This is a genomic window from Luteolibacter sp., assembly GCF_058122085.1.
In genome coordinates this window covers 57,004-97,524 of the sequence record NZ_JBIKBQ010000001.1, presented here as the reverse complement: position 1 = coordinate 97,524, position 40,521 = coordinate 57,004, and the positions used below count along the sequence as shown (strand labels likewise).

Below are 40,521 nucleotides of genomic sequence, written 5' to 3'. Positions count from 1 at the left end.
CTCCACCGGCCCGTCCCAGCGCGAAAGAGCAATCCGAGCTTGCTGGGGAGATCAAGTTCTCGTATCAAATGTCCATCAGCCAGCCCGCTGAGATTTTAACAATTTAACGGAAAGAAAAATTTCCCCGGCACATTCCATCCTCTCGAACAAAGGCACAAACTCTCGGCGTGCGGTTATTGGCACAAATGTCGGGGTTCGTGTGGCGACACCCTTCAGTTTCAGTCTGGGTGTCCTTTGGTCGGAGCGGTTCGTGAAACGCCCTTTGTTGTCGTTGTTTCGGTGTCATCGATTGCTATTGTTGTCCTCCATTTTCGCTAGATTGCTCAGCACGGTTTTCTCCAGCACCGCCCGCTTGGCGAACCGCTCGCGCAGGGCCGTGACAAGGCGCGGCATCTTCTCCTCGAACGCTTCGTCGTCCTCCTCCACATCCTCCGCGCCGACATAGCGACCGGGAGTGAGCACATGACCGTGGGCGCGGATTTCCTCGATGCTGGCGGATTTGCAGAAGCCGGAAACATCCTCGTAGCCCCTGCCCTCGCGCCACGCGTGGTAGGTGTCGGTCAGCTTGGCGATGTCCTCGGGTGAGAGATTCTTGTTGGTGCGGTTGACCATGTAGCCGAGCTTCCGGGCATCGAGAAACAACACCTCGCCGCGACGGTCGCGCAATTTCCGGTCGCCGTGTTTCCCGCCCTTTTTGTCCTTTGCCATGATCCAGATGCAAACCGGGATCTGGGTGCCGAAGAAGAGTTGGTTCGGCAGGGCCACCATGCAGTCCACGGCGTCGCCCTCGACCATCGCCTTGCGGATCTCGCCCTCGCCGCCGCTGTTGGAACTCATCGAGCCATTGGCGAGGATCACCGCCCCGTAACCGGTGGGCGCGAGGTGGTGGTAAATGTGCTGGAGCCATGCGTAGTTGGCGTTTCCGAGGGGCGGCACGCCGAATTTCCACCGGGCATCATCCCGCAGGAACTCGCCACCCCACTCCTTGATGTTGAAGGGTGGATTTGCGAGGTTGAAATCGAAGCGCATGTCCGGGAAGGCGTCCTTGAGCAGGGTGCCCTCGTTGTTCCAGCGGAGATCTCCGGTGATGCCCCGGATGGCGAGGTTCATGCGGGCGAGGCGGTAGGTCTCCGGGTTCCGCTCCTGACCATACACCGAGACATCATCCAAGCGCCCGGCATGGGCGAGAACGAAGCGGTTCGACTGGATGTAGAACCCGCCCGTGCCGTGGCAGCAATCGTAGATGCGCCCCCGGAACGGCTCGATCATCTCCACCATCAGCGTGACCATGCAGCGCGGCGTGTATTGCTCGCCGCCCGCCTTGCCCTGCATCGCTGAGAACTCGCCGAGGAAGAACTCATAGACCCGCCCCAGCAGGTCGAAGTCCTCCGGCGATCCGCTGAGGTTCAGGTTGGTGAAATGGTCGATGATCCCCCCCAGCATCTGCGGGCTGAAGTCCGCCTTGCCGAAGATCTTGGGCAGCACGCCCTTGAGTTCGTCGTTTTCCCGCTCGATGGCCCGCATCGCGTCATCCAGCCGTTTCCCGACATCAGCGGAGCGGGCATACCCCTGGAGCGTGGCCCAGCGTGCCTCCTGCGGCACCCAGAAGACATTGTCCGCCTGATACTCCTCGTGATCCTCCGCATCCGCATGAGGCGTCTCCAGCAGCTCCGCGTGCTTGCGCTCGAACGCGGCGGACAGGTAGCGCAGGAACACCATGCCAAGGCAGACGTGCATGTAGTCGGTCGGCGGCACGGCACCGCGCATCTTGTCGGCGGCGGCCCAGAGCTGGGCTTCGAGAGTTTTGGCAGGTGCGGGAGCGGCGGCTTTTCGTTTGGCGGGCATGAGGTGAAAGGTGATGACGGACGGGCCGGGACCGGTAAATTTCCGCCCCACGCCCCCCCCCCGGCTGATTGCGGTGTATTCAATCCCGGCGGGCTTGCCAAGTTAGGAAACAGAAGATTTCCGGCTTCAGCGGGTTTCGTCCTTGCTAGATCAGCCCCCTATCTTTTCACTCGGACCGTCCGGAGAGATCCAGACCGGGGCTTTGAAACCCCGCGTGAAACGGACGGCGTTGGGCGGACGGGGGATCATCCGGGGCCTCACCCGGACGGCGGAGAGAAACGCTTACCTCTCGATCCGCGACTCGATGAACGCGGAGATGTCGGAAAGGCGGTATTTGATCAGCTTCGTGTCGAGGACGATGCGCGGGATCGGGAGCTTGCTCAGGGTGTTTGGCCGGATGTCGAGGATCCCCGCCGCCTGCGATGGTGAGAGCAGCGTGATTGACGCGCCCTTTTCAAGGATGAGCCGGTTGACCAGCTCGGTGCGGGAGGCATCGAGCTGGTTGGTCATTTGTTCAGGGGTGAGAGTGATCATGGTTGTGGGGAGGCGTGAGGCCGGAAACGGCGGCTGGGTGTGTTTTCGATTCTCATAATGTTGGAAATGCCTGTGGGTGACTCCGGCATATATTGCGTTCCGTTATTTTAATCAACTCATTTTCTAACTGACAGAACATCAAGATCCGGAAAACGCCCAATCGGCACGGGAAATCCATGAGCTCAAACACTCGTTCTGTTTTTCCAAAAACCCGGCGGTGTCTGCCGTGGAGTTCCACGGCAGGCGCGTCAGGCCTCGATTGCTCCATCTCGCTCCACTTTCGCAAGAGTCGCCACGAGAGAGCGGCGCAACGCCGGGGATTTCGCCAGACGTTCCTCGATGTCGGCCACGGGATGCCCTGCGTCTATCCTCGTCTCGCGCCTCGCGCCACCAGCGGTCACGCTGCGGGTCTTGGCGGCGTTCGCAACGGATTCCGACGAGGGCGAAAATCTCGCAGCGGTGTTCCGAGTCACCCGGAAACGCCCCGCATCCGAAACTCCCAACGCGGGCGGAAGCAATGCAGAAGGAAATGATGGACTTCCTGACGGGGTTCCGGGTGAGCTGGAGGCGGATCTAATACCAACAATGGCGGAGGCAATGGAGGACCCGGAGGAATACCTGATGTCGATGGCGCAAATAGATCTGGCGGAAGCAGGGGCCGTTATTCTCGCCGAAGCGATGCGGATGGCGCAGGAGGAGGGCTGAACGCCGCCCGGGGGGCTGATTGGCACATCACGCATCAATTACGGGCGATTCTCCATCGACCTTGGCGAGTAGGGCAGACAGAGACCTTCTCAGTGCTGGCGATTTCGCGAGACGCTCTTCCAATTTGTCAGATTGCTCCACGTCAAGGTTGACGACGACGGACTCCTCTCTGCGAACAGGAAGACCAAAGCGGTAGGCCAGTGCGGTTTCAATGGCGGAAAGACGAGTCCGATGGTCGGCAGATCGAGATCCATCACGATTCACAATATCTGCCGACATCGCATCAGAAAGAACTTGGGCGATCCTTGCTTCAGGAATCTCATTTGCCAATGCGATTGCGAGTGCTTGGGCGGGTGGGATGATTTTTGCGTTCATAGGGGCAAGAAGGTTATGAGTCGAACACCCATGCAAATCAGCAATGCCACCGCTGCGGCGAGAACGACTTGAACGGCAAGGATGATGGCAGTTTTCAGTGCGGTTGGCTGATTGAGGGAAACTGACGTTCGAGTCTGGCGCGTGCGGCGGCGGGCAGGCGGGCGACGTGGGCGGCAATGACTTCCGGTGGAAACGCACGGCGGAGCGCAGCGACGTATTCTCCGGAGTGCGGCAGATTGAACCCGACGAATGATCCGGTCGGATCTTGTGGGGCCAGCTTCGTGACGGTTTGAATTGGAGGGGACTTGGGCGTCATGATTTTTGGATCTCAGGTTTCAGCATTGTTGATAGGAGACGCGGCGGGGAGATGAACACCTCGTTGTCGCCGCTGCCTATCGTAGCGTAGGTCAGGTCCTCGCCGTGGCCTATCCACCAGTCGAGAGGGAAGCAACTCGCAATGAGCAACCTATCGAATAGGCCTAGACCAAGTTCGCGAAACTCGGCGGGAGTCATGGAGGTGTCGGACGAAGGCGGTGCTGGGGGGCGGTGCTCGGCGCGGGTGATTTCGTGGCTGACTGCGATTCTGTTCCGGCCTGTGAGTTCGCAGATTTCGCCAAGCAACTTGTGAACCTGCTTGAGTTTCCGGCGGGCGGCTGTGATTTGTTTTTTTGTTGGGGTGCTCGGGGTCATGGTGATGGATTCTTTCGGTTCGGTTGTCATGGTTCGGTTGGCGGTGTGATTTCAGTTGAGTTCGGCGGGTTGGATAATGGCCCCATCTGGCATGACATTGATTTTAGCACCGGGGGTTTCGATGGTGATGTCGGGCTGGCAGCGGCAGGTCTTTTTCCCGGCGAGCATCGGGCATCCGACGTCATGTTGGATGTGGACGGTTGAGACGGAGCCGGGTTTCAGTCCGAGCTGCTGGGCGGCGGTTGCTAGGCGTTGGAGATAGTTCATGGGTGGTTGTTGGGGTGGCGATTGGCAGAAACGGTTTTTCTTCATGTTGTTGTTGGAAAAGCGACTTGCGGGGAGGGAACTCCCCCTAAAGGGAGAGTTTCCCCGCCAATCGTTTTGGTCGCGGGCGATTGGCGGGGATTGGTGCAATCGGAAGTTTCCGGTTGATTGTTTCCGATTGAAGGAGGGCTTGAAGGAGGGCCAGCTCGCAGCCAATCATGCGGATGCCCGCCGCCCTTGCGAGGGGTGGTTTCGGCAATATGGATGCGCCCTACGAGAATGAGAGCATCGACCTTTTCGCGAACAGACCTCTCGCTTGCCCGGCACTGAAGCATGAGGTCAGCAACGAGGCAGTCCTTGCGTTTTGAATGAGTGGCAGGCCCAAGCGACTTCATCACAGCCTCCGGCGAAACCTTTTCTTTCCGTCCACCGCCGCGAGCAACTGCCTCGGATTCATTCGGTGCCTCGCACTGAACCCACCCAAGGCCGCGCTCGCTATGCTTGAGCAGGATTGATATGGTTTTCTCTCCGGTAAACTGATTCACCATCCCGGCGCGTGATCCACGTTTGGCGATGAGGAACCTGTATCTCCCAGTGTCCACTCCTGAAGGAACGAGCACGGCCACCGCACGGGGCCAGTTGGTCACCTCGCTACTCCCGATTCCGAGATAAGCGAAATCACTCTCAGACCAATTCTGACGGGACTTGGAGTCCGACGGTGTTTTTCCCGTATGATGCACCAACACGCAAATCGCGCCCGTTCGATCAAGCACCGGCTGAAGCCAATTTCGGAAGAAAGTGCTGGCAACTTTTTGCTGCGATATATCGTCACCGATGTATGACAGCAGAGGGTCAACCATGACAAGATCCGCACCCGTCGCGCATATCAGCGTTTCCAACGACTCGCAAAATGCTAGACCAGTGATCGAGGTTACCCGTTTCCAAAGGATGTTCTTCCCTGCGCGATCAGCCGTCTCCTCGTCGAAGCCGACAGCGGAAATTGCACCGTCGATCATCTCCTTGAGGTCGCCATCGTCGTTTTCAGCCTGTATGACGAGGACTTTGAGCGGGCGACGGAAGCTAATCCCATTCCACGCGATTCCTGCGGCGGCGTGAATCGTAAGTCCTGACATCAGGGTGGATTTCCCGATGCCGGACGGACCGACGATGACCATGGATCCGCCCTTGCCAAGAAATCGCCGTTTGTGGCCGATCAGTGAGTCAAGGTCGTCCCGTGTGTCTGTGTTGCGAATTTGCTCGGTGGTCTTCAGTCCCCGCAGGAGTGGATTCTCTGCTCCGGCTACCAGTCGCGTCACGTGCTCTGATGTCGGCTTGTCGGCGCGTATCCAGTCGTTCGCATCCTTGTGTGGGGCGGGGGTATCGAAGACGGAGAACGCCGTGGACTTGTGCTTGGAACCTTGGATGCGGAATAGCCACTCCTCCGCCGGGGTGCGCCCGGTGGTCTTGTTGGCTTTCTCGGGCGGGTCGTTCTGCGGGCAGGCGACGATCTTCGGGACAGCGAGCTTGGAAATGTTCGTGTTGGTCGATGCTCCTCGGGTGATATAGGCGCAATACTTGTTGGCGTTCTCCGCGAGGTGCGCTCCGAGCTTGTCGAGCATGGCGAAGGCATCCCACTGGGACTCGAAGGCGAGAACCTCCGCCGCGTGCGCGATGGGTGCGCCGACGATCAGCGGGGCGGTCTCGCCGCCCTTCGGGTGATACTGCCAATGGTCCTTGCCCTTGTAGTGGATGCGGACAACCTCACCCTTGTCGTCAAGGACAGGGAAGGCGACGCATCCCTTGTAGGTGCCGATCATCTCTTGCTCGTGAAGCCAAGCGACGAAATGGGGCGAGTAGCCACGGGCCGCGCAAACCTCGTCCGCCTTGGACTCGGTGAAATCCATGAGGCAGGAATCCCAGTCGATCTTGGGCGCGGTTTCCGGCGGCATCGGATCATTCTCGGGCATCGCCTCCGGTTTCGTGAGGTGCGTCTCGGTCGGCTCGCTGTATTCAAAACCCGATGGGTTGAGGCGCTTGGACGGGGTGGAGGGTTTCGTCCGCTCTCGGCGAGGGATTCCAAGAAAGTCTGCCGCCTCGTCGAGTGCTTCAGGGAAGCGGATCCCGCGATTCATCATCCAGAGTTTCAGCAGGCTTCCGCTTTCGCTCGCCGCCCGGTCATGGAAGAGTCCGACCTTCGTCCCTTGCAACTCCACTTCCAGAGAGGTGCCAGACTTGCCGGATGTATCCCCGGCGAAATACCCGGTTCCTTTTTGCTTTCCTCCCGGCAGGAGGTATTTGCAAACCTCCTCCACGCGGGCGTGGAGGCGGGTGAGGATGTCGTCGGCGTAGGGGTCGTTGCTCATTAGCGTGATCCCTTTCTCTTGAGCCAAGCAATCACCTCATCCGCGATGAAGCGGCGGGATCTGCCGATGAACACACAGGGCATTCCTGATGCCTGCAAGTTGTCGATGGTGCGAAGGCTGCAATCCAGTGTTTCCGCCAGTCCTTTCCGCTTGAGAAGCGGTTTGGTCTGGCCCGTCAGTGGGTCATGGGTAAGTGCCATGCATCGGACTGCGCCGCAAAACGCTGGGTAGTTGATCTCACCCAGTTCAGAGTATTACGTCGAATACGATGCGCTCCCTAAGTTTTGTCTTAGTGGAGACCGCTCGAAATTTTCAATGCCCCTCCCCTTGCCAGTTTTCGTTTGTCGCTCGGGTCCGGGTTTCCCGTTCGGCAACCAACTGAATCCGGTTCTTTTCAATAGGCGGGTAAATGTGTTCGGCTCGATTAAATCAGAAGAGGAGTCCCTTTGAACGAACTTCTCATCTCCCTTGCTGTGGCTTTGTTTAAGTTTTTCAGCGTTGCCAAAAGACTTGGCTAACTCGACGCCAAGTGCCTCCCGCACTTGACCCTTCGTGGGTGGGCATCCCTCAGTCCATGCATGTTCAGCCAAGACTCTCCTGAACTTGATTACGTCAGACGGATAGCCCTTTTGTAGTCCGTTTGTGGCCCTGATGAAGCCATTAACGGCATCTACAAAATTGGAATCATTTGCGGCAAGCCTTCCGGCCAACATGGCCTCGAACCATTCAGTAAAATTGATCTCGGTAGATGCCGCTTCAAGTGGAATATCGTAACCAGCCTTCAATGCTTCAAGTATTGCGTGTTGCCTTGCATCCGAGGCAAACGCCGCCGCCTTCCCTGCACTTCTCAACTGATTTGCCGCCTGCTTCATCGTGTCAGCTGGCCCAATCCCCCTTATGGCTTCCTCCAGTGATTCACGACTCAACGCGAACGCCCGTGCAAGCAGGAACCAAATGGACCAATTTCCGCCGGAATCCCTCAGCTTGTTTGCATCCTTACGCTTGGCTTTAGTCGCTGTTTTCCAGCCCGATTCCGGCCTCAAGACGACACGAACATGAGACTCCTCGAATACCAGATACCCGCCTCCTTCTTGCCCTTCCCCAGCGCAGTAAATGGTGAATGGCAGTGGGCTGCCCACTTCGTAGGTTTGGTATTTTGGGGACGAAGATTTCATGCGGGTTTCTTGGCGCGGGGCTTAGGTGTAGAGGTCTTCTTACTGGCCTTTTTGGCTTTCGGTTTATCCACGGGAAGGACGTTGAACCACGCCTCGCCCGCGTCCTTGGCGACGGCGTGGCGGTAACGGGTGACAAGGAGTCGTGGATCACGAGCATGGCCCAACCACGCGGCGACCTTTGAGAAGTCATCATGCATGGCGGCAGCGTGTGAAGCGAAGGAATGGCGCAATGCGTTGCTCGGCCATTCGGTCAGTCCCGCCTCAGGTCGGATTTCGCGCAGCCAACGGTTCAGTTGGCCCTCGGACTTCGCCTCGCTATCACCGGGGACGAGTTTGCCAAGCGGTGCCACGCCTGCGATCTCGGATGATTCCAACCAAACCAGCAATGGGGCGGGAATCGGCACAAAACGGGCGACTCCCGTTTTCGCGACCTTGGCGGAAATCCGAAGTTCCTTCCGTTTGCGATCAAGATCCTCGAAGCGCAACCGGGTCAGCTCCGCCCGCCTCACCCCGCAAAACGCCCACAAGGCCAGCGCAGGAACAGCACGGGGTTCGATCTTCAACGCGGTGCGAAGCAGCCCCTTGAGTTGGCTTGCTGTGATGACCCCCACTTCGCCTTGGGTGACTTTTGGAGCCTTGGCGCGAGTGACGGGGTTCTGAGTGACGAGGCCGCGATCCACCCCCCACTGGAACAGCCCATGGGCAGCAGTGCGGATTCCCTTCACCGTTTGTGGGGAAAGTCCACCTGCCCGCATCGAAGCCATCGCTTTTTCGATCGCCTCGGTTGTCACCGATCCGGCGGGTTCGTCCTTGTCGAAATAGGATACGAAGCGTTTCAGTCGATTCTTGAGGGCTGCAAGGTGGCTCGCCGAAACCGATTCACGCTCCTTCGCATCCTCAAACTGCTTGCGGAACGACTCAAGCGCGGGAGTCTTCGCCCCGTCTCTCAATCGCTCGATGGCGGTCTTGAGGACATCCCTCAACGATGGAGCGTCACGGCCTGCGGTGTGCTGGCTCCCCACAAACTCACGCCAGACGGCCAACGCTGAGATTTCATCGGTGTTCACCGCCGCCGCCCGCCCGTGCTTGGAACGCTCTTTATGAACCACAGTCGCGTGCTCTTCAGCTTCCTCGGGAGTTCCAAATACCTTTTCGTATTCCTTCCCGCTCGCGTCGTTCCATCGAATGCGCCAGAATTTCTTGCCCGTTTTACTATCAGTTCGCTCTCTCGGGATTGGCTTTTTCATGCCCGTTTTCTCGCATTTGCGCCCCCGTGCGTCAAGGTGCAATTCGGGATGTAATCGGGATGTGAATTTTTAACCCTTATTCTGCGGTGGCTTCAATGGTTTGCAAAACCGTCATTCGAGGGTTCGATTCCCTCCTCCGCCTCCATCCTAAATCGCTGAAAATAAGTGGATTACAGATGGAAAAGAATCGTTAGCAAAACGAGCTGAAACGCTGAAAAGCGCACGAAAACGCACCCGGAAACGGAAAGTAACCGGAAAGTCAATTTAGGCCATCTCGTTGCATCACCGTCGCGCCCGGGCCTTGTGCGATGGAGGGAAGGACATCTTAGGGTTCCACATGCCGGCAACGAGTCCTGGGCCCCGCCCCATCGGCTTCTGGCGGCCGGGGCGCGGTCTTTCCTTGGATATGCGCGGTGGGGGCGTCTTTTTTCCGAGCTTTACCTTGTCGTTGAGTCATCTAATCGCCAGCGTGGTGGCAGTCAGATAGCCCGGTAAACCGCTTGGCCCAATTCTCGGCCAGATCCTCCCCATGAAAACGTTCCTCATTCCCTGCGCTATCGCGTTGTTCTTGGCTTCAATGGCGTCCGCCCAGCTTGCTGCCGGAAATATCCGGCCCGTCCAGCGCGCGGATTCCAAGCTGGTGGATATTGATTACGATGTCACCGGCACCAGCTCGCCGGTGAGTGTCTCGCTCCAAGGCTCCGCTGATGGTGGCGTCACTTGGACGCTGCCGGTCACCTCGCTTACCGGAGCCGTGGGCAGCAACGTCACGCCGGGCAGCAACCTGCGCATCACCTGGGATGCAGGCGCGGACTGGAACCAACAGGTGTCCACCCAGACGAAGTTCCGCATCACGGTGAGTGATGTGCCGCCGCCGCCTCCAGCTGGCTTCTCGCTGATCCCGGCAGGGGTTTTCACCATGGGCGATGTGGATGGTGACACCGAGGCACCTACCCACACGGTGAATGTGAGTGCCTTCTACATGGCGCAGAATCTGGTGACCAAGGCCGAGTGGGATACCGTGCGGACCTGGGCCATCAGCAATGGCTACAGCGATATGGCGGCAGGCGCGGGCAAGGCGAGCAACCATCCGGTGGTGCAGACGGTCTCGTGGTGGGATGGGGTGAAATATTGCAACGCCCGCAGCCAGCAGGAAGGGCTGACCCCCGTTTACACGGTGGGTGGCGCGGTGATGAAGACCGGCACCACGGAACCGGTGGTGAACTGGGCGGCTAATGGCTATCGCCTGCCGACTGAGGCGGAGTGGGAAAAAGCGGCACGCGGCGGCTTGAGCGGCAAGCGTTTCCCATGGGGCGATGAGATCAGCCACAGCCAGGCGAATTATCGTCCGTTTCCCAGCTGGCCCTACGACCTGAGCGGAGCGGTGAACAACTACCACCCGACCTACGCCACCGGATCGACTCCCTACACGTCACCGGTGGGCAGCTTTGCGGCGAATGGCTACGGGCTCAATGACATGGCGGGGAACGTCTGGCAGTGGTGCTGGGATTGGTATGGGACGTATGCCACGGGCACACCGACCGATCCGCGAGGTGTTAGTTCGGGCGCTTACCGGGTGAGCCGGGGGGGCGGTTGGGACTTCAGCGCGTTCGGCTGCCGCGTCGCGTACCGCGACTACGGCGGCAACCCGTCCGGCTCGAACATCAACCTCGGGTTCCGGGTGGCCCGCAGTTCAGTCCCCTAAAAGCAGCAGGAGCGGAACGGAGTAGCCAAGTGAGGGACGAACGTAGGCAACGAAGTGGAGCGGAGGAGTGATTTTGGATTTTAAATCATGGATTTTGAATGGAAGAAAAACTCGCCAACCTCGAAGCGTTCTGCAACGACCCGGACGACGATCTCGATCCCCTCGTCAAGATGGCCGTGCTCCACTACCAGTTCGAGGCCATCCACCCGTTTTACGATGGCAACGGCCGCACCGGGCGCATTCTCCTCATCCTTTTCCTCCGCTTTGCCGGCTTGCTCGACCAGCCCGTGCTCTTCCTCAGCCGCTACCTCATCAGCCGCAAAGGCGAATACTACCGCCTCCTGCGGGAAGTCACCGAGCAGCAATCCTGGCAGCCCTGGCTCCTTTACCTGCTGGAAGCCGTCCGCCAGACCGCCGAGGAAACCTCCCAACGCATCCAAGACATCCAAGTCCTACTCGACGCCATGATCGCGGAAGGAAAAGAGAAACTTTCCGGCCGCACCTTCTCCAAGGAACTCATCGAACTCCTCTTCCAGCGTCCCTACGTGAAAATCCGCTTCGTCGAAGAAGCCGGCATCGCCAAGCGCGCCACCGCCTCACGCTACCTTCACGAACTTGCTGAAATCGGCTACGTCACGCCCATGAAAGTCGGCACCGAGCTTCTTTTCGTCAACCACCGCCTGCTCGATCTTCTCGGGCGCTAAGCCCCACCTCTCAGGGCGTGGGAAATGCGGCTTGCAGCACTCCTGACACATTCCGTGAGCGGCGGGCGTGTCCCATTTTTTAGTGACATGACAAGCGGCGGGGAATCGACCATGTTTTGCTCCGTCGAGGGGAGAGGTCCCCGGTTTCACTTGAGGGGAGAGGTCCCCGCATTCATGACAAAGCTTTGGAGGCCGCACGCGAGTGTGGCCTCTTTTGTGTCTCCGCCCCGCTCAGGATTCGATGATTTCCACCGGCGCGTCCGGCAGCGCCTTGAGAAACGCCTTGCCGTAGCGTTTGGTGAGGATGCGGTTGTCCAAGATGCAGACCAGCCCTTTGTCGCGCTCGGTGCGGATCAAGCGGCCGACGCCCTGGCGCATCTTCAAAATCGCCTCCGGCACCGAGTAGTCCATGAACGGATTTCCGCCCGCCGCCTCGATCGCTTCCAGCCGCGACGCCGTGAGCGGATGGTCCGGCACGGCGAAGGGCAGACGCGTCACGATCACGTTGGAAAGCGCCTCGCCCGGCACGTCCACGCCGGTCCAGAAACTATCCGTCCCGAACAAAACGCTGTGCACGTCGTTGCGGAATTCCTCGATCATCTTGTGGCGCGGCATACCGTCGCCCTGCATGAAAACCCGCCAGCCTTGCGTCCGGAAAAAGTGCTCCAGCCGCTGCGCCGCGTCGCGCATCGTCCGGTAGCTGGTGAACAACACGAAGGCCCGTCCGTCGCTCTCCAGCACGGACTGGCGGATGCCCTCCGCCAGCAGCTCGTCGTAGCGCGGCGTGCCCGGGTCGGGCACGGATTTGTAAATCCGGATCTTCATCTGCCGCTGATAGTCGAAGGGGCTGCCGATGCAAAGCGCGCGGGCGTTTTCCGCGCCCACGCGGCCGCGGAAGTAGCCGAGTTTCGGGTCGCCAACCCCGAGCGTCGCGCTGGTGAGCACCAGGCTTTTCTTGGCGGAAAACAACAGCGGCCGGAGCTTGTCGGACACGTTCACCGGCGCGGCGTGGAGGCTGAACTGCTGTTCGTCGCGGCCGCTTTTCTCCACCCAGTAGACGCTGTCGTCCGTCGCCTGATCCAGGAAAACCCCGATCGAGCCGTGCGCCTCGCGCAGCCGCCGCGACGCGTCCTGCAACTCGGCGCGCGTCGATTCCGACTCCACGTCCGCGGCGAGGTTGTCGATTTCCAGCCACAAATTCCGCAGCGGCTCGGCCATCGTGTTAGGCACTATCTCCGTCTCGCGGACGCGGCATTCCTTCGAGAAGTTTCCGAACTTCGCCACGTCCCCCACCTGATGGAAAAACCGGTCCGCGGCGATGAGGGCCGACTCCACCGCCGTCAGCGCCGAGGCCCGGCGGAACGCTTTGAGCAAGCCCTTGCGGGTCTTCGGATGATAGAGCCGTTGCAGGTCGAAGCGCAGTCCGGACTGCGACACCCGCAGCCCGAGCTGGATCGCCGCCACCTGCTCGATGGTGTGGGCCTCGTCGAGGATCGCAAAATCGTTGGGAAACAGGAATCCGCCGGTTTTTTTCCCGTCATCCTCCTCCGTCGGTTCGTCGTCGGTATTGAGCAGCGCGAAGAACAAGGTGTGGTTCACCACGATCAATTTCGCGTCCGCCGCCGCCTTGCGCGCTTCCTGGAAAAAGCAGTTGCCGCGCGGTCCGCAATGGCGCGCGGTGCACAGGTGCGCCTCGCTGCACACTTGCAGCCAGACCTTCATCTGCGGCTGGAAATCGAGATCGCTGAGCGTGCCGTCGCGGGTTTTTTCCGCCCACTTGGCGATCGCTTCGAGCTCGTCGTTCTCGGTGTTGGTGAAGAGGTCGGCGGATTGCTCGAAGGCGCGCCGCAGCCGCAGCGGGCAGAGATAATTCTGCCGCCCCTTCAAGAGCACCGCCGGCAGCTCCTCGCCGAGGATTTTCCGGACGATCGGGATATCCTTCCGCACCAGCTGCTCCTGCAAGTTGATGGTGTGCGTGGAAATGACGCCCTTGCGCCCCGTTTCCAGCGCGAACCGCGCGGCCGGCAGCAGATACGCCAGCGATTTCCCCACCCCGGTGCCGGCCTCGGCGACCAGCGGATTCGCGCCGATGAGCGCTTCCGCCACGGCGACCGCCAGCTCCTGCTGCTGCGGCCGGTATTCGAAATCGCGGGATTTCGCCAGCAGGCCTTTCCGTGAAAAAGCCTCCCGCACCGCATCGCTGAATCCGGGGATCGGCTGGCCTTCGGTCATGGAAATCATCGCCCGGCCATCGCATCGCGCATCGGGCGTTCTGCCAAGCCGCAACTTCGCGCCGCGCCGCCATAACGCGCTCGACAGTTCTCCCCTGCCGCCTCCACTGTCTCCCGCCCGCGGCCGGTCCATGAATTTTTTCCGCAACCATCTCATGCGCTTCCTGCTCCCCCTCGCGCTCGCCGCCGCGGGTGCCGCGGTCTGCGCCATGCTCCTCCCCGGAGAAACGGCCGCTGTCAGAGATCAACTCGTCGGCTTCCCGGACTCCGATTCCCAAGCCCATCAGGCGCGGCCCCTTATCCTGGCGGGCCTCTGCTTTCTACCCGCGCTCGCCGCGTTCATCTACGCCCTCGGCGGCACCTTGGACCGTTACATCACCCGCCAGTTCGCCGGGATTTTCGCCGTCTGCCTCGGCGCGCTGCTGATGATCTGGCTGCTGATGGACATGGCCGACAAGATCGGCGATTTCCGCGAATCGAAGGACGTCGTGGCGACGATCGTCAAATTCTACGCCGCCCGCTCGCCGGCCGTCCTGCTCCTGCTGCTACCCTACAGCCTGCTGCTCGCGCTGCTCTACGCGCTGGGAAAACTTTCCGCCAGCCGCGAAATCATCGCCATGATCCAGGCCGGCCGAAGCATTAGCCGGATCACCTTGCCACTGATCACCGCCGGTGTGCTGTTCAGCCTGCTAGGTCTCGGGCTCAATTACCACTGGGCGCCCGCCGCCGAGGGCAACGTCGATAACATCCTGGCCGAAGCCAGCGGCAAACAGGCCACCGAGGCGACCCACGTGCTCTATCGGAACGCCGCCAGCCGCCGGCTGTGGATGATCCGCGCGTTCCCGCAGGATTACCAAAAGGGCGAGGCGCTGCAGGACGTCGAGGTCACCACCACCCGCGAGGACAAGACGCTGGAAAGCCGCCTCTGCGCCAAGCGCGCCTTCTGGGACCGCCCCAGCCGCCGCTGGACCTTCGAGGAGGCCGTCAGCGGGAATTACCCGCCCCACCAAGCGCCGGTTTTCGAAAACCATGCCGCGCCTGTCACCATCGACACGTGGAGCGAGACCCCGTGGCAGCTGATCAAGCCCGGCCTCAGCGCCGACCTGCTCGGCATCCCCGACCTCAGCAGCTGGCTCAAAGCCTGGTCACAAAACGGCCAGTTCGCCGACCCGTCGCCCTACCTGACGCACTGGCACTACCGCTGGGCGCTGCCCTTCGCCTGCCTGGTCACGGTGCTGCTGGCCACGCCGCTGGGCATCCACTTTTCCCGCCGCGGTCCGGGCGGCGGGATCTTCCTCGCCGTGGTCCTCTCCGCGCTGATGATGCTGTTCTCCAGCATCTCGCTGGCGCTTGGCGAATCCGGCACGCTCCGCCCGGCGCACGCCGCGTGGCTTCCCAACATCGTCTTCTCCCTGCTCGGACTCTATCTCTTCCACCGCCGGATCTCCGGCCAACCGATCTACCTGATTCTGCGCCGGCTCATGCCCGGCAACGACTGAACCCACCGCTCCCATGGCAATTGCAGAACCCTGGCATGTCCGCTCCCGCAGCCGCGAATGCGCCGCCGCCCAACGCCCCTTCGTCGATGGCGAAACCATCGTCACCGCCCTTTTCCCCGATCCCGAATCCAGCGGCTACCTCCGCCGCGACTACTGCGTGGAAGGCTGGGCGACCTATCAGGAAACCGGCGGCCAGCCCTTCTCCTTCTGGCGCACCACCTACACCGCCATCCAGAACAACGACGCCGCCATCGCCGCGGAAAAGCTCAGCGCCGAGGAAATCCTCCAGCGGCTGGTGGAAGAGGACGAGGACCACACCGAGAACGCCCGCTTCATCCTCGCCGTGATGCTGGAGCGCCAGAAACTCCTGCGCGAGACCGACAGCCAGCGCACCCCGTCCGGCATCCTGCGCGTTTACGAACACCGCAAAACCGGCGAGGTCTTCATCGTCAAGGACCCGGACATCCCGCTCAGCCAGGTGGAAGCCGTGCAGAACGAGGTCTTCATCCTGCTGGAAAACAACGGCCGCACACCCGTTCCGGAACCAACCCCGGTGACATCACCGGACGAGATTCCCGATCCAGCTGCCGATGAGGTTTCGAACGAAACCGGAGAGACGGATACCTAACAAACGTGTCGTCCCGGCTGTCTCAGCCGGGAGGGCTCAAATCCAATGCCGAGGGGGGTGAAGATGGCTGACGCGGCGACCGGTGATCGCCGCTACGGGGAAGACGGCCCGATCTGGATGAAGAGCCGCTGGCCGGCCCCGGCTGGCAGGTTCGCCGCGGGAATGAGGATGGAGGTCTCGGTGGCGGGCCAGTCGGCGGCTTTGAAGATCCCGACATCCGTCCAGCTGCCAAGATCGCCCGACACGCGGACTTGATAGTCGCGGCCGGGGACGGTCTGGATGAGGGCGGAAGCGCCAGCGGGCGCGGGAGCGAGATTGAGCGTTTTCATCACGCTGGTCCGGTCGGTGGGACTGGTGCCGGCCTGGTATTCCGCGAGGTCGCTTGTCCCGTCGCCGTCGCTGTCGCGAGTGGCTGAGAGCGGGTTGAGGCCCGGAGCGAAGGCGAGTTCCCATGAGTCCTTGAGGCCGTCTCCGTCCTCGTCCTCCTTGCCACCGAAGCCGAGGGTGATGGCAAACAGGTAGTCGCGCTGGAAGACGCTCCCCAACGGATAGCGGAAGGGCACCACCGGCGGCTGGCCGAGTTCGAGGATGGCTCCCCGGTCCTCGGTGTCGTAGCGGTAGAAAATGGAATCTCCTCCATCGATGAAACTAACCGCCCCGGCCTGGGTCCCGGGGCTGCCGTCGGGCAAATTGTCCACGAAGCCCGGCGCGATCGTTTCGCCGGGAGCAATGACGATGGTGGCGGGCGCGCCGGAGAACGGCACGTCATTGTTTCCAACAGAGTAAACCGGCCGGGCGTCGCCGATGGCCAGCACGGTGAAGTCGCCGGGACCGTTGATCCGCACCACGAAGGGGGTCACTGGATCGGTGACTTGCGAGGCGTGGAAGCGGAAACGGTCGACGCTGACCGTGAGATTTCCGGCGGTTCGATTGGTGAACGACTCGGTTTGATTGACCACGAAATTCGAGTTGGCTCCATCGACGAGTCGGTAGCCCGGCAGGTCGAGACTGTTGCCCAACTGGAGCGAGGAGAGGTTGTAAGTGACGGCGAATTGATAGCCGCGGGCCTGGTCGGCGATGAGGTTGGTTCCCGGGACCGGGGCGCTGCCGAGGGTGAGCGAGCCGGCATCGCCGTCCAAGGGGCCGCCGCCATGCCAGACGGAGGCGCCGCCGTCAGTCCAGGAGATAACTTCCGCGCCCGCGCCGCCTGTGCCGTTAGGATTGGAGTCGAGGAAGCCGGGGGCGATCGATTCGCCCGGTTGCAGGGTGATGCTGAGCGGGGCGTCGCTGAAGGCGAGGTCGTTCGCGCCGGAGGAATAGCCGCTGCGGGTGCTGCCGATGACGAGGACGGTGAAGTCGTCCGGGGCGTTCACCCGCACGATGAAGGGCGTGAGCGGATCGCCGACGAGCTGCGCGTGGAAGGAAAAGCGGTCGAGCCGCAGGGTGACGGGACTGGATCCGGTATTGGTGTAAGTGGCGTTTTTCTGGATGACCATGTTGGATTTCCAAACGTCGCCGCCGGTGGCTTCCCCGGGTGCGCCGGTGATGCCGAGGGCACCGCCGCCGAAGAAGCTCTGCGACTTGGTGCACGAGTCGGCGTTCATCGAGAGAATCCAGTTAGCCACCCGCGCGACGGCGGCGTGATCGACCGGACCGCGGGCGATCGGCGGCATCACGATGGGCGAGTTGTGCGCGCTGATGCGCTGGAAGAGCACGGAGTTGTCCAGGCTGCCGGGCTTGATCACCGCGGGCGCGGGCAGGCCGAGGCCGTCGATCAAGGGGCCGCAGACGAGCGACTGGTTGGTGAGCGGCGTGGTGAACCGGGCGTCGAAGAACGCGCGGGAACTGCCTTCCGGCTGGTGGCAGTGCGAGCAGTTGCTGTCGAGGTAGGAGCGGACGTATTTCTCGTCTGATAGATTCGGGTCGCGGATGTCGCCGGAGGTCATCACGGTGGCGAGATCCGCAGCCTTGAGGTTTCTCGGGATGAAGCCGGCGGCGCTGAAGGATTCGATCTGGTTGGCGGTGACGCCGCCGGGATAGGCCATGCTGCGGTTCAACTGGCGGGTGCGGAATCCGAGGACAGGGCCGCTGCCCGGCAGGTGGCACTGCATGCACTGGTTGCGCGACGGATAGAGGTAGTCGAAGGTTTGTCCGTCGAGCGTGAGCGGCTCGACGAGGCCGTCCTCGACCAGGTCCGCCTCGGTGCCGCCGGCGCGCCATTTGTAGGTCACGCCGCCCCAGCCGTCGTTGCCGTGGACGAAGAGGCGTGTCTCAAGGGGCGCGTCATTGTCCGGGCGGGCGAAGTGCTTGACGAAGACGGTGCCCACCGGGAACTGCCAGGCTTGATTGTCGCTGTAGGTGATTTGCTCCGCAGGCGAGTTCGGGACTCCGTCGTTGGGAATCATCACCCAGCGTTTTTTCGATAGTCCGGAGGACCAGAGCGGCATGTTGACGTCATACGGAACCATCCCTTGCGCGGGCGTGAGCGTGGCGAGGTCGGAGAAAACCCCGGTTTGGGAGAGCAGCGGCGGATATTCCCAAGTCTGGCCGCTGATGGTGCCGGCGCGCTTGATGCGGGAGATTTTGCCGCCGCCCGCGGTGCCCGCGCCCATTTGCAGGAGGAGCAGCTCGTTGCTCGAATCGACGCCGAAAGAACTGATGCCGTTCCAGATCGTACCCGCGCGGCCTTGGCCGATCTGCGTCACGGAGAGCGTGGCGTTAGTATCTGGATCGTATTCCAGCGCGTAGTAGAGCTGGGTGCTGTTATCGCCGAAAATGTATTTCCCGGCGAGTTCGGGAATCGCCGTGCCGCGGTAAACGTAGCCGCCGATGATGCAATTTCCCTGGGCGTGGTCGAATTGATAGACCGGCCCGCGCTCGGTGCCGATCAGGGGGGCGGGTTTGACGCGGACACCGTCGGCGGTGCCCTCCTTGTAGTTCCACTGGAAATTGAGGCCCGGCTGGTCCATCACGTCCACTTCCTCCCAGTTCGCCGCGCCCACGTCGCCGATCCAGAAGCGGTTGCCGACCGGATCATAGGTCATCCGGTGCGGCTCGCGCAGGCCGATGGCGTAGTATTCCTCAAGGGCTCCAGCGACACCGACCCAGGGATTGTCATTCGGGATGTAGTAGCCCTGGGTGAAAGAATGGTTAGCGCCACCGAGGGCGGGTTCCGCTGGCTGGTTGGCGATCGGATGACTGACCGCGCCTCCTTGCATGTCCACGTCCATGCGCCAGACGCCGGAGCGCGCGCGGTCGTCGATTTTCTGGGTGTGAGGGTTGGAATCCGCGCTTTCCGTGCCCTCGTCGCCGAGGCTCAGATAGAGGAAACCGTCGCCGCCGAAGACCAGTCCGCCGCCATCATGGCCTTTGACGGTGTCGAACTGCTGGATCATGATCGACTCGCTGGCAGGGTTGAAAGCCGAGGTCTCGGGATCCCAGGTGAAGCGCGAGAGGCGGGCGTAATAGGGATTGTTCGAGTCAATGACCGCATCCGGATTATCCGTGGAATGATGGAGGTAGTAAACGTAGAGGAAATCCTTGCCGGCGCTCTGCTGCCCGAATTGCGGATGGAAGGCGCAGCCGAGGATGCCGCCGTGTTTGTGGGTCGGAGCTCCCTGATCCCAGTTCATGTACCAGACGCGGTCACGGATATCGAGGGCGGTGGCGAGTTGCGCCGGAGTCGCGGCGTCGTTGTCCGGGAGGCGGAAGATCCGGCCGTCCATTTCAGCGACCATCATTTCGCTGCCAGATCCGGGCCATGGCAGGGCGGCGATCGGCGACTCCCAGCCAAGGTTAGGGAAGGCGGCGACGGTATCGACCTCGGTGGGAACGATGGACAGCGTGGGGAGTTTTCCGTTGGAAAAGGGCGCGACGGGCTTGCCACCACCGAAGCCGGCGACGCCCTCGGTGTAAGGGCGGAGCGAGACCGCGCTCGTGCTCGGGAAATCCGAGGGCACGGCGGTGCCGGGATCTTTTTGGGCGCACCATTTCAGGGCGCGGACCAGCGTTTCCTGAAACGCGGCGCAGCGCATCCCTTCGGGTTCCTCTTGGTCCTCCCAGATGTGGCCGTAGGTCGAGGCGTAAACGCGGCCGGTGCCGTAAGCCACCGTCCACTCGACCGGATGCTGGAGCGCGGGCTGGCCTTCCGGTGGATCGGGGTCGGGATCAGGGTCGGTGGCGTACGACAGGATCGTCACTTTTCCCGCTAGATCCGGAGCGATCCCACGGGGGAAACGCACGACCTCCAAATCGGCGGCGAACCACGAGTTCGGCAGGCCTGCGTGGATCGGATGGACGGCGGGCAGGCCGTGGCGTTTGACCAGCACGTTGGCGCGGGCGCCGTGACCGGTGAACGAGCCGGAGCCGGGAGGATGAACTAGCAGCGAGTCGTCAGCATTCACCGTGAAGGCGGTGCCGGTATCGGCGTCGTGCCAGGTGAGACCGACGATCTTCTGATATTCCTGCCAGTTGGTGAACGCTTGGTTCGCCTCATGGAAGGCGAGAAAACCGCCGCCCGTTTGGACGTAGGCCGCGAAGGCGGTTTGGACGGCGGGTGGCCAGGACGCGCCTCCGGTGGCGTTGCTGTAGCCGGAGAGGACGACATCGTAGTTGGAAAAATTGGGGTTCCACACCGCCCACTCCGGGCTGGCGACATCCTGCGGCACGAGGGCGACGTCCATTTGGAACGAGCCGTCGCGGGAGAGAACGGACCGGAGATTCTCGATCCGGCGCTGCCAGTCGTGATTGCTGGCACCCTCAATGACGAGGACCTTAGTCAAGGCCGCGCCGCCAACTTCTGATAGAAAGAGGACGGCGCAAATCAACAAACCGATACGCTTGGGAAGATTCATAAATCAGGGGGATTGCAGGAACAGCATCTGCCGTGCCGGGGCGGTCAGGAGTGGAGGCAACCCCAACACCATTTCACGGCGGATCCTACATTTTCACGATCGTGACGCAAGATGTTCCGCGCTACGCGATCGCGTGAGGGCCAGACTTCAGGGGCTCGTCAGCGCGTGCCGCCAGAAAAGCCGGCGTTCGCCCGCCTGGAATCGATAGATCCGCTCGCCGTCGATCCCCGGCGCGCTGCTGTCGGACTCCAGGGTGGCTCCGGCAAACGCCCAATCCGAAAGATCGCGGCAGCACTCCAGCCGCAGCAGGAACCCTTGCGCCAAAGCCTCGCCGGACACGGGCACCCGCAGGCTCCGGACCCGGCCTTCCACAACCATCCGGGGGCCGTCACTCCTGACCGTGGGGTCGAGGCGGAGGGCGAACTCCATTCCATTGGAGAACGAGTCGCCGTCGTCATTTGCCGACTGCGAGGCAGCCACTCCGAATTTCGCGGCCCACTTGCCGAAGAGGTCCCCGCCTTTCGAAATCCGGAAGTCGTCGTAGATGATGTTCCCGCCTTGATCCAAGGTGGTCGAGCGCACCTCGACCGTCAGCCTGCCGTCCTGTCCCGCGATCACCGGGATACTCATCAAGCTGTAGCCTTGATCCCATGTCTGGTTGATCGTCCTCACCAGCGAGGCGACGACCTGCCCGTTAGCGAGGAAATCCCCGGTCATGTCGCCGGTGCCCCAGTAAATGTGACGGGCATGCCAAAAAGAAACCTTGTAGGCAGCGCCCGGAGAAAGCCCCGTGATCGTCTGGGCGATTCCCCCGGGACCGTGACCACCGGTATCCAAAGCGTTCGCTCCTTGCGGCGGTTTCGCGGAGCTGAACTTGATGACATCGATGTTCTCGCGGGTGACCAGCCAGCCCGGCAGGGAAAATCCGCAGAGGTGCTCATTGCCAACGGGGCCGCTGTTGTTCGGATCGTTTGTAGGACTGCCGATCGCGGTCTCGAAGCCGCCATTCACCAAGGCCCGCCCGCCGCGCGCATCCGTCATGACCTGAAGATTCGCCCAAGCCGTTTCCGGCGGCAGCGGCAATCCGCCGGCCTCGATTCTAACCGCATCGATCCGCAGCCCGTTAGTCCCGGTTTCCAGCGACTCGATTCGCAAGACCGCGGTGGCGGCCGCCGCGATGAACTCGAATCCATTGCAACTCAGGTATTCGATCGTCTGCCCGTTGTGGATCTCGCCGATGGTCACACCATCGATTTTCACCCGCGCATGGCCGAGCAAATAGTCCGCGCCCGTCCAAATGTAGGCGAGCCGGACCGAGTGACGCTGCCCGGCCACCAGCCCGCTGAAGGTCTGGGAGATAAATCCGTTTTTCAAATTCAGTCGCTTGTCGCCCTCGAAAGCACCTCCGGTTTCCACCGCGACATTGGAATACGTCCAGCCCGTGAGGCCGTTCTCAAAGCCGGTATTCGTTCCGACCGGAGCCGCTAACAGCGAGGCGGGGAACAGAAAGGCGGGGAACAAAAAGACGGCAAGCCATCGTGCGTGAGCGTGAACGGACATCTCGGGGGGGACGGAAAACTAGGCCGGGCTCCCGCGACGTTCAAGCCCAAAATCGAGACTGTCCGGGTCCGCGGGGAAAACTAACGCAAGCCGGCGGCGATATTCTCCGCCAGGCGGGCAAGCAGGCGGGATTGGGCGGCGACCATCGCGGCGTAGCCGTCGGTGGCCAGCGGCTCGCGGTCCACGAAGGTGCGGGAGGCTTTGAGCTTCCGGTCCGGCAGGGAATAGGCGCGCCAACCCGCCTCGATGACCGCGTAGCCGTCCGCCTCGCTGTGGAGCTGGCGGACGTCGAGAGTGACCTGATAGTCGATCTCCTCGTCGCGCGGCCATGGATAGGTGCGGACGTTGCCGGTTTTCATTTCGCGGCCGAGGTTGGCGGCGGTGACGCGGGCGATGGAGGCGGAAAGATCGCCGGCCCAGCGGTTGTCCTCGGAGACGGCGAGCTGGTTCGGCCCTTGCTGGACCACCAGGTTCGGGCGGTCGATGTATTCCGCGAGGGTGATCGGCCCGACGCCGATGCCGAGGTCGCCGCCCGAGGGCGCGGGGCCGCTGGCGGTGAGAACGTAGAAATTCTTGTTGGACTGGGCGCAACCGGCGAGCAGCAGCACGGCAAGGAGAATGAAAAAACGATTCATGGTGGGAAAATGATTTAGCGGCCGGCTTTCGGGGCTTTGGGGATGGGATTGCCCGAGCCATCCTTGCCGAAGATCAGCGAGTTAGGCTTTTCCTCAAGGGTGTTGGTCATGGACTTCATGGACCTCAAGGCCGCGCGGAGTTCATCCAGAGTGCGGAGCAAATCGCCTTGGATCGCGCCGTCCGGGCCGACGCTGGAAACGGACTTTTCAAGCGCGCCCAGCGTGTTTTTCAAGTCCGCGGGAAGGCTGGCGAACTCCTCGGAATCGAGCATCTTGCGGGCGGAGGCGATGGTGGCGGTCGCCTCCTCGGCCAATGTGTCGATTTTCTTCATGGTTCCCTCAAGTGGTAGAGCCTGAACCTTGTCGAGGATGGCAGTGAGCTTGGCTTCCAACTGGGCAAGACCCGAGGAAACCGTGGGAATCGACGAGTAATCGCCCACTTTCGTCAGCTCGGCGGGCAGCGAATCCTTGTGGTAGTCGAGATCCACGTAAAGCGCGCCGGTGAGCAGGCTGCCGGTTTTCAAGGAGGCGCGCAGGCCTCGGGCGACGGCGTCCTGGAGGAACTCGCCATCGGGCTTGTTGATTTTCTCGGCCGCCTCGCGCCGCAACAGGGAGGGATCGATTTCCACCAGCACCGGAATCCGCGAATCCTCGGCGGACTTGAGATAATCGAAGGAAATGTCCGCGACGCGCCCGATGGGGATGCCGCGGAATTCCACGGGAGCGGCCTTGACCAGCCCGCGGACGGATTGGTCGAAGAGCAGGACGAATTTCATGGTGGGATTGAAGGTGGATTTGTCCGCCGCGTCTTCGTCGGAGAACAGGGTGAACGTCGCACCATCCGCCGCAGGAGACCCCGCCACCACGCCCTCGGGCACGCCGAAGGTCGCGCCGCCGGAGACCATCGCTTGGAACGACGGGGTCCGGACTTTGAAACCATCCGCCCCGGCGCTGATGTCGATGCCGCTGGTGTTCCAGAAACGGGTGTTTTCTTTCACCAGGGAGCTGTATTCCGCGCTGACGAAGGCATCGTAGGTGACTCGCTGGCCTTCGAGATCGAGCTTGCGGCTTTCAATCCGCCCGACTTCAAAGCCGCGGTAATAAATCGGGGATCCCGCGGTGAGCGAGCCCGCCTGCTCGGCGGTGAGGACGAGGCGACGGCCGGGGATGTCGCGATTGGTCGGCAGCGGCGTCTCCAAGCCTTCGAAGTGATGGACCACTTCGCCATCCGCCGGGCCGGGGTCGAGCTCGATGTAGGCGCCGGTGATCAGGGTCCCGAGGCCCGAGATATCGGTGGTGGAAACCCGCGGCCGCACGACCCAGAAATTCGCCCCGTCTCGCAACAGGCGCCCGGAATCCGGATTGAGTTCAAGTCGCACGACGACCGATTTCAAATCCTCCGCCAGAGTGACCTCCTTGACGAATCCCACCCGGACCGAGCGGCAGCGAACCTCCGTTTTCTCCGCCCCGATTCCGTCCGCGGTGTCGAAGCGGACGTATGCGACCGGGCCCTGCGCGCTGACGCTGCGGTAAATCATCCAGCCGCCGATCACGAGCGCCAGAATGGGAACCACCCAGACGATGTTCCAGCGTTGCGCCGCCCGCAATTCCGGTGTGGCGGCGGGAGATGATGTCGTTTCCGTTTCGCTCAAGTGTCTGTTTTTTTAAAAGTTGAAGAATCGAGTTCGAGCATTTCAAGCTGGTCCCACAAGAGTCGGGGATCGAAGCTCATCGCTGCGACCATCGTAAGCACGACCACCCCGCCGAATGCAAGCGCGCCGGGGCCGGGCGTGACGGTCATGTAATTGCCGAGCTGCACCAGCGCCACCAAAATCCCCACCACGAAGATGTCCACCATCGACCAGCGGCCAAGCAGCTCGGTGAACCAGTACATTTTCCCAAGCATCGCGGGCGACGGGTGCAGCTTGCCCGTCGCCGCCAGGCAAAGCCAGCTGATGGCGATGATTTTGAGCAGCGGAATCACGATGGATGCGGTCAAAATAACCAGCGCGATCGGGTAAGCCCCGCCTTTCCAAAAGTAAATGATCCCTCCGACGATCGTGTTGCTGGTCACCTCGCCCAGCTCGACCATCGTCATCATCGGCAGGAAATTCGCCGGAACATAGAGCGCCGCGGCGGCCAGCATGAAGGCCATCGTCCGCCGGATGCTGTCCGGTTTCCGCAGGTGCAAAGGCGACCCGCAGCGGGGGCAGCGGCCGAGGCCGACCGGAGAGACTTTCCCGCACGTGTGGCACCCCGCCAATCCCCGCGCCGCTGCTCGTGGCAATGAACCGCTCATCGTTTGGCCACCTCCAAGCGATCCCAAAGTTCATCCCGGTCGATGCCGGCGATGGCCGCCGCCATGCACAGCATCACCGCGCCGAAGGCCCAGAAGCCCGGGCCGAAATGGACGTCCGCCAGCTTGTTGAGCTTCAGCAGGCTGACCAGCACGCCCAATAGGAACACTTCGATCATGTTCCATGGCTCGGCCCTGTTCAGCCACTTGGCGACGTGGACCGCCCCCGGCGCGATCCTTCCGAACATGAGCGGCGCGCAAACATAAATCAGCCCTCCCGCCAGCGACAAGGGAGTGACGATGGTGAAAAGCGCCAGCGCCACGCCCAGCAAGGGGCTGCCCTCCGCGATCAGCGCCCTCGCCCCGGATGCCAGGTTCAAAGTCGTCCGGATGCCCGCCGCATCCATCGTGAGAAACGGAAACCAGTTCACCACGAACATCAAAACCAGCGCGGCGATGGAAAACGCGGTCACCCGCGCCAGCGAGGCCGGGCGGTTTTGATAGAGAACCGCCCGGCAACAGCGGCAACGGGCGGCCACCCCCTCCGCCAGCGGCGCGGCCTCGTGCAGCGTGTCGCAAAAATGACACACCGAATAATGCGGCCCGCCCGGCGGCTGCGGCCAGGGATGCATGGCCCGCTTGGTTCTGGAAAACGATCGTCTCATCTTATCGAAGGGCCACCACCCGCTGGGCGAGTTCGCCCAAACCCTCCACACCACATTCCACAAAATCCCCCGCTTGCAAGTATTTCGGCGGGCTCATCCCCATCGCCACCCCGCTCGGAGTGCCGGTCGCGACCACGTCGCCGGGCAGCAAGGTCATGAACCGGCTGACGTAACTGATCAACTGCCGGACTGAAAACGACATGTCCCCGGTCCAGCTGTTCTGCCGCAGTTCCCCGTTCACCTTGCACCACAAGCGCAATTTCTGGGGATCCCCGATCTCGTCCGCGGTCACCAGCCACGGCCCCATCGGCGCGAAGCTGTCCGCACTCTTTCCCTTGGTCCACTGCCCGCCCATTTCCTTCTGGAAGGCCCGCTCCGAAAAATCGCAAAACGTCGAGTAACCCGCAATGTAATCCATCGCCTCCCGCTCATCAACATACGACGCCGTCCGCCCGATCACCACCGCGAGCTCCACCTCGTAATCGAGCTTCGTCGAGCCACGCGGGATGATCACATCGTCGGTCGGCCCGCTCCACGCGCTCGTCGCTTTCATGAAAATCGTCGGCTCCGTCGGAATCCCTTCCCCCAGCTCCTTGGCATGCTCGAGGTAGTTTTTCCCGATGCAAACCAATTTCGAAGGCCGCTCCACCGCCGGGCCCAGCCTCACTGAAGGATCCACCTCGGCCCCGCCCGGACAGCCGTCCGCCACCCACTCCGCAAGCGACTCGATCCCGCCCATCGCGAAAAACCCCTCGTCGTAGTCGTTGAATTCGCCGCTCGCGTCGATCAAGCGCCCGTCCGGCAAGAGAATTCCCGGCTCCTCACGCCCCTCGTCACCGAACCGGATCAATTTCATGCGCGCGATGTAGCAAATGGGCCGGGATTGAGGAAACCGAATCTTCGGGAAGTCCTGCAAGGGGCAGAAAACGGGCAAAAAAATAAGCGACCCGACTGATCATCACTCCTAGGAAAAACCCATTAACCCGGGAGGCATCTCAGTCGGACCGCCTTGTCTTGCGACATGGAGAAACTTGCATCTTCCCGCCCGACTTGCAAGAAATAAGTTCTAAAAAATAAAAATTCCCGCGCAGCCCCCGCAAAATCAGCCTTCCGCCGGATCGTTCCAAGTCTTAAAACCGGATCCGGAGCCCGCACCAGCACGTCAAGTCGCCGAATCCGATTGAATATTCCGCACGCCCACCGGGTCTCTCAAACTGCGGGGCGGGTAAATTCCCTTGAAATACCCCGCGTCTCGTTTACCAGTGTCTCCACCGTCAACATCCATGAAATCAATCGTTCTATCCCTCGCCAGCGCCATCACGGCGATCGCCCTTTCCAACTGCGCCGCACCCGCCGGCCCTAACACGCAACGCGGTGCCGCCACCGGAGCCTTGGGCGGCGCGCTTCTCGGCGGAGTCATCGGCCACCAATCCGGCCGCGCCCTCGAAGGCGCCGCGCTCGGAGCCGCCGGTGGAGCGGTCGTCGGCGGCACCTACGGCAATGCCCGCGACCAGGAACAATACGGTCGCTACTGAAATCCGCTTCTTTCTCGAGACGGGACGTCCGATTTCCGAACGTCCCGTTTTTTTTGGATGAAAATCCACCCCCGCGTTTCTTAGACTCACTTGCCCATGCACCGCATCACCCATTTTCTCCTCATCCTCGTCTTCAGCGTGTCCGCCGCATCGGGCCAAACGGAAACCCTCTCTTCAGTCGCCAATCTGCTATCCGAGGAGAAGGCCATCGCTCCCGGCAAGCCATTCACCCTCGCTCTCAAGCTCGACCATCCGGCGAACTGGCACAGTTACTATCAGAACAGCGGCGGCGTCGAGCAGTCCCCCGCCATCAAGTGGACCCTGCCGCCAGGCTTCACCGCCGGCCCGATCCAGTGGCCGGTCCCCGAGGTCAAGGACGGCTACTTCGGGAAAAGCTTCGTCTATCCGGGCAGCCCGGTGTTCCTCGTCGAGATCACCGCTCCGGCCACCCTTGAAACCGGCAAAACCATCACCCTCACCGCCGACGCGTCCTGGCAGATCTGCGAGGAAAGCTGCCTCAACGAAGAAAAATCCTTCACGCTCAACCTCCCGGTGGCGGCCGCTTCGGAAAAGGATCCGGCGAACGCCGGACTGTTCGAAAAAGCCCGCGCCAGCCAACCCGCGAAACTCACCAACGCGAAAATCTCCGCACGGCCGGACGGAAGCGACATCCTGCTCCGCGTGGAACCCGGTGAAGCCATCGAAGGCGAACCCACGGATTTCATTCCGGACCAACCCTTCGTCAAATCCGGCGGCTCCGGCGGCTCGATCCAGCGCGACGGCAAGGCCTGGTTGATCCGCCTGCCCCGGGCGGCCAAGGACATGCTCGACAACGACATCCCGCAGGGGAATTCCCTCTCCGGCATTCTCATCGGCGCCCGCCCGGTCTTGATTCCAGAGACAACGATCGGAACTCCCTCCCCCGCTGCCATCAGCACGACTCCCCAGCCCTTGCCGTTTTTCACCTTTCTCAAGATCTTCGGCGGCATGTTTCTGGGCGGACTGATTCTGAATCTCATGCCCTGCGTGTTTCCCGTCATCGGCCTCAAGATCATGGGCTTCGTCCAACAGGCCGGGCATGACCGGAAAAAAATCGTGGTCCACGGCCTGGTCTTTGCCGCGGGCGTGCTGCTCTCCTTCTGGGTGCTTTCCCTCGCGCTCTTTCTGGGAGGGATCACCAGCTGGGGCAACCAACTTCAGGACCCGCGTGTCACCCTGGGAACGATCCTCATCATGCTGCTCCTGGGCATGAACCTGTTCGGCGTCTTTGAAATCGGCACTTCCGTCACGGGAATCGGCGGGAACCTGGTCCAAAAACAAGGCATCGCCGGCACCTTCTTCTCGGGCGTGCTCGCCACGCTCATCGCCACTCCCTGCTCCGGCCCGTTTCTGGCAGTCGCCATCGGGGTCGCCGTGGCACTGCCCGCACTGCCGTTTTTCACCGCGTTCACCTTCATGGCCATCGGCCTGGCGTTGCCGTATCTCGTGCTCTCGGTGTTTCCCGCCCTGGTCGAAAAACTGCCGCGTCCGGGACCGTGGATGGAGTCGTTCAAACAGGGAATGTCGTTTCTCCTGTTCGCCACCGCGGCCATTTTCCTCTGGGTTTACAGCGCCCAGGTGTTCGACCTCGACGAGGGGCAAAAGGGCCTTTGGGTCATGCTCGGACTCAGTGCGGTGGCCACCGCCGCATGGATCTACGGCCGTTGGAACCAGCCGGTTAGAAGCTCTTCCGCCCGCCTGACCGCCAAGGTCCTGGCCGCGCTTCTCTGCACCGGAGGAATCCTCCTCGCGTGGCCGTGGCCTGCCGGGCAGCCGGAAACCGGTGCCGTGGAAACCAAGACCGCCGCCGAATGGGGGACCTGGTCCCAGACGGAAGAGGACCGCCTGCTTGCCGAAGGCCGCCCGGTTTTTGTCGATTACACCGCCAAGTGGTGCCTGACCTGCCAGCTCAACAAGAGCCGCGCCTACACCCGCCCGGTGATTGATTTGATCGAGAAAAAAGGGATCGTCCTCCTCAGGGCCGACAAGACCAATCCGAGCCCCGCCATCGATGCCAAGCTCAAGCAAATGGGGCGCAGCGCGATCCCCGTCAACGTCCTGCTCGTCCCCGGCAAGGAACCGCACATCACACCCGCCCTGCTGACCCCGGACTACCTGACAGAACTCTTCACCAGGGAACTCCCGGCGAGCGGGCAAAGCCGCTGACCTTCCCTCCGCCGCCTTTCTATTAGGAGGGGCGGGATGTCAGCCCAACAAAATCGTCAGCCGGTCTCCCGCATCGGTCAGTCGCCGTTCAAGTTCATCCATGCCAACCCGGACAGCTCCGGGGCGGTAAGGATTGGCTTCGCGACTGAACTCGATGGACGTGCCGTTGAGGTCGATGGCAACCGGTCCGCGCCCGTTCTGTCCGGTGCGGTAAACCACTTCGAGCGGGTGACCTGCCAGATCCAGGCGCGCCGTCAGCCCGTCCAGTTCCGGAGCGATGACCGGATCCACGACCAGCGCGGATTTCTCCAGACGCAGCCCGAGGAAACACTGCATGATCAGGCGCACACCGATGCCCGCACCGCTGGAATAGACGCGCCAGCCGCCCTCCAGCGCGATCTCGCCGCGGTTCACCTTGTCATAGTCGCTGAAGGCCTCGTAGCGGTCGGCGAAGGCGGCGTCGGAGCTCGAATAATAACAGTTCGCCTGGCGCGGCGCGGCGGAGGGAACCAGTTCGCGGATGGCGATCGGGTTGAGCTGGCAGAGGGCGCGGAAGAAGCCATCCGCATCGCCGAAGCGGGCGAGCGCCTCGCAGTAGCGGAGATGGGCGTGCATGTACATGATGCCGATTTCCCGCCCGAAGTAGCTGGCGCTTTCCGCCCGCTGGAAATAAGTCTGCAGGCCGCCGTGATAGGCCATCGGGCGGTCGAACAGACGCGCGCCGTCCGGACCTAGCAGGTGCTTTTGGATGATGCCGAGGTGGGCCGCCGCCTGCTCCGGGCTGAACATGTCGTTGATGATGGCGTGGATCATCGGCAGCAGGCTGTAGGACAAACCGGTCGTGCCGTCACGGGGGTGGAGCAAGTGGTCGGTTTTTCCGCCCTCATGGAAATAGGCGAGGCCGGCGAGGACGTCGTCCACGATGAGCACGCGCTGGAATTCTTCGAGGATCCTGGCGGCCATCGCCTCGAACTCCTCGGCGCGGCCCGCGTTTCCAAGGTGCCGGAAAGCGGCGGCCAGGGCGGTGTAGGTCTGATAGTTGAGCGTCACCGTCCAGGAACTGCAAAGCCGCTCGCGCATGTCCGGCTTGGCGGGCTGGAGCGAGTCGTTCCAATCGCCGTGGCCGTAGGCGGCGAGCGAGGTGCCTTCGATCACCCGCCGCCCGATCAGGTCCAGCGCGCGTTCGACGTGCTGCCAGACGGTGGCTGTTTCCGCGGCGGCGTCCCCGTCCGGATGGAAATACGGGAGGGACTCGTCGAGCACGGAGGAGTCCCCGGTGGCCGATAGATACTGGGCGAGGGCGAGCAGCGGCCAATAGACGATGTCACCGTGCGAGTCTTCCGGCCGGATGTTGCGCTCGCGGTCGAAGAACATGAACCATTGAGGCCAATCGCCGTCGGCGTTCTGCTGGCGAAAAACCCGGCATAACAGATCCCGTATTGGCTCGTAACGGCCGAGCGCGAGCAGCAGCTCGACCGGTCCCTGGCAAACATCGCGGGTGCCCCAGCCGCCGCCGGAGTATTGTTCCAGGCCGCGCGGGGAAAGGTAATGAACGAGCGCGTTGTGGATGAACCATGGGAAAATCTCACCGGCACGCTCCGCCGCCGCCGCCAACGGGCTTGCCTCGGGCGCGGTGATCTTCAAACCGGAGGCGATCGATTCCCAGAAGTGTCCGGTCTGTCCGGCCGCCTCATCAACGAGTCGGCCGCGCATGACCAGTCCGGCGCGGGTGCTTCGCGCGATGATGAAGCAGAGGAACGGCTGGTGGCGCGAATCCCCGTCCGCGAAGAGCAATTCGTCGCCGCCGATGCTCTCGACATCCGTGCCCTCGGCCGGTCCGACGAGGAATCCGCCGTCCGGGAAACGCCGGCCCACGTCGCTGTCCGGGATGGCACGGACGAACGCCGTGTCGTCATCCAACTCATAGCTGACAGGCACGGAGGAACTGCCGTCATCGCCATTGATGGCGACGTGGTGAGAGATCAGAAACCTGGCAGGTTCACCCTTCAGGACCGTCAACGCCAAGGAAAGCTCGTGCCTGTCATCGGGAGCGGTGGAAACCACCTCGATCACCCCCCCCTCGTGTTTATAGATCCAGCGGCAGGAATCCGGGCTCATTTCGAACGCCGACGGCATGACTAACAAAACCCACGCGCCATCGACGTCCACAAACACCCGCTGGCCGTGGCTGCGGAACAGTCCGAGATAGCCGTGGCAAGTGGATAGAAAGCGGTTGATGCTCACGTGGCCCTGGGTGACCATCGAGTGGAACACGCCGTTCATCCACGCGGTGGAGGTCAGGGCGGCTTCGTCGGGTGTCAGCGATCCGCCGGAACGCAGGAGATGGCCGTGGGGGCGTAGCACCTTGAGCTCCTTCCGCCGAAGCACCACATGGCTCTGGCGGCCGGTGAAAAACGACTCCGGTTGACCATCCTCGCGTTCCGCGTGGAGCTGGGTCCCACCGAAGAAATCCCGGATTTCCGCCTCATCAAGATCCACCGATTCCAACAACCCGGCGGCGGTGAAAAGGCTTGGAGCGAGGCGTTCCCCGGTGGTTTCCTCCGGCCACGGCGGGCAGACCGCTTCCGGCAGGGCCAGCGCGGCATCGATCCAACAGCCGTCCTCCGCGGAGGTGGCGGCCGGTTTGTCCGCCTCGAACCAGCTGAAAAATCCGCGTTGCGATTTCGCGCCCGGTTCGAGCACGACCGGCTCGTCCTGGATGGCGACCAGCGAGTGCTCATGCTGCAGCCGCTTTCCCGGAAGGCCGTTCGTTAGGGCAACGGGCTTGCCGCCCGCACGGGTGGAAAGACCATGGAACTGAAGCGCGTCCGTGGCGTAGGCGACGGCTTTTCCGAGCGATCCGATCACCGTCCACGGGCAGCGCCCGCCCATCGACTGGTTCTGCCGCGAGGCGACGGCCACGCCCTTCACAGCATGCTCGAGCGGCGCGTGGTCCACGTATTGGCACACGTAGAATTCATTGAGCCGCACCGCGCCGTAGTGGGCGATGCCGATGTCCTGGGTGTGGATCAGGTCGCAGGTGACGGGTTCATCGCCGGTGTTTTCGAGCTCCACGTGCCAGAACCACGCCTTGGCCGACTCCGCCAGCACCAGCCGCAGGCGGAAAGCCAGACCGCCCCAGGCGCCGCAGGCAACCATGCCGCTGCCGCATGCCTGATAGGAAGCCGGGCTGCCCGGACCTAGCAGCGGAATCGACTCCACCGTCTGTCCGAGACGGCGCAGATAGATGTTGGCCGGGCCGCCCTCGGCTTCGTTGCCGAGAAACACATTCAGCATGACGTCTCCGCAGTCCATCCGCCGGATGGAGCCGTTGGCATTCAGTTCGACGCTCATCCCGGACGGGCTGGCGGCACGGAAAGGGAAAACGACAGGCGGCGTGTTATGGAGTTTCATGGTCGAAGAGTGGGATGTTTCGGAAATATCTCTACTCCCCAAGCCGATGGTATTGGCGGGCCGGCATCAAGGCTTTTCCATCGGGATGGCGGGCTGGGACTGGTAGAAGACGAGCTGGATCAGGCGCAACCACCACGGTATCTTCCCCGGGATTTCCGGCTGTGGATTATGATTTCCATTGTGGCCTCGGAAGACGGCACCGCCGGTGCCGTCCACATCCCGGCCCCACACCGTGGATTCCATTTCGGTGATCTTCTTTCAAAGGGAAACCAGGTTTCCCTCGTCCGCCCAACGCACACGCCAACGACCCATTGTTGAAAGAAAGAATTCAACCATGAATAGAAAACACACAATCCCATTGCTTGCCATTGCCGCAGGCATCTTCGCCCTCACCCTCGCCAGCGGTAAGGACACGCCTGCTCGGATGGAACTCAGGAAAAAACTAACTCCCATTCATTACGAAGTGACGCAGGAGGACGGCTCAAGCCCACCGGGCTCCGCTACTGCATCAACTTCGCCTCCCTGATTTCCTCAGAGCCTTGCGGATTCGATAGAAGTGACAGGTAACCCATCCTCCTGTTGAGCGGAGCTGTTTCCTCGTCAATCCCAGCACCTTGATGCGGGATGCCAACGTTGTCGGCTTCATCCCCAACAGCGCCGCCGCGCCATCGGGGCCGAAAATTTTCCCGCCGGACTGGGCGAGGGCGGCGGCGAGGCTTTCGCGTTCGCGTGCTTTCAACTCGGAGCGCGTGAGCAGTGATGCTACCTCAACAAGTGGTGATGCCTGAGCCTTGGGTGGCGCGGAAGGCTCGTCGAACAGCAGCGGATTTCCCTGCGATAGGATCACCGCGCGTTCGACCGCATTCTGCAACTCGCGGACATTGCCAGGCCAGTCACGGGCGGAAAGTTGGCGGGCTGCGGCGTTGGTGAACTTCGGCGGCCTGCGGTTCATGCGTTTCGCGGCGACCCGGATGAAATGCTCGGCCAGCCGCGGGATGTCCTCGCGGCGCTCACGCAGCGGCGGATTTTCTATCGGAAACACGCTGAGCCGATAGAATAGATCCTGCCGGAAACGCCCGGCTTCGACTTCCGCCGCGAGGTCGCGGTTGGTCGCGGCCAACACCCGCACATCGATCTTGCGGGCCTTCGTTTCACCGACCCGTTCGACTTCCTGCTCCAGCAGGACACGCAGCAGTTTCGCCTGCATCGGCAAGGGCAGCTCGCCGATTTCATCGAGGAATAGCGTGCCGCCGCTCGCGAGTTCGAAGCGCCCGGGCTTGTCGCGTTGCGCTCCGGTGAACGCGCCGCGCGCATGGCCGAAAAATTCGCTTTCAAACAAGGCCTCGGGAATCGCGCTGCAGTTGACCGTGATCATCGGCCGCTCGCGTCGCGGGCTGCGCTCATGGATCGCACGCGCCACCAACTCCTTGCCGGTGCCGCTCTCGCCGGTGATCAACACCGTGGCCTGGGTCGGTGCGACAAGATCGATCTGCTGCTGCACCTTGCGCAGTGCGGGACTCTCGCCAACCAGATTTCCAGACCCGCGCACCTCGCTCACTTCATCTCTCAGATAACTGACTTCCTCCTCCAGCCGTTCCTTGAGGTATTCGATTTCCTCAAAGGCGCGGGCGTTACCGATCGCCACCGCCGCATGGTTCGCAAAGATCCGCAGCCAGTCGTTCACGTCGGCATGAAGTTTTTGGCGTGAGAAAACCGCCAACACTCCCAGCACCTGCCCGCGAAATTGCAGGGCTCGTCCGGTGAACGAGACCACCCCCTCGGCCGGGCCCCAATCCGGAAGCCCATCGTGATCCGGGCCCGGTTCCATCATGTCGGTGGCGATTGAAACTCCGGTCTTGGCGATCATTCCGATGTTGGTCACGCCAACCGGAGAACGCGACCAGCCCTCCGCCGAGTCAGCTAACACATCCAGCCTTCGCCAATCTTCATTCGGATTCCTCAGCTTGCCTGCGCTGGCAACGAGGTGCAGGCATTCGCGCTGGTCGGGACACTCGCTGCGCAAATTGCAACGGGCGCATTTGTCACCTGGCTCGATTAATCAAATGCGCACCAGCGCGTCATCCGTGGTCAGTGGCCCCAAGTCCTCGTGATCTATCCTGAGGCATTGACTCACATGCTCGGTGATCTGGAGCAGAGTCGCATCAACGGACCGATGCTCGGAAATAGCCACAATCACGTCCTGCAGGGCATCCATGTTCATCCACAGGCAGCTACCACGAAATTTCGTAATCCCCTAGCAAAACTTCGTGGATCACGAAGTTTCGTAGTGAATTCCAAACTGTAAAAATCGCCGAATTCCCTGCAAACACAAACATTCCAGCGTGTTCCGAGCTGAGGCGGCCCCGGTCTTCCATTCTCATCTCACGCGCAGGAACACCCGGAAGTCGAGTCCCTTCCCACCTCACGGCGTCACGATCTCGACCTTATAGAATTTCCTGACGGCCGTGGCGCTGGTGTCGCTGCTGGTGTTGCCGGCGAGCGTGGTCCATGAGGCGGCGGCGAGATCGGGACTGGTTTTCACCGTGTAGCTGCGACCGGCAACGACGGGATCAAACACGACTTGTTTCTGCGTCGCCTGGCCGGGGACCGGCGCGATGGTGACGAGGAAACGCGACAGCGGGTTGGTCGGGATGAGTCCGGCGGTGAACTCGAAAAGGTGGTTCTGGCCGTCGCCGTCGGGATCGAGCAAGGGCGCGGCGAGCGGGTTGTCCAAGCCGAAGTGATCAAACTGCCAGTCATCGGCGAGATTGTCCCCGGCGTAGCTGCCGAAATTGTCCGGAATGCTGTCGAGCACGATGAGTTCGAGCGTGCCGCTGGCTCCGGCGTAGTCGCCCTGCGCGGTGGCGGCGGTGTTTTGATAGGCCACATCCGCAGTGGCGAGGCCGCTGGTGTCGATGCTGCTGAGCGGTCCGCTGGCCACGCTCCAAGTCACGTCGGTGGCGAGCAGCGCGGTGAGGCTATCGTCATCGAGCCACTGCGCGGCGCTGAGCTGGCGGGGGGCGGTTTCGCTGACCGTCGTCGGCGTGGCGGCGAGCTGCAGGGCGGTCACTTCGGTGAGTTGGCCGAGGTAGCCGGCCTTGGCGGTTTGCGCCGGGGTGGCGACGCTGGAAATGCCAGTGATGCCGCCGAGGCTGCCATCGTTCGTGTAGGCGGCGCTGGTGGTGCGCGGGCCACTGGCATCGATAGTTTCAACAGAAATGGTATAGTTCGCGCTGGTGCGCCCGCTCCCGCCCCGCAGCCGGAGGACGAGATGCAGCGTGCTCTCTTTCTGGATGTTGTAGTCGGAGAGGGTCCGGCCATCCTCCAAAACTTGGCCTGCGAAAATCAGGCGCTGCTGGTCGGGCGGGATGCCTTCCTTGTCCTGGATTTTGGTTTTCACATTCTCAATGGTGTCGCTGGCCTCGACCTCCAGCGTGATGGTCTTGCCAGTCAGCGTCTTGACAAAGATCTGCATGGAGAAGGCCAGGCTGGGCATCAGCGTGAGCAGCATCACGAGCCACACACTTACGGCTCGGCGGGGCACGACCGACCGATGTGGTGTTGTTCTGAAATGGGGGTGTTTCATGATTCCATGATCCATGTGGAGTTCACTCAATCCTCAGAACATCTGGAAGGTGCAGAGTCCTATGGACTGCCGTCCGGAGACCCCGGTATTGCCTGTGGCATCAGTTGCCAGGATATGGATCTCAAAAACCGCCTGGTTCGACGGAAGATTGGCCAACGGTCCCAGATCAACCACCGATGGGCTAGACGGCGCTCAAATGTTAGACGGGGATGATATGGCAACGGTTTGATTGTTGGTCACGTCGAAGAGGCGGATCCTGTGCCAGGTGTTGGAATTGGTGGTGTAAAGCACTGCGCAGGCTCTGGTTGGCATCCCTCCGGTGCCGGTGCCGCGAAAAACAAAGATGCCTGTCCGCGTCCAGAAGTTGGAGCTGATTTCAAAGCCACTTCCGTTGGGTTGAAGATAACTGAAGCTTATCAAATCGTTGATGACGGTTCCGGTTGGTAAACGCGCGGGCGACACGGTTCCAACGAGATTGTCAGCATTCAGGCCGGTGAGACTCGATCCATCGCCGCTGAAAGCGGTGGCGGCCACTGTCCCCGATATCGTCGGGTTTGGGCTCAGCGTATCCGCCACCATCGCATAGCCCACCGCCGCGATCCGCTGGTCGGGCGTGAGAAGCTGCGAGCCGTTGGCCGTGCCGTCGTCAAACCACACCCGCAGGCGCACGTCAGGGTTGGCGAAGACGGCGTTCGGGATCGGTGTCATGTTCGCGCCAAGCAGCACCGAATAGAGGCCCTTGGTCACGGGGAGCGTCACCGCGGCGGCCGGCTCGGTGTTTCCGGCGGAGCCGTCGTTTTTCCACAGCAAGGTGGGACCCTCGCCCTGGACCAGCGCGAACTTGAACCCTCCGGAGCCGTCGAAGTTCACCGGCGGATCGCCGAAGGCGACGCGGCCCTGGTAGTTGAGGATCTGCGGCACCTGCGCGTGCAGCGCCGTGGAGGTGACTGCAAGGACGAGCGCAAGCGCGCGCAGGACGGGGGTGGTTTTCATGAGGTGGCTGAGTCGAGGCAATATATTCGATTCAGCCCGGCAATGCACCATTGCGGTGACGCGCGGAATGGAAAACGGACGCGCGGCTTGCGCGAAGTGGTTGTTCTGGAGGTTTCTCCGGGAGGTGTCGAGGAAAAGGGGCAAGGAGCGCGTTCATTCTGAACGCTATGTGCCGCGGACATCCTATCTGCTGCTCCTGGCAAGACGGGCGACAGGATGTCGCCTGCACTCAGTCGACAGAATGTCGACGCTCCCTTTCGCGGGTCACCGGCGTCCGGTCCGGAAGGCTAGATCAGCGGGTTCTCACAAACCAGTTTCGGAAACGACGAGAAATCCCGATCCGCGGTCCAAAGTTTCTTCACCCGATGGTGCAGGCAGATTGCGGCGATTCTCGCATCGTGGATCTTTGGTCCCTTGATCATCCCGGAGCTTGCCTGTGCGGAAATGACCTCCCAATACCCCGGACCTTCCGCTAGGAATCTCAATCCCGGACTGGATTGCCATGCCTCCACTGCGGCCAGCGCCGTGACCAGCGGTGTCGGCGGATTGTAGATTTTCGGATGCGTCACGATGGCGAGGAATTCATGCACACAGGACCACGGAATCGCCCAAGGCGAACCCGAATTGGCAAGTTCCGTCACGCGGGCAAGAGCCTTCTCATGCCATGGCGAATCCTCGCGATGGGCATACACGAGCAGGTTGGTATCAACGGCGATCATGGGTAAATCGAATCCCGGATCTGATCCCACGAAGCGCCTTCAAACTCCCGACTCAGGCCCTTGCCCTTGAAGGTGACCGGTTGCACCCGCGCTGCCGACCGGGGCTGATCCAGTGCCGCCGCCAAAGATTCCTCAATCAGCGAGCGCAATGTGATGCGCTGCTCCCGGGCACGCGCCTTGGCACGCAGAAGAAGAGGTTCGGCAATCTCGATGGTTGTCTTCATATGGGTAACCATATTTCATGCCAAAGCGCGGTCAAGCGAGGAATCCTTGCCTCTTCTCCCCCTCACTCCTTGCTCAGCCGCTTGCGCTCCTCGCAGGCAAGCATGTGGTGTGCCTCTGCCAGCAGGAATTTGCTTTCTGCCGGAGGCCCCTGAAAGAGCCAATGGGTCGGACCGGAGGCGGGGAAATGGGGCAAGGAGCGCGTTCATTCTGAACGCCGAGTGCCGCGGACATTCTATCCGCCGATTCCGGCGAGACGGGCGACCGCATGTCGCCCGCACTCAGCCGGCAGAATGCCGACGCTCCTGCGCTTTGAGCGCCGCGAGGCGTTTCTCCTCGGCTGTGAGAGCGGTGCAGAAGGCACCATTTCGGACTTCCCGCACTTCATGGATGGCTTCTTCCTTTTCTCCGATCAACCGCACGCCATCGCCGAGACTTCCGGTTCGTCTGTTTTCCGCTCTTATCCCTCGGGTCCTCCTCCCGCGCCTTGTGATCGCACGGCCCGAATGCCTGTTATTTGGGACTGAACCTGGCGAGGAGGGAGGGCGGGTTTCAAAGTCATCGACGGTGAAACTTACGACCTGATCGTGCTCGGCGGCGGACGGGCCGCGAACCTCGCCATTCCCGCCGCTAAGGCTGGCATGAAGACCCTGCTGATCGAGCGCGATTTGTTAGGCGGCGTCTGCCCGAACCGCGGCTGCGTGCCGTCGAAGCTGCTCATCGGTTTCGCCGAAGCGGCGCGACACGTGCGTGAAGCCGGCAGGCATTTCATCGATGCGGAAATCCGTGGCGTCGATGCACGGCGGATTTTCGAGAGCGTCAATGGATACGTCGGCCAGGTGGACGGCCGCTATCAAGGCCGGGTGGACGATGCCGGGGTTGAACTCGTTCGCGGCGAGGGCCGCTTCATCGGCCTGAAGACCATCGCCGCGGGTGGCCGTGAGTTCGCCGCGGAACGGCTCGTCGTCGCCACCGGTTCGCGGCCCGCTCCGCCGCCCTTCGCCCACCTTCGGGTGTGGACGAGCGACAACCTGTTTCCTCTCGAAGGCGATGTGCCCGAAAGCTTGCTCGTCATCGGCGGCGGATTCATCGGCTGCGAAATGGCGGCGTTCTTCTCCGCCATCGGCACCGAAAGCCGGCTCTTCACCCGTGGTGAAAAACTGCTAGGTCGAGAGGACCACGACATCGAACGCGTGTTCCAGACCGAGTTTGAAAGACACGTTCCCACGCACTGCCATTCGACCTTGAAGGACCTGTCGTGGGATGGCGCCGAGTTCAAAGCGACGTTCGAGAGTCATGGTGAAATGAAGGTTTTCACCGCCGAGCGCGTGCTGTTCGCCATCGGCCGCTTCATGCTCCAGCACGCCGCCGCGTTCGAAGTTCACTACCTGCGGCAAAAGTTTCTCAAAGGCGTCACCGATCCCATCGACGAACGCTTGATCGCTCACGCCGTGTTTTCTCATCCGGAAGTCGCCTCAGTCGGCTTCACTGAAGAGCAGCTCAAGTCGGCCGGCACGCCCTACGTGGCGGTGTTCGAAAATTGGCTGGCCAGTGCCCGCGCCGAGGCCATGCGCATCGACTACCCACGGGTAAAGCTGCTCGTTTCTCCAGCCGACCACTCGATCCTCGGCTGTCACCTCGTCGGCCCGGAGTCGTCCACGCTGTTGCACCAGGTGATGATGCTGATGCGCCTGAAGAACGACGTCCGCGAGCTCGCAAACCTGATTTACATCCATCCCGCCCTCAACGAATGCCTGCTCGCCGCCGCCGTGAAAGCAGTTGGCGAGGTCAGGAAATCGCAATCCCGCAACTAACACACCTAAGATCATGGCCGACAAATTCATGCAGACCGTCCTCACGCCCGCCGTCCTTG

Annotated in this window: 34 protein-coding genes (1 of these 34 only partly in view); 10 read left to right on the top strand and 24 right to left on the bottom strand. The window is 61.9% G+C overall.

Features of this window, described 5'->3' with window-relative positions; translation table 11 throughout:
• Nucleotides 1-282: 282 nt before the first annotated feature.
• A complete protein-coding gene (locus AC4DF4_RS00420) occupies nucleotides 283-1,845 on the bottom strand; it encodes a type I restriction-modification system subunit M (protein ID WP_490046128.1) in 1,563 nt (520 codons plus the stop codon).
• A gap of 282 nt (nucleotides 1,846-2,127) precedes the next feature.
• The gene (locus tag AC4DF4_RS00415) at nucleotides 2,128-2,379 is read right to left on the bottom strand and encodes a hypothetical protein (protein WP_490046127.1); all 252 of its coding nucleotides are present in this window, start codon (nucleotides 2,377-2,379) and stop codon (nucleotides 2,128-2,130) included.
• Nucleotides 2,380-2,718: 339 nt separating this feature from the next.
• Between AC4DF4_RS00415 and AC4DF4_RS00410 the strand changes: the two genes are divergently transcribed.
• Nucleotides 2,719-3,084, top strand: a complete 366-nt coding sequence (locus AC4DF4_RS00410; protein WP_490046126.1) for a hypothetical protein — start codon at nucleotides 2,719-2,721, stop codon at nucleotides 3,082-3,084.
• Between the two features lie 27 nt (nucleotides 3,085-3,111).
• Here the strand turns inward: AC4DF4_RS00410 and AC4DF4_RS00405 are convergent, their stop codons facing one another.
• The 7 genes from AC4DF4_RS00405 to AC4DF4_RS00375 form a co-directional block, all read right to left on the bottom strand.
• Nucleotides 3,112-3,459 (bottom strand): hypothetical protein, encoded by a 348-nt coding sequence (locus tag AC4DF4_RS00405; RefSeq protein WP_490046125.1) that lies wholly within the window; start codon nucleotides 3,457-3,459, stop codon nucleotides 3,112-3,114.
• Between the two features lie 94 nt (nucleotides 3,460-3,553).
• Entirely contained in the window at nucleotides 3,554-3,775 is a 222-nt protein-coding gene (locus AC4DF4_RS00400) for a hypothetical protein (protein WP_490046124.1), read from the bottom strand.
• Nucleotides 3,772-4,179, bottom strand: a complete 408-nt coding sequence (locus AC4DF4_RS00395) for a hypothetical protein (protein WP_490046123.1) — start codon at nucleotides 4,177-4,179, stop codon at nucleotides 3,772-3,774. The genes AC4DF4_RS00400 and AC4DF4_RS00395 overlap by 4 nt, the downstream gene beginning before the upstream one ends.
• Before the next feature lie 21 nt (nucleotides 4,180-4,200).
• Entirely contained in the window at nucleotides 4,201-4,416 is a 216-nt protein-coding gene (locus AC4DF4_RS00390; RefSeq protein WP_490046122.1) for a hypothetical protein, read from the bottom strand.
• 41 nt (nucleotides 4,417-4,457) lie between these two features.
• Entirely contained in the window at nucleotides 4,458-6,380 is a 1,923-nt protein-coding gene (locus AC4DF4_RS00385) for an AAA family ATPase (protein ID WP_490046121.1), read from the bottom strand.
• Nucleotides 6,381-7,030: 650 nt separating this feature from the next.
• A complete protein-coding gene (locus AC4DF4_RS00380; protein WP_490046120.1) occupies nucleotides 7,031-7,951 on the bottom strand; it encodes a hypothetical protein in 921 nt (306 codons plus the stop codon).
• Complete coding sequence (locus tag AC4DF4_RS00375; RefSeq protein WP_490046119.1) at nucleotides 7,948-9,198, bottom strand: tyrosine-type recombinase/integrase; 1,251 nt, start codon at nucleotides 9,196-9,198, stop codon at nucleotides 7,948-7,950. Before AC4DF4_RS00375 ends, AC4DF4_RS00380 begins: the two co-directional genes overlap by 4 nt.
• Nucleotides 9,199-9,727: 529 nt before the next feature.
• Here AC4DF4_RS00375 and AC4DF4_RS00370 point away from each other — a divergent pair.
• Both AC4DF4_RS00370 and AC4DF4_RS00365 read left to right on the top strand, forming a co-directional pair.
• Nucleotides 9,728-10,903, top strand: a complete 1,176-nt coding sequence (locus AC4DF4_RS00370) for a formylglycine-generating enzyme family protein (RefSeq protein WP_490046118.1) — start codon at nucleotides 9,728-9,730, stop codon at nucleotides 10,901-10,903.
• Nucleotides 10,904-11,001: 98 nt separating this feature from the next.
• Nucleotides 11,002-11,607 carry a Fic family protein gene (locus AC4DF4_RS00365; RefSeq protein ID WP_490046117.1) on the top strand — a complete coding sequence of 202 codons (606 nt, stop codon included), beginning with the start codon at nucleotides 11,002-11,004 and terminating at the stop codon, nucleotides 11,605-11,607.
• A gap of 231 nt (nucleotides 11,608-11,838) precedes the next feature.
• Here the strand turns inward: AC4DF4_RS00365 and AC4DF4_RS00360 are convergent, their stop codons facing one another.
• Complete coding sequence (locus AC4DF4_RS00360; protein WP_490046116.1) at nucleotides 11,839-13,839, bottom strand: ATP-dependent DNA helicase; 2,001 nt, start codon at nucleotides 13,837-13,839, stop codon at nucleotides 11,839-11,841.
• 154 nt (nucleotides 13,840-13,993) lie between these two features.
• Here AC4DF4_RS00360 and AC4DF4_RS00355 point away from each other — a divergent pair, with 154 nt between their 5' ends.
• Both AC4DF4_RS00355 and AC4DF4_RS00350 read left to right on the top strand, forming a co-directional pair.
• The gene (locus AC4DF4_RS00355) at nucleotides 13,994-15,337 is read left to right on the top strand and encodes an LptF/LptG family permease (RefSeq protein WP_490046115.1); all 1,344 of its coding nucleotides are present in this window, start codon (nucleotides 13,994-13,996) and stop codon (nucleotides 15,335-15,337) included.
• 13 nt (nucleotides 15,338-15,350) lie between these two features.
• Nucleotides 15,351-15,965, top strand: a complete 615-nt coding sequence (locus AC4DF4_RS00350) for a hypothetical protein (protein WP_490046114.1) — start codon at nucleotides 15,351-15,353, stop codon at nucleotides 15,963-15,965.
• A gap of 92 nt (nucleotides 15,966-16,057) precedes the next feature.
• On the opposite strand, the gene AC4DF4_RS00345 is transcribed toward AC4DF4_RS00350, so the two are convergent.
• The 7 genes from AC4DF4_RS00345 to AC4DF4_RS00315 all read right to left on the bottom strand — a co-directional run bounded on the left by AC4DF4_RS00345 (nucleotide 16,058) and on the right by AC4DF4_RS00315 (nucleotide 26,830).
• Nucleotides 16,058-20,818: a ThuA domain-containing protein gene (locus AC4DF4_RS00345; protein WP_490046113.1), complete on the bottom strand. Its 4,761-nt coding sequence runs from the start codon at nucleotides 20,816-20,818 to the stop codon at nucleotides 16,058-16,060.
• Nucleotides 20,819-20,965: 147 nt separating this feature from the next.
• Complete coding sequence (locus AC4DF4_RS00340) at nucleotides 20,966-22,378, bottom strand: carbohydrate binding domain-containing protein (RefSeq protein WP_490046112.1); 1,413 nt, start codon at nucleotides 22,376-22,378, stop codon at nucleotides 20,966-20,968.
• An 80-nt stretch (nucleotides 22,379-22,458) separates the two neighbouring features.
• Complete coding sequence (locus AC4DF4_RS00335; RefSeq protein WP_490046111.1) at nucleotides 22,459-23,013, bottom strand: PqiC family protein; 555 nt, start codon at nucleotides 23,011-23,013, stop codon at nucleotides 22,459-22,461.
• A gap of 14 nt (nucleotides 23,014-23,027) precedes the next feature.
• Nucleotides 23,028-24,665, bottom strand: a complete 1,638-nt coding sequence (pqiB, locus tag AC4DF4_RS00330) for an intermembrane transport protein PqiB (protein ID WP_490046110.1) — start codon at nucleotides 24,663-24,665, stop codon at nucleotides 23,028-23,030.
• Entirely contained in the window at nucleotides 24,662-25,168 is a 507-nt protein-coding gene (locus AC4DF4_RS00325) for a paraquat-inducible protein A (protein ID WP_490046109.1), read from the bottom strand. The genes pqiB and AC4DF4_RS00325 overlap by 4 nt, the downstream gene beginning before the upstream one ends.
• A gap of 140 nt (nucleotides 25,169-25,308) precedes the next feature.
• Nucleotides 25,309-25,941 (bottom strand): paraquat-inducible protein A, encoded by a 633-nt coding sequence (locus tag AC4DF4_RS00320; protein WP_490046108.1) that lies wholly within the window; start codon nucleotides 25,939-25,941, stop codon nucleotides 25,309-25,311.
• 34 nt (nucleotides 25,942-25,975) lie between these two features.
• Nucleotides 25,976-26,830: a fumarylacetoacetate hydrolase family protein gene (locus tag AC4DF4_RS00315; protein ID WP_490046107.1), complete on the bottom strand. Its 855-nt coding sequence runs from the start codon at nucleotides 26,828-26,830 to the stop codon at nucleotides 25,976-25,978.
• A 427-nt stretch (nucleotides 26,831-27,257) separates the two neighbouring features.
• On the opposite strand from AC4DF4_RS00315, the gene AC4DF4_RS00310 reads away from it, so the two are divergent.
• Together AC4DF4_RS00310 and AC4DF4_RS00305 are read left to right on the top strand one after the other, a co-directional pair.
• Nucleotides 27,258-27,509, top strand: a complete 252-nt coding sequence (locus tag AC4DF4_RS00310) for a YMGG-like glycine zipper-containing protein (protein WP_490046106.1) — start codon at nucleotides 27,258-27,260, stop codon at nucleotides 27,507-27,509.
• Nucleotides 27,510-27,605: 96 nt separating this feature from the next.
• Nucleotides 27,606-29,714 (top strand): protein-disulfide reductase DsbD family protein, encoded by a 2,109-nt coding sequence (locus AC4DF4_RS00305; protein ID WP_490046105.1) that lies wholly within the window; start codon nucleotides 27,606-27,608, stop codon nucleotides 29,712-29,714.
• 39 nt (nucleotides 29,715-29,753) lie between these two features.
• On the opposite strand, the gene AC4DF4_RS00300 is transcribed toward AC4DF4_RS00305, so the two are convergent.
• The 7 genes from AC4DF4_RS00300 to AC4DF4_RS00270 form a co-directional block, all read right to left on the bottom strand.
• Nucleotides 29,754-33,128 carry a GH36-type glycosyl hydrolase domain-containing protein gene (locus AC4DF4_RS00300; RefSeq protein WP_490046104.1) on the bottom strand — a complete coding sequence of 1,125 codons (3,375 nt, stop codon included), beginning with the start codon at nucleotides 33,126-33,128 and terminating at the stop codon, nucleotides 29,754-29,756.
• Between the two features lie 66 nt (nucleotides 33,129-33,194).
• Complete coding sequence (locus AC4DF4_RS00295) at nucleotides 33,195-33,371, bottom strand: hypothetical protein (protein ID WP_490046103.1); 177 nt, start codon at nucleotides 33,369-33,371, stop codon at nucleotides 33,195-33,197.
• A 265-nt stretch (nucleotides 33,372-33,636) separates the two neighbouring features.
• Nucleotides 33,637-35,055 carry a sigma-54-dependent Fis family transcriptional regulator gene (locus AC4DF4_RS00290; protein ID WP_490046102.1) on the bottom strand — a complete coding sequence of 473 codons (1,419 nt, stop codon included), beginning with the start codon at nucleotides 35,053-35,055 and terminating at the stop codon, nucleotides 33,637-33,639.
• Nucleotides 35,056-35,550: 495 nt separating this feature from the next.
• Complete coding sequence (locus tag AC4DF4_RS00285; RefSeq protein ID WP_490046101.1) at nucleotides 35,551-36,672, bottom strand: ubiquitin-like protein; 1,122 nt, start codon at nucleotides 36,670-36,672, stop codon at nucleotides 35,551-35,553.
• A 234-nt stretch (nucleotides 36,673-36,906) separates the two neighbouring features.
• The gene (locus tag AC4DF4_RS00280) at nucleotides 36,907-37,707 is read right to left on the bottom strand and encodes a DUF8740 domain-containing protein (RefSeq protein ID WP_490046100.1); all 801 of its coding nucleotides are present in this window, start codon (nucleotides 37,705-37,707) and stop codon (nucleotides 36,907-36,909) included.
• A 287-nt stretch (nucleotides 37,708-37,994) separates the two neighbouring features.
• The gene (locus tag AC4DF4_RS00275) at nucleotides 37,995-38,426 is read right to left on the bottom strand and encodes a type II toxin-antitoxin system VapC family toxin (RefSeq protein ID WP_490046099.1); all 432 of its coding nucleotides are present in this window, start codon (nucleotides 38,424-38,426) and stop codon (nucleotides 37,995-37,997) included.
• On the bottom strand, nucleotides 38,423-38,650 hold the full coding sequence (locus tag AC4DF4_RS00270; RefSeq protein ID WP_490046098.1) for a DUF2191 domain-containing protein: 228 nt from the start codon (nucleotides 38,648-38,650) through the stop codon (nucleotides 38,423-38,425). The genes AC4DF4_RS00275 and AC4DF4_RS00270 overlap by 4 nt, the downstream gene beginning before the upstream one ends.
• Before the next feature lie 291 nt (nucleotides 38,651-38,941).
• Between AC4DF4_RS00270 and AC4DF4_RS00265 the strand changes: the two genes are divergently transcribed.
• The 3 genes in view from AC4DF4_RS00265 to AC4DF4_RS00255 are tightly spaced (at most 60 nt apart) and all read left to right on the top strand, a layout consistent with a single transcriptional unit that may run on beyond the window.
• Nucleotides 38,942-39,175, top strand: a complete 234-nt coding sequence (locus AC4DF4_RS00265; RefSeq protein WP_490046097.1) for a hypothetical protein — start codon at nucleotides 38,942-38,944, stop codon at nucleotides 39,173-39,175.
• Nucleotides 39,176-39,235: 60 nt separating this feature from the next.
• Nucleotides 39,236-40,462, top strand: a complete 1,227-nt coding sequence (locus AC4DF4_RS00260; RefSeq protein WP_490046096.1) for a dihydrolipoyl dehydrogenase family protein — start codon at nucleotides 39,236-39,238, stop codon at nucleotides 40,460-40,462.
• Between the two features lie 13 nt (nucleotides 40,463-40,475).
• Nucleotides 40,476-40,521, top strand: the start of a protein-coding gene (locus AC4DF4_RS00255) for a pyridoxamine 5'-phosphate oxidase family protein (protein ID WP_490046095.1). It continues 566 nt past the right edge of the window; only the first 46 of its 612 coding nucleotides appear in the window; the start codon lies at nucleotides 40,476-40,478; the stop codon falls past the right edge of the window.

Excerpts from the sequence above, each read along its gene's own strand:
- AC4DF4_RS00295 (WP_490046103.1), bottom strand. The coding sequence starts at position 33,371 with ATGGAATCCACGGTGTGGGGCCGGGATGTGGACGGCACCGGCGGTGCC.
- AC4DF4_RS00335 (WP_490046111.1), bottom strand. The coding sequence starts at position 23,013 with ATGAATCGTTTTTTCATTCTCCTTGCCGTGCTGCTGCTCGCCGGTTGC.
- AC4DF4_RS00315 (WP_490046107.1), bottom strand. The coding sequence starts at position 26,830 with ATGAAATTGATCCGGTTCGGTGACGAGGGGCGTGAGGAGCCGGGAATT.
- AC4DF4_RS00385 (WP_490046121.1), bottom strand. The coding sequence starts at position 6,380 with ATGCCCGAGAATGATCCGATGCCGCCGGAAACCGCGCCCAAGATCGAC.
- AC4DF4_RS00320 (WP_490046108.1), bottom strand. The coding sequence starts at position 25,941 with ATGCATCCCTGGCCGCAGCCGCCGGGCGGGCCGCATTATTCGGTGTGT.
- AC4DF4_RS00270 (WP_490046098.1), bottom strand. The coding sequence starts at position 38,650 with ATGAAGACAACCATCGAGATTGCCGAACCTCTTCTTCTGCGTGCCAAG.
- AC4DF4_RS00390 (WP_490046122.1), bottom strand. The coding sequence starts at position 4,416 with ATGAACTATCTCCAACGCCTAGCAACCGCCGCCCAGCAGCTCGGACTG.
- AC4DF4_RS00280 (WP_490046100.1), bottom strand. The coding sequence starts at position 37,707 with ATGAAAACCACCCCCGTCCTGCGCGCGCTTGCGCTCGTCCTTGCAGTC.
- AC4DF4_RS00375 (WP_490046119.1), bottom strand. The coding sequence starts at position 9,198 with ATGAAAAAGCCAATCCCGAGAGAGCGAACTGATAGTAAAACGGGCAAG.
- AC4DF4_RS00310 (WP_490046106.1), top strand. The coding sequence starts at position 27,258 with ATGAAATCAATCGTTCTATCCCTCGCCAGCGCCATCACGGCGATCGCC.
- AC4DF4_RS00395 (WP_490046123.1), bottom strand. The coding sequence starts at position 4,179 with ATGACAACCGAACCGAAAGAATCCATCACCATGACCCCGAGCACCCCA.
- AC4DF4_RS00340 (WP_490046112.1), bottom strand. The coding sequence starts at position 22,378 with ATGTCCGTTCACGCTCACGCACGATGGCTTGCCGTCTTTTTGTTCCCC.
- AC4DF4_RS00380 (WP_490046120.1), bottom strand. The coding sequence starts at position 7,951 with ATGAAATCTTCGTCCCCAAAATACCAAACCTACGAAGTGGGCAGCCCA.
- AC4DF4_RS00365 (WP_490046117.1), top strand. The coding sequence starts at position 11,002 with ATGGAAGAAAAACTCGCCAACCTCGAAGCGTTCTGCAACGACCCGGAC.
- AC4DF4_RS00415 (WP_490046127.1), bottom strand. The coding sequence starts at position 2,379 with ATGATCACTCTCACCCCTGAACAAATGACCAACCAGCTCGATGCCTCC.
- AC4DF4_RS00410 (WP_490046126.1), top strand. The coding sequence starts at position 2,719 with ATGTCGGCCACGGGATGCCCTGCGTCTATCCTCGTCTCGCGCCTCGCG.
- AC4DF4_RS00275 (WP_490046099.1), bottom strand. The coding sequence starts at position 38,426 with ATGATCGCCGTTGATACCAACCTGCTCGTGTATGCCCATCGCGAGGAT.
- AC4DF4_RS00300 (WP_490046104.1), bottom strand. The coding sequence starts at position 33,128 with ATGAAACTCCATAACACGCCGCCTGTCGTTTTCCCTTTCCGTGCCGCC.
- AC4DF4_RS00355 (WP_490046115.1), top strand. The coding sequence starts at position 13,994 with ATGCGCTTCCTGCTCCCCCTCGCGCTCGCCGCCGCGGGTGCCGCGGTC.
- AC4DF4_RS00360 (WP_490046116.1), bottom strand. The coding sequence starts at position 13,839 with ATGACCGAAGGCCAGCCGATCCCCGGATTCAGCGATGCGGTGCGGGAG.
- AC4DF4_RS00265 (WP_490046097.1), top strand. The coding sequence starts at position 38,942 with ATGCCGACGCTCCTGCGCTTTGAGCGCCGCGAGGCGTTTCTCCTCGGC.
- AC4DF4_RS00370 (WP_490046118.1), top strand. The coding sequence starts at position 9,728 with ATGAAAACGTTCCTCATTCCCTGCGCTATCGCGTTGTTCTTGGCTTCA.
- AC4DF4_RS00305 (WP_490046105.1), top strand. The coding sequence starts at position 27,606 with ATGCACCGCATCACCCATTTTCTCCTCATCCTCGTCTTCAGCGTGTCC.
- AC4DF4_RS00400 (WP_490046124.1), bottom strand. The coding sequence starts at position 3,775 with ATGACGCCCAAGTCCCCTCCAATTCAAACCGTCACGAAGCTGGCCCCA.
- AC4DF4_RS00325 (WP_490046109.1), bottom strand. The coding sequence starts at position 25,168 with ATGGCCTTCATGCTGGCCGCCGCGGCGCTCTATGTTCCGGCGAATTTC.
- AC4DF4_RS00350 (WP_490046114.1), top strand. The coding sequence starts at position 15,351 with ATGGCAATTGCAGAACCCTGGCATGTCCGCTCCCGCAGCCGCGAATGC.
- AC4DF4_RS00420 (WP_490046128.1), bottom strand. The coding sequence starts at position 1,845 with ATGCCCGCCAAACGAAAAGCCGCCGCTCCCGCACCTGCCAAAACTCTC.
- AC4DF4_RS00345 (WP_490046113.1), bottom strand. The coding sequence starts at position 20,818 with ATGAATCTTCCCAAGCGTATCGGTTTGTTGATTTGCGCCGTCCTCTTT.
- AC4DF4_RS00405 (WP_490046125.1), bottom strand. The coding sequence starts at position 3,459 with ATGAACGCAAAAATCATCCCACCCGCCCAAGCACTCGCAATCGCATTG.